This is a genomic window from Bacillus hominis (assembly GCF_030348325.1).
Classification (GTDB): Bacteria; Bacillota; Bacilli; order Bacillales; family Bacillaceae_G; genus Bacillus_A; species Bacillus_A hominis.
Window position 1 is genome coordinate 712501 of sequence record NZ_JAUCFS010000005.1, and the last position, 55508, is coordinate 768008.

General features: G+C 37.1%; 59 protein-coding genes, 20 tRNA genes, 2 rRNA genes, 1 pseudogene and 4 riboswitches (2 of these 86 only partly in view). Of the genes and pseudogenes, 61 read left to right on the forward strand and 21 right to left on the reverse strand.

What is annotated here, in order from left to right; all coding sequences use genetic code 11:
- The 24 genes from QUF93_RS06000 to QUF93_RS06115 all read left to right on the forward strand — a co-directional run.
- Positions 1-1172 (forward strand): 23S ribosomal RNA (locus QUF93_RS06000) (it extends 1750 nt beyond the left edge of the window).
- Between the two features lie 101 nt (positions 1173-1273).
- Positions 1274-1389: ribosomal RNA gene (gene rrf / locus QUF93_RS06005) — 5S ribosomal RNA — on the forward strand.
- Between the two features lie 5 nt (positions 1390-1394).
- A tRNA-Val gene (locus QUF93_RS06010) sits at positions 1395-1470 on the forward strand.
- Positions 1471-1478: 8 nt separating this feature from the next.
- Positions 1479-1562, forward strand: a tRNA-Tyr gene (locus tag QUF93_RS06015).
- A gap of 12 nt (positions 1563-1574) precedes the next feature.
- Positions 1575-1649: transfer RNA gene (locus tag QUF93_RS06020), tRNA-Gln, on the forward strand.
- A gap of 4 nt (positions 1650-1653) precedes the next feature.
- Positions 1654-1729 (forward strand) — tRNA-Lys (locus tag QUF93_RS06025).
- Between the two features lie 14 nt (positions 1730-1743).
- Positions 1744-1824: transfer RNA gene (locus tag QUF93_RS06030), tRNA-Leu, on the forward strand.
- A 29-nt stretch (positions 1825-1853) separates the two neighbouring features.
- A tRNA-Gly gene (locus QUF93_RS06035) sits at positions 1854-1928 on the forward strand.
- A gap of 16 nt (positions 1929-1944) precedes the next feature.
- A tRNA-Leu gene (locus QUF93_RS06040) sits at positions 1945-2033 on the forward strand.
- 3 nt (positions 2034-2036) lie between these two features.
- Positions 2037-2110 (forward strand) — tRNA-Arg (locus QUF93_RS06045).
- Positions 2111-2120: 10 nt separating this feature from the next.
- Positions 2121-2194, forward strand: a tRNA-Pro gene (locus tag QUF93_RS06050).
- A 15-nt stretch (positions 2195-2209) separates the two neighbouring features.
- Positions 2210-2282, forward strand: a tRNA-Ala gene (locus tag QUF93_RS06055).
- 18 nt (positions 2283-2300) lie between these two features.
- Positions 2301-2393 (forward strand) — tRNA-Ser (locus tag QUF93_RS06060).
- A gap of 61 nt (positions 2394-2454) precedes the next feature.
- Positions 2455-2547, forward strand: a tRNA-Ser gene (locus tag QUF93_RS06065).
- A gap of 24 nt (positions 2548-2571) precedes the next feature.
- Positions 2572-2648: transfer RNA gene (locus QUF93_RS06070), tRNA-Met, on the forward strand.
- Positions 2649-2650: 2 nt separating this feature from the next.
- Positions 2651-2726 (forward strand) — tRNA-Asp (locus QUF93_RS06075).
- A 9-nt stretch (positions 2727-2735) separates the two neighbouring features.
- Positions 2736-2811 (forward strand) — tRNA-Phe (locus QUF93_RS06080).
- A gap of 9 nt (positions 2812-2820) precedes the next feature.
- A tRNA-Thr gene (locus tag QUF93_RS06085) sits at positions 2821-2893 on the forward strand.
- A gap of 6 nt (positions 2894-2899) precedes the next feature.
- Positions 2900-2970: transfer RNA gene (locus tag QUF93_RS06090), tRNA-Trp, on the forward strand.
- A 10-nt stretch (positions 2971-2980) separates the two neighbouring features.
- Positions 2981-3057 (forward strand) — tRNA-Ile (locus QUF93_RS06095).
- A 5-nt stretch (positions 3058-3062) separates the two neighbouring features.
- Positions 3063-3137 (forward strand) — tRNA-Asn (locus QUF93_RS06100).
- Between the two features lies 1 nt (position 3138).
- A tRNA-Glu gene (locus tag QUF93_RS06105) sits at positions 3139-3210 on the forward strand.
- 132 nt (positions 3211-3342) lie between these two features.
- A complete protein-coding gene (locus QUF93_RS06110) occupies positions 3343-3762 on the forward strand; it encodes a CBS domain-containing protein (RefSeq protein ID WP_002116293.1) in 420 nt (139 codons plus the stop codon).
- A 425-nt stretch (positions 3763-4187) separates the two neighbouring features.
- A complete protein-coding gene (locus tag QUF93_RS06115) occupies positions 4188-5339 on the forward strand; it encodes a DUF3965 domain-containing protein (protein ID WP_289358149.1) in 1152 nt (383 codons plus the stop codon).
- A 241-nt stretch (positions 5340-5580) separates the two neighbouring features.
- On the opposite strand, the gene QUF93_RS06120 is transcribed toward QUF93_RS06115, so the two are convergent.
- On the reverse strand, positions 5581-5913 hold the full coding sequence (locus QUF93_RS06120; RefSeq protein ID WP_289358150.1) for a hypothetical protein: 333 nt from the start codon (positions 5911-5913) through the stop codon (positions 5581-5583).
- 5 nt (positions 5914-5918) lie between these two features.
- The gene (locus QUF93_RS06125) at positions 5919-7079 is read right to left on the reverse strand and encodes an SH3 domain-containing M23 family metallopeptidase (protein WP_289358151.1); all 1161 of its coding nucleotides are present in this window, start codon (positions 7077-7079) and stop codon (positions 5919-5921) included.
- 263 nt (positions 7080-7342) lie between these two features.
- Positions 7343-7455, forward strand: a riboswitch (TPP riboswitch).
- 60 nt (positions 7456-7515) lie between these two features.
- Positions 7516-7619, forward strand: a riboswitch (TPP riboswitch).
- An 89-nt stretch (positions 7620-7708) separates the two neighbouring features.
- Here QUF93_RS06125 and tenA point away from each other — a divergent pair.
- From tenA to kdpDN, 18 genes are all read left to right on the forward strand, one after another.
- Positions 7709-8404 carry a thiaminase II gene (gene tenA / locus QUF93_RS06130; protein WP_002116300.1) on the forward strand — a complete coding sequence of 232 codons (696 nt, stop codon included), beginning with the start codon at positions 7709-7711 and terminating at the stop codon, positions 8402-8404.
- Positions 8373-9122 (forward strand): ABC transporter ATP-binding protein, encoded by a 750-nt coding sequence (locus QUF93_RS06135; RefSeq protein ID WP_128283092.1) that lies wholly within the window; start codon positions 8373-8375, stop codon positions 9120-9122. The genes tenA and QUF93_RS06135 overlap by 32 nt, the downstream gene beginning before the upstream one ends.
- Positions 9122-9874, forward strand: coding sequence for an ABC transporter permease (locus QUF93_RS06140; protein ID WP_289360960.1), 753 nt, complete (start codon positions 9122-9124; stop codon positions 9872-9874). The genes QUF93_RS06135 and QUF93_RS06140 overlap by 1 nt, the downstream gene beginning before the upstream one ends.
- The gene (locus tag QUF93_RS06145) at positions 9871-10872 is read left to right on the forward strand and encodes an ABC transporter substrate-binding protein (RefSeq protein ID WP_289358152.1); all 1002 of its coding nucleotides are present in this window, start codon (positions 9871-9873) and stop codon (positions 10870-10872) included. The genes QUF93_RS06140 and QUF93_RS06145 overlap by 4 nt, the downstream gene beginning before the upstream one ends.
- 10 nt (positions 10873-10882) lie before the next feature.
- Positions 10883-11503, forward strand: coding sequence for a thiazole tautomerase TenI (gene tenI / locus QUF93_RS06150; protein WP_289358153.1), 621 nt, complete (start codon positions 10883-10885; stop codon positions 11501-11503).
- Complete coding sequence (gene thiO / locus QUF93_RS06155; protein ID WP_289358154.1) at positions 11496-12605, forward strand: glycine oxidase ThiO; 1110 nt, start codon at positions 11496-11498, stop codon at positions 12603-12605. The genes tenI and thiO overlap by 8 nt, the downstream gene beginning before the upstream one ends.
- A 15-nt stretch (positions 12606-12620) precedes the next feature.
- Positions 12621-12824: a sulfur carrier protein ThiS gene (thiS, locus tag QUF93_RS06160; RefSeq protein ID WP_088232358.1), complete on the forward strand. Its 204-nt coding sequence runs from the start codon at positions 12621-12623 to the stop codon at positions 12822-12824.
- 2 nt (positions 12825-12826) lie between these two features.
- Positions 12827-13597 carry a thiazole synthase gene (gene thiG / locus QUF93_RS06165; RefSeq protein ID WP_002201724.1) on the forward strand — a complete coding sequence of 257 codons (771 nt, stop codon included), beginning with the start codon at positions 12827-12829 and terminating at the stop codon, positions 13595-13597.
- Positions 13590-14609 carry a thiazole biosynthesis adenylyltransferase ThiF gene (thiF, locus tag QUF93_RS06170; RefSeq protein WP_289358155.1) on the forward strand — a complete coding sequence of 340 codons (1020 nt, stop codon included), beginning with the start codon at positions 13590-13592 and terminating at the stop codon, positions 14607-14609. The genes thiG and thiF overlap by 8 nt, the downstream gene beginning before the upstream one ends.
- Positions 14610-14615: 6 nt before the next feature.
- A complete protein-coding gene (gene thiD / locus QUF93_RS06175) occupies positions 14616-15437 on the forward strand; it encodes a bifunctional hydroxymethylpyrimidine kinase/phosphomethylpyrimidine kinase (RefSeq protein ID WP_289358156.1) in 822 nt (273 codons plus the stop codon).
- 85 nt (positions 15438-15522) lie between these two features.
- A riboswitch (cyclic di-AMP (ydaO/yuaA leader) is annotated at positions 15523-15670 on the forward strand.
- 93 nt (positions 15671-15763) lie between these two features.
- On the forward strand, positions 15764-16150 hold the full coding sequence (locus QUF93_RS06180) for a hypothetical protein (RefSeq protein ID WP_289358157.1): 387 nt from the start codon (positions 15764-15766) through the stop codon (positions 16148-16150).
- A gap of 16 nt (positions 16151-16166) precedes the next feature.
- Positions 16167-16397, forward strand: a complete 231-nt coding sequence (locus QUF93_RS06185) for a hypothetical protein (RefSeq protein WP_002116324.1) — start codon at positions 16167-16169, stop codon at positions 16395-16397.
- A 261-nt stretch (positions 16398-16658) separates the two neighbouring features.
- A riboswitch (cyclic di-AMP (ydaO/yuaA leader) is annotated at positions 16659-16804 on the forward strand.
- Positions 16805-16900: 96 nt separating this feature from the next.
- Positions 16901-17005: a SipW-dependent-type signal peptide-containing protein gene (locus tag QUF93_RS06190; RefSeq protein ID WP_000887889.1), complete on the forward strand. Its 105-nt coding sequence runs from the start codon at positions 16901-16903 to the stop codon at positions 17003-17005.
- The gene (kdpF, locus tag QUF93_RS06195; RefSeq protein ID WP_000150656.1) at positions 17002-17082 is read left to right on the forward strand and encodes a K(+)-transporting ATPase subunit F; all 81 of its coding nucleotides are present in this window, start codon (positions 17002-17004) and stop codon (positions 17080-17082) included. The genes QUF93_RS06190 and kdpF overlap by 4 nt, the downstream gene beginning before the upstream one ends.
- A gap of 19 nt (positions 17083-17101) precedes the next feature.
- Positions 17102-18769 carry a potassium-transporting ATPase subunit KdpA gene (gene kdpA, locus QUF93_RS06200; RefSeq protein WP_002159229.1) on the forward strand — a complete coding sequence of 556 codons (1668 nt, stop codon included), beginning with the start codon at positions 17102-17104 and terminating at the stop codon, positions 18767-18769.
- A 13-nt stretch (positions 18770-18782) separates the two neighbouring features.
- A complete protein-coding gene (gene kdpB, locus QUF93_RS06205) occupies positions 18783-20873 on the forward strand; it encodes a potassium-transporting ATPase subunit KdpB (protein WP_289358158.1) in 2091 nt (696 codons plus the stop codon).
- A 17-nt stretch (positions 20874-20890) separates the two neighbouring features.
- On the forward strand, positions 20891-21472 hold the full coding sequence (gene kdpC, locus QUF93_RS06210) for a K(+)-transporting ATPase subunit C (protein WP_289358159.1): 582 nt from the start codon (positions 20891-20893) through the stop codon (positions 21470-21472).
- Positions 21473-21528: 56 nt separating this feature from the next.
- Entirely contained in the window at positions 21529-22683 is a 1155-nt protein-coding gene (gene kdpDN, locus QUF93_RS06215; RefSeq protein WP_289358160.1) for a KdpD-like non-kinase potassium sensor, read from the forward strand.
- 221 nt (positions 22684-22904) lie between these two features.
- Here kdpDN and QUF93_RS06220 read toward each other — a convergent pair whose 3' ends face one another.
- A complete protein-coding gene (locus QUF93_RS06220; protein ID WP_289358161.1) occupies positions 22905-23402 on the reverse strand; it encodes a DinB family protein in 498 nt (165 codons plus the stop codon).
- A gap of 189 nt (positions 23403-23591) precedes the next feature.
- A pseudogene (locus QUF93_RS06225) lies at positions 23592-23690 on the reverse strand (SDR family NAD(P)-dependent oxidoreductase); the annotation flags it as partial.
- A gap of 257 nt (positions 23691-23947) precedes the next feature.
- On the opposite strand from QUF93_RS06225, the gene QUF93_RS06230 reads away from it, so the two are divergent.
- The 3 genes from QUF93_RS06230 (at position 23948) to QUF93_RS06240 (ending at position 26406) form a co-directional block, all read left to right on the forward strand.
- A complete protein-coding gene (locus tag QUF93_RS06230) occupies positions 23948-24910 on the forward strand; it encodes a tubby C-terminal domain-like protein (RefSeq protein ID WP_289358162.1) in 963 nt (320 codons plus the stop codon).
- A 293-nt stretch (positions 24911-25203) separates the two neighbouring features.
- Complete coding sequence (locus QUF93_RS06235) at positions 25204-26058, forward strand: patatin-like phospholipase family protein (protein WP_289358163.1); 855 nt, start codon at positions 25204-25206, stop codon at positions 26056-26058.
- A 144-nt stretch (positions 26059-26202) separates the two neighbouring features.
- The gene (locus QUF93_RS06240) at positions 26203-26406 is read left to right on the forward strand and encodes a hypothetical protein (RefSeq protein WP_289358164.1); all 204 of its coding nucleotides are present in this window, start codon (positions 26203-26205) and stop codon (positions 26404-26406) included.
- Positions 26407-26554: 148 nt separating this feature from the next.
- Here QUF93_RS06240 and QUF93_RS06245 read toward each other — a convergent pair whose 3' ends face one another.
- A complete protein-coding gene (locus tag QUF93_RS06245; RefSeq protein WP_242213553.1) occupies positions 26555-27856 on the reverse strand; it encodes an NCS2 family permease in 1302 nt (433 codons plus the stop codon).
- A gap of 224 nt (positions 27857-28080) precedes the next feature.
- On the opposite strand from QUF93_RS06245, the gene QUF93_RS06250 reads away from it, so the two are divergent.
- From QUF93_RS06250 to QUF93_RS06260, 3 genes are all read left to right on the forward strand, one after another.
- The gene (locus tag QUF93_RS06250; protein WP_289358165.1) at positions 28081-28947 is read left to right on the forward strand and encodes an SDR family oxidoreductase; all 867 of its coding nucleotides are present in this window, start codon (positions 28081-28083) and stop codon (positions 28945-28947) included.
- A 221-nt stretch (positions 28948-29168) separates the two neighbouring features.
- Complete coding sequence (locus QUF93_RS06255; protein ID WP_289358166.1) at positions 29169-29930, forward strand: L,D-transpeptidase; 762 nt, start codon at positions 29169-29171, stop codon at positions 29928-29930.
- 164 nt (positions 29931-30094) lie between these two features.
- Positions 30095-30346, forward strand: coding sequence for a hypothetical protein (locus QUF93_RS06260; protein ID WP_002116347.1), 252 nt, complete (start codon positions 30095-30097; stop codon positions 30344-30346).
- A gap of 12 nt (positions 30347-30358) precedes the next feature.
- Here the strand turns inward: QUF93_RS06260 and QUF93_RS06265 are convergent, their stop codons facing one another.
- From QUF93_RS06265 to QUF93_RS06325, 13 genes are all read right to left on the reverse strand, one after another.
- The gene (locus tag QUF93_RS06265) at positions 30359-31300 is read right to left on the reverse strand and encodes a carbohydrate kinase family protein (protein WP_289358167.1); all 942 of its coding nucleotides are present in this window, start codon (positions 31298-31300) and stop codon (positions 30359-30361) included.
- Positions 31297-32772: a glycoside hydrolase family 32 protein gene (locus tag QUF93_RS06270; RefSeq protein WP_289358168.1), complete on the reverse strand. Its 1476-nt coding sequence runs from the start codon at positions 32770-32772 to the stop codon at positions 31297-31299. The genes QUF93_RS06265 and QUF93_RS06270 overlap by 4 nt, the downstream gene beginning before the upstream one ends.
- Before the next feature lie 17 nt (positions 32773-32789).
- Positions 32790-34166, reverse strand: coding sequence for a sucrose-specific PTS transporter subunit IIBC (locus tag QUF93_RS06275; RefSeq protein ID WP_289358169.1), 1377 nt, complete (start codon positions 34164-34166; stop codon positions 32790-32792).
- A 136-nt stretch (positions 34167-34302) separates the two neighbouring features.
- Entirely contained in the window at positions 34303-35289 is a 987-nt protein-coding gene (locus QUF93_RS06280; protein WP_289358170.1) for a LacI family DNA-binding transcriptional regulator, read from the reverse strand.
- Between the two features lie 117 nt (positions 35290-35406).
- Entirely contained in the window at positions 35407-35622 is a 216-nt protein-coding gene (locus tag QUF93_RS06285) for a DUF1540 domain-containing protein (protein WP_001115399.1), read from the reverse strand.
- 73 nt (positions 35623-35695) lie between these two features.
- The gene (locus QUF93_RS06290; protein ID WP_289358171.1) at positions 35696-36157 is read right to left on the reverse strand and encodes a thioredoxin family protein; all 462 of its coding nucleotides are present in this window, start codon (positions 36155-36157) and stop codon (positions 35696-35698) included.
- 12 nt (positions 36158-36169) lie between these two features.
- Positions 36170-36589 (reverse strand): disulfide formation protein C, encoded by a 420-nt coding sequence (locus QUF93_RS06295; RefSeq protein ID WP_002150462.1) that lies wholly within the window; start codon positions 36587-36589, stop codon positions 36170-36172.
- A gap of 166 nt (positions 36590-36755) precedes the next feature.
- Positions 36756-37004, reverse strand: a complete 249-nt coding sequence (locus QUF93_RS06300) for a YhdB family protein (RefSeq protein WP_128283120.1) — start codon at positions 37002-37004, stop codon at positions 36756-36758.
- Positions 37005-37126: 122 nt separating this feature from the next.
- Positions 37127-37636 (reverse strand): PCYCGC domain-containing protein, encoded by a 510-nt coding sequence (locus QUF93_RS06305; protein ID WP_289358172.1) that lies wholly within the window; start codon positions 37634-37636, stop codon positions 37127-37129.
- A 45-nt stretch (positions 37637-37681) separates the two neighbouring features.
- Complete coding sequence (locus QUF93_RS06310; protein WP_289358173.1) at positions 37682-38791, reverse strand: GerAB/ArcD/ProY family transporter; 1110 nt, start codon at positions 38789-38791, stop codon at positions 37682-37684.
- 12 nt (positions 38792-38803) lie between these two features.
- Positions 38804-39886: a spore germination protein GerYC gene (gene gerYC / locus QUF93_RS06315; protein WP_289358174.1), complete on the reverse strand. Its 1083-nt coding sequence runs from the start codon at positions 39884-39886 to the stop codon at positions 38804-38806.
- Positions 39883-41388, reverse strand: coding sequence for a spore germination protein (locus QUF93_RS06320; RefSeq protein WP_289358175.1), 1506 nt, complete (start codon positions 41386-41388; stop codon positions 39883-39885). The genes gerYC and QUF93_RS06320 overlap by 4 nt, the downstream gene beginning before the upstream one ends.
- A 124-nt stretch (positions 41389-41512) precedes the next feature.
- The gene (locus tag QUF93_RS06325; RefSeq protein WP_289358176.1) at positions 41513-42109 is read right to left on the reverse strand and encodes a hypothetical protein; all 597 of its coding nucleotides are present in this window, start codon (positions 42107-42109) and stop codon (positions 41513-41515) included.
- Between the two features lie 232 nt (positions 42110-42341).
- Between QUF93_RS06325 and QUF93_RS06330 the strand changes: the two genes are divergently transcribed.
- The 12 genes from QUF93_RS06330 (at position 42342) to QUF93_RS06385 (ending at position 52266) form a co-directional block, all read left to right on the forward strand.
- Positions 42342-42902, forward strand: coding sequence for a nitroreductase family protein (locus QUF93_RS06330; RefSeq protein ID WP_002116365.1), 561 nt, complete (start codon positions 42342-42344; stop codon positions 42900-42902).
- Between the two features lie 114 nt (positions 42903-43016).
- Positions 43017-44435: a stage V sporulation protein SpoVR gene (spoVR, locus tag QUF93_RS06335; RefSeq protein ID WP_289358177.1), complete on the forward strand. Its 1419-nt coding sequence runs from the start codon at positions 43017-43019 to the stop codon at positions 44433-44435.
- Between the two features lie 108 nt (positions 44436-44543).
- Complete coding sequence (locus tag QUF93_RS06340) at positions 44544-45821, forward strand: neutral/alkaline non-lysosomal ceramidase N-terminal domain-containing protein (protein ID WP_289358178.1); 1278 nt, start codon at positions 44544-44546, stop codon at positions 45819-45821.
- 146 nt (positions 45822-45967) lie between these two features.
- Positions 45968-47632, forward strand: a complete 1665-nt coding sequence (gene cdr / locus QUF93_RS06345; RefSeq protein ID WP_289375234.1) for a CoA-disulfide reductase — start codon at positions 45968-45970, stop codon at positions 47630-47632.
- 229 nt (positions 47633-47861) lie between these two features.
- Complete coding sequence (locus QUF93_RS06350; RefSeq protein WP_000456201.1) at positions 47862-48125, forward strand: metal-sensitive transcriptional regulator; 264 nt, start codon at positions 47862-47864, stop codon at positions 48123-48125.
- A gap of 73 nt (positions 48126-48198) precedes the next feature.
- Positions 48199-48774 (forward strand): sulfurtransferase TusA family protein, encoded by a 576-nt coding sequence (locus tag QUF93_RS06355; protein ID WP_141533270.1) that lies wholly within the window; start codon positions 48199-48201, stop codon positions 48772-48774.
- A gap of 38 nt (positions 48775-48812) precedes the next feature.
- Positions 48813-49949: an MBL fold metallo-hydrolase gene (locus QUF93_RS06360; RefSeq protein ID WP_289358180.1), complete on the forward strand. Its 1137-nt coding sequence runs from the start codon at positions 48813-48815 to the stop codon at positions 49947-49949.
- A gap of 21 nt (positions 49950-49970) precedes the next feature.
- Positions 49971-50201 carry a sulfurtransferase TusA family protein gene (locus tag QUF93_RS06365; protein WP_071747801.1) on the forward strand — a complete coding sequence of 77 codons (231 nt, stop codon included), beginning with the start codon at positions 49971-49973 and terminating at the stop codon, positions 50199-50201.
- A 36-nt stretch (positions 50202-50237) separates the two neighbouring features.
- Positions 50238-50600 carry a rhodanese-like domain-containing protein gene (locus QUF93_RS06370; RefSeq protein ID WP_289358181.1) on the forward strand — a complete coding sequence of 121 codons (363 nt, stop codon included), beginning with the start codon at positions 50238-50240 and terminating at the stop codon, positions 50598-50600.
- A gap of 16 nt (positions 50601-50616) precedes the next feature.
- Positions 50617-50913: a rhodanese-like domain-containing protein gene (locus QUF93_RS06375; protein WP_289358182.1), complete on the forward strand. Its 297-nt coding sequence runs from the start codon at positions 50617-50619 to the stop codon at positions 50911-50913.
- 72 nt (positions 50914-50985) lie between these two features.
- The gene (locus tag QUF93_RS06380; RefSeq protein ID WP_071771170.1) at positions 50986-51465 is read left to right on the forward strand and encodes a DsrE/DsrF/DrsH-like family protein; all 480 of its coding nucleotides are present in this window, start codon (positions 50986-50988) and stop codon (positions 51463-51465) included.
- Between the two features lie 33 nt (positions 51466-51498).
- Positions 51499-52266 carry a sulfite exporter TauE/SafE family protein gene (locus tag QUF93_RS06385; protein WP_289358183.1) on the forward strand — a complete coding sequence of 256 codons (768 nt, stop codon included), beginning with the start codon at positions 51499-51501 and terminating at the stop codon, positions 52264-52266.
- Positions 52267-52356: 90 nt separating this feature from the next.
- Here QUF93_RS06385 and QUF93_RS06390 read toward each other — a convergent pair whose 3' ends face one another.
- Together QUF93_RS06390 and QUF93_RS06395 are read right to left on the reverse strand one after the other, a co-directional pair.
- Complete coding sequence (locus QUF93_RS06390; RefSeq protein WP_289358184.1) at positions 52357-52797, reverse strand: hypothetical protein; 441 nt, start codon at positions 52795-52797, stop codon at positions 52357-52359.
- A 148-nt stretch (positions 52798-52945) separates the two neighbouring features.
- Positions 52946-54154: an LCP family protein gene (locus QUF93_RS06395; RefSeq protein ID WP_289358185.1), complete on the reverse strand. Its 1209-nt coding sequence runs from the start codon at positions 54152-54154 to the stop codon at positions 52946-52948.
- A gap of 314 nt (positions 54155-54468) precedes the next feature.
- On the opposite strand from QUF93_RS06395, the gene QUF93_RS06400 reads away from it, so the two are divergent.
- Positions 54469-55467: a YhdH/YhfP family quinone oxidoreductase gene (locus QUF93_RS06400; protein ID WP_289358186.1), complete on the forward strand. Its 999-nt coding sequence runs from the start codon at positions 54469-54471 to the stop codon at positions 55465-55467.
- 35 nt (positions 55468-55502) lie between these two features.
- Here QUF93_RS06400 and QUF93_RS06405 read toward each other — a convergent pair whose 3' ends face one another.
- On the reverse strand, positions 55503-55508 hold the end of the coding sequence (locus QUF93_RS06405; protein ID WP_289358187.1) for a Na/Pi cotransporter family protein. 1650 nt of this gene lie beyond the right edge of the window; 6 of the gene's 1656 nt are visible here — the last part of the coding sequence; its start codon lies off the right edge, out of view; it ends in the stop codon at positions 55503-55505.

The window sequence follows — 55508 nt, forward strand, 5'->3', positions numbered from 1 at the left end:
AGGGGTGCTTTCTTAACGGAAAGCCGCAGTGAATAGGCCCAAGCGACTGTTTAGCAAAAACACAGGTCTCTGCGAAGCCGTAAGGCGAAGTATAGGGGCTGACACCTGCCCGGTGCTGGAAGGTTAAGGAGAGGGGTTAGCGTAAGCGAAGCTCTGAACTGAAGCCCCAGTAAACGGCGGCCGTAACTATAACGGTCCTAAGGTAGCGAAATTCCTTGTCGGGTAAGTTCCGACCCGCACGAAAGGTGTAACGATTTGGGCACTGTCTCAACCAGAGACTCGGTGAAATTATAGTACCTGTGAAGATGCAGGTTACCCGCGACAGGACGGAAAGACCCCGTGGAGCTTTACTGTAGCCTGATATTGAATTTTGGTACAGTTTGTACAGGATAGGCGGGAGCCATTGAAACCGGAGCGCTAGCTTCGGTGGAGGCGCTGGTGGGATACCGCCCTGACTGTATTGAAATTCTAACCTACGGGTCTTATCGACCCGGGAGACAGTGTCAGGTGGGCAGTTTGACTGGGGCGGTCGCCTCCTAAAGTGTAACGGAGGCGCCCAAAGGTTCCCTCAGAATGGTTGGAAATCATTCGTAGAGTGCAAAGGCATAAGGGAGCTTGACTGCGAGACCTACAAGTCGAGCAGGGACGAAAGTCGGGCTTAGTGATCCGGTGGTTCCGCATGGAAGGGCCATCGCTCAACGGATAAAAGCTACCCCGGGGATAACAGGCTTATCTCCCCCAAGAGTCCACATCGACGGGGAGGTTTGGCACCTCGATGTCGGCTCATCGCATCCTGGGGCTGTAGTCGGTCCCAAGGGTTGGGCTGTTCGCCCATTAAAGCGGTACGCGAGCTGGGTTCAGAACGTCGTGAGACAGTTCGGTCCCTATCCGTCGTGGGCGTAGGAAATTTGAGAGGAGCTGTCCTTAGTACGAGAGGACCGGGATGGACGCACCGCTGGTGTACCAGTTGTTCTGCCAAGGGCATAGCTGGGTAGCTATGTGCGGAAGGGATAAGTGCTGAAAGCATCTAAGCATGAAGCCCCCCTCAAGATGAGATTTCCCATAGCGTAAGCTAGTAAGATCCCTGAAAGATGATCAGGTTGATAGGTTCGAGGTGGAAGCATGGTGACATGTGGAGCTGACGAATACTAATAGATCGAGGACTTAACCATATAATATGAAGCAACGTTATCTAGTTTTGAGAGAATATAAAAAACTTGTTGACTTTAAAAGTTAAATAAGTTAAAATGATTCTTGTCTTAAATGAATATAGTCTGGTAATGATGGCAGAGAGGTCACACCCGTTCCCATACCGAACACGGAAGTTAAGCTCTCTAGCGCCGATGGTAGTTGGGACCTTGTCCCTGTGAGAGTAGGACGTTGCCAGGCAAAATGGAGGATTAGCTCAGCTGGGAGAGCACCTGCCTTACAAGCAGGGGGTCGGCGGTTCGATCCCGTCATCCTCCACCATTTATGTCGGAGGGGTAGCGAAGTGGCTAAACGCGGCGGACTGTAAATCCGCTCCTTCGGGTTCGGCAGTTCGAATCTGCCCCCCTCCACCATTTCTTAATTATTGGGCTATAGCCAAGCGGTAAGGCAACGGACTTTGACTCCGTCATGCGCTGGTTCGAATCCAGCTAGCCCAGCCATTAAGAGCCATTAGCTCAGTTGGTAGAGCATCTGACTTTTAATCAGAGGGTCGAAGGTTCGAATCCTTCATGGCTCACCATTTTAACAAAATATGCGGGTGTGGCGGAATTGGCAGACGCACTAGACTTAGGATCTAGCGCCTTTGGCGTGGGGGTTCGACTCCCTTCACCCGCACTTTTAATAAAATAACTCATACATGTCTTGCGGAAGTAGTTCAGTGGTAGAATACAACCTTGCCAAGGTTGGGGTCGCGGGTTCGAATCCCGTCTTCCGCTCCAATTTTCAATATGATATGCCGGGGTGGCGGAACAGGCAGACGCACAGGACTTAAAATCCTGCGGTGGGTGACCACCGTGCGGGTTCGACCCCCGCCCTCGGCACCATATGCGCCCGTAGCTCAATTGGATAGAGCGTTTGACTACGGATCAAGAGGTTAGGGGTTCGACTCCTCTCGGGCGCGCTTTTATTAACGGGAAGTGGCTCAGCTTGGTAGAGCACCTGGTTTGGGACCAGGGGGTCGCAGGTTCAAATCCTGTCTTCCCGATTTTCCCAAAAACATGGGGCCTTAGCTCAGCTGGGAGAGCGCCTGCCTTGCACGCAGGAGGTCAGCGGTTCGATCCCGCTAGGCTCCACTTTATTTTTTATATGTCGGAGGTATACCCAAGTTCGGCTGAAGGGATCGGTCTTGAAAACCGACAGGCGGCGAGAGTCGCGCGGGGGTTCGAATCCCTCTACCTCCTCCATTTTTTAAAAAAGTGGTTTAGTTACATATAAAAATAAATAAGATATTAATTTTTCCTTCATGGAGGTATACCCAAGTTCGGCTGAAGGGATCGGTCTTGAAAACCGACAGGCGGCGAGAGTCGCGCGGGGGTTCGAATCCCTCTACCTCCTCCATTTATTTTTAAAACATAATATCGTCGCGGGGTGGAGCAGTACGGTAGCTCGTCGGGCTCATAACCCGAAGGTCGCAGGTTCAAATCCTGTCCCCGCAACCAATGGTCCCGTGGTGTAGTGGTTAACATGCCTGCCTGTCACGCAGGAGATCGCCGGTTCGACCCCGGTCGGGACCGCCATTTTATGTTGGCTCGGTAGCTCAGTCGGTAGAGCAGAGGACTGAAAATCCTCGTGTCGGCGGTTCGATTCCGTCCCGAGCCACCATTTTTTTATGCCGGCTTAGCTCAATTGGTAGAGCAACTGACTTGTAATCAGTAGGTTGGGGGTTCAAGTCCTCTAGCCGGCATCATTTAGGGGCATAGTTTAAAGGTAGAACTGAGGTCTCCAAAACCTCCAGTGTGGGTTCGATTCCTACTGCCCCTGTAAAGTATATGGGCCTATAGCTCAGCTGGTTAGAGCGCACGCCTGATAAGCGTGAGGTCGATGGTTCGAGTCCATTTAGGCCCACCATATATTCCGCAGTAGCTCAGTGGTAGAGCTATCGGCTGTTAACCGATCGGTCGTAGGTTCGAGTCCTACCTGCGGAGCCATGGCCCGTTGGTCAAGTGGTTAAGACACCGCCCTTTCACGGCGGTAACACGGGTTCGAATCCCGTACGGGTCATAAAAAAAAGAGTCAGCATATTGCTGACTCTTTTTTATTATGTATAAGCCTCTTTTTATCACCGTATTTTCCTGAAATAAATAAAGGGATTTAGGAAAAGCTATGGTATGTATTAAAAGGAGGAGATGAAAAATGACACAAGTTAGAGAACTTATGAGTACTCATATCGTACATTGTACACCGTTAGATAATGTATATGAGGCGGCTGTAAAAATGAAGGAAGAATCGGTTGGAATGATTCCTGTTATTGAAAATAAACAAGTTGTTGGGCTTGTTACTGATCGAGACTTAGTTGTTCGTGGGATTGCTGAAAAACATCCTGGATCTAATCAAATTACAAATGTAATGACAACAAACATTGTTTCAGTTTCTCCAGATGATTCTATTGAAAAAGCTACAGAGTTAATGGCACAATATCAAATTAGACGATTACCGGTAGTTGAGAGCGGTCAACTTGTTGGGATGCTAGCACTAGGTGATTTAGCTATAAGAAAATCAGCAGATGATCAAGCAGGGTTTGCTCTAAGTGAAATCTCGGAGCATACGGAATAAATTATGTATAAAGATCAGATACATTATTCTAGTATATATGGATTAAACTAATATATTAGCGTGATGTATCTGAGACATTATATAATAAGTATAGAGTCAATATTTTTGACAGTTTTTTTAAATTTTCCATTCCTAATTTTTAATAAGAGAAAAAATGATATACTGAGAGATATAAGTATTATGAGAGGTTTTGAATATAACAATATTTATTATTAATGATGTAATAATGAATTAATATTTCCTACATAGATAAAGTGAAACTTTAATTATTGGGGGTTTTGTCCATCCTCCAATGATTATTAGTTGAACCAATCGGGCTTTTACGGGCAGTTTTATCTCCCATCTAACTTCCTCGCATTCACTGAATTTTGAGGTGGGAGTCTTACTGCACGCAAATAGCGGGATAAAAAGGGAAGGGGAATTATATGAGGGCTGTACAGGGCGATCCAAATTGGAATTTGGTTACAGATACATATATAGAACCAAATAATTTCGCTGAGTTATTTTCTTTGCTTGTACCTTGTCATCCAAAAGGTGAAGGGAAAGAGCGAACTATATTAGTATGGAAAGAAAAAGAATTTTATAAAGAAGAAAATTTAGCGGCATTTATCGTATATGGCATGAATAAAGTAAAGAATTTACCGCAGTTTCATAAAGATGAAATTCCAACTCTAGTACGTATTCTTCGTTTATGTCAAGAGATTGGTTGGTATGAAGAGGCAAATGCTTTTATGATAACCCAAGGGCTAGATGAATTTGTCCAAACTTCATTGGAGTATGAAACATGGGATCTTTTGACGAAAGCAGTTGCTTTAAACTATTTAATTATTAAATATCGTATTGGTGAATTAACAGCTGAGGATGTAGAGATTTGGGATCGAGTTAAATTTAATGAGAAATGTATAACAGATTGCAAACATCTATTATCTCATAAAGAAGTATTGGAATTTACATTCTTTTATATGTGTAAGCGAGCGAAGCTACTGTCAAAAGAGCAATTAAATAGTGATATGATGAGTTTAGCAATGCATTGTAATACTTTTGTGTATGATTTATATACACATGACTTATTACGAAAGTATCGTAAGTGTACAGACTTTCTATCATATTATGGACCTAGTCAAGCAGTTTTAGCTTGTCAAAAAGCTGTACTTTCTCAAATTTCCGATCGATTAGACCCTTTAAAGACAACTCATGTAGATGATTATTTATATGTGATGAAAGAAATGATGGAGCATATGACGATAGGGGTAATGGATCGGTATGGTCATTTTATTGGAAAGTTACTATCGTATGTACCATTTTTCGAAATGATCCAAGTTCCACAACATGCATATTATTGTGAAGAATTACTGTATATTTGTAAGGGAATTGAATACAAAGAAGAAATACTACGCAATTATATATTTATACAATTACATGATTGTTTACCATCATTCTTTAAACTATTTCTTAAAAATAAGCGTTATGCAACGATTCATGATATTCTTTTCTATTGGTGCGACGATGAACAAAGAATGAGCTTAGAGAAAAAATATAATCTTAGTTTTATTTATGAAAAATACGCTTGTGGATAAACCATATTTTACATATTAAAAATTAATATAAATTAAAAAAGGATCTCAAGTTTATGTGAGATCCTTTTTTGTTAGTAAAACAAGGAGAAAGTAACTAAGATAAGAAATAACATTCCATAAAGGAGAAATTGTGCAGTATAACTTCCTTGTATACCAAAAAAAGTATTCATTTTTTTATATAAATTCAATATATATTGAATTGGATTATCTTTGAAAGATTGGTACACAGTGTCTCCTCTTTCTAAGCTTCTTGTTCATGTTTTTGGTTATTAGGAACATTAACGTATCTAGCTATGAATAATAAAACACCTATAAAGAATACAGGAAGTACGGTAGATAAATAAAAACCATTACTAATTATATTTGTTATAAGAGCACTCAAAAGAAAAATTGCATTATAAATATGGGCAATTTTTTGTTTTAGCCGCATTTGTAATGCTTCCATAATGATTTCTAAAGCAACAAAAGCAATAATAATAGATAAAAATACAGTGTTCGTATTATAAATGACTAGACAACAGATTAAACCTAAAAAGGCCAGGTATTCAATAAAGAGAGGTATATCGCGTGGCATAAAATTTACCTAACTAAATATGGCAGTGGGTTCACTGCATTTGTTTTTTCAAAATTCCATTCCCCATTATGTAATTCAAAATGGAGATGTTGCCCGTATGAATGACCTGTGTTTCCCATATGACCTACTAATTGTCCAGTTTGTACTTGATCACCAGTTTGTACAGTGCGATCCTTCATATGAGCATAAACTGTTGTATATAATTTCCCATTTATTTGATGGGCGATGAACACGACATTGCCGTAGCTAGCTGAATAATAAGATTTCACAACTTTACCTGCAGCAGCAGCTTGAATAGAGACATTTCCTTGTGCTGCTATATCTATACCATAATGCATTTGCTCCCAGCGCATATCAAAAGTGGAGCTGATTTTCCCTTGAGTAGGGAATTTGAAAACTGCTGGGATTGATGAAGGTTGAGCTGTTTTAGCTTGTGCTTGATTTTGATTTTGCACTACATAGTGTTTTGCTACATATCCGTATCCTGTGCCAAAACGAATTTTATACCAAGTACCTACCGTTTCTACTACTTGTACTTGTGTACCACTTTGTAATGAGCCAAGTAGAGTGCTACTTGTACTAGCGTTGCTACGTACATTTAATTTTGGTGTTGCAACAGTATAAGAAGGAGAACCTTGTACAGTTACACCTTTTACTAGAGGTGTGGATCCATTAGATACAAATGTTTTTTGTACGTATCCAATTTGACCGTTATGTAATATTTTGTACCAATCCCCTTGTTCACCTTGAATGGTAATGAATTGACCATTTGGTAATATATCTAGAATAGAAGACTCTGTATTAGGTTCAGAACGAACGTTTAATGCGTTGGCATTTACGATATATTGATTCTTTGGTTGAACATTTTTTTTGAAGAGAATTGCATCTTTTTTCATATAGCCTGTTTTGTTGTTAACAGATACTTTATACCAATCTGGATTTGTCTCAAGAATAGTAACCGGGCTATTAAATCGAATGTTATCAATTATTGCACTGTCTGCATGGTTATTTTGATGTAGTGCAACGTTGTCAATTTTTACATATCCAGTTTTTACTGTAGATGGTTGCTTAGCAGCCGCTGTTTGTATATCGGATTCTCCCATAGAAGGAAGTAAAGAAGCAATTGCGATAGTAGTTGCTGTTAAAGCTGTAGCTTTCATATTCATGTAATAAAGACCTCCTCTAGTTGTATAGTTGTAATTTTATTATAGTATAAAGATATAATATATTGGTCGTATTCACATAAATGTAATATGAAATCAATAAAAATAAATAATGTTAGAAGAGAGGTTCATATATAAATATTGTATATATCATTTGTGGGGTCGCATTTATATGTGTTTAACACGCTCGTATTTAATTCACAATTAAGAAAATTAAAACAGTTGATGATGTCTTATGGCGGTGTTATACTGACAGTGATAATTTTATAGTTTGCTAGGAGGGCTGGTGTTGCCAGCTGAGAGTAAGACCTTAAGTCTTTGATCCTTTTTATTACCTGATCTAGATTATGCTAGCGTAGGGAAGCAATACGGACACTAACAATGAGTCCCCGTTTCTTTGCGTATAGAAACGGGGCTTTTTTATTTAAAAATTTCATATTGAAACCACTAGGGGTGCTTGATGTGCTGAGAGAGGAATAATCCTTAACCCTTACAACACCTGATCTAGATAATACTAGCGAAGGGAAGTGGAACAACGAATAAATTATAATTTTATTTGCTGTAACCACTTCTTATACACAGAAGTGGTTTTTTTATTGAGATAAATAGATATATAGGAAGGGGAATTATAAATGAAATTTTGTGAAAGATTATTTGATACGGTGCAGCCTGTTTGGGAGAAAAGTCATAATCATCCGTTTGTAGTAGGTATGGGGGATGGTACGTTGGAAAAAGACAAATTCCAGTACTATATTATTCAAGATTATTTATATTTGCTAGATTATGCAAAGCTATATGCAATTGGGGTTGTAAAGGCAACGAATCCACAAGTTATGGCAAAATTTGCAGAGCAAATTGATGGCATTTTAAATGGTGAAATGACGATTCATAAACAATATGCAAAAAGACTTGGTATTTCTGCACGAGAGATGGAATCTGCAAAACCATCTGCTAAAAATTTAGCATATACAAATTACATGATGTCTGTATCTCAAAATGGCACACTTGCAGAATTAATATCAGCTTTACTTCCATGTATGTGGAGCTATTGGGAGATTGGAAAGCGTTTAAATGATATTCCTGGAGCAAGAGATCATGAGTTCTTTGGTGAATGGATTCAAGGATATAGTTCTGAAGAATACGGTAACCTTTGTATTTGGTTAATAGATTTATTAAATGAAATGGCAGTTGGAAAGTCAGAGAAAGAGCTAGACCGATTAGAGGAGATTTTCTTATATTCCAGCCGATTTGAATATTTATTCTGGGATATGGCTTATCGTAAGGAGATGTGGGGTTTTGAGGAGCAAGAACATACTACAGTTTCATAATGTTTCCTTTCATTATGATGAGAAACCAATCATCGATGAATTAAATGCTTCTATACAAGATAAAGAGTTTGTAAGTATTATCGGACCGAGTGGATGCGGGAAAAGTACTTTATTTCGCCTTATTACAGGCTTAGAAGAGGCAAGTACTGGACAGATAGAGCTGACAGAAACAAAGAGTCATCCTGTAGGGTATATGCCCCAAAAAGATATGCTCTTGCCGTGGAGGACGATTATTGAGAATGCGGCCCTGCCGCTAGAGTGCCAAGGTGTACAGAAGAAAGAAGCGCAAGTAAAAGCGAAAGAACTGTTACATAAATTTGGTTTACAAGGGTACGAGAAAAAATATCCGAAAGATTTATCTGGTGGTATGAGACAACGCGTATCTTTTATCCGAACTTTATTAACAGGTGGGGAGATATTATTGTTAGATGAACCTTTTAGTGCATTGGACGCTTTAACGAAGGCATCTTTGCAAGAATGGTTGTTTGAACAATGGAAAGAGTGGGAAAAAACAATTTTATTTATCACTCATGATGTTGAAGAAGCATTGTTTCTTTCTAATCGAATTTTGGTTGTAGAAAATCAACCGATAGCAACTTTAACTGAGCGAATTGTGCCGCTTGATCGTAACCGAACAAGAAAAGATTTATATAAGCCTGAAGTGCTAGCGCTTAAAGAAGAGCTCCTTAGTATGTTACAAAGGCAGGTACTCGTATGATGAATCGCTTGAAGGAGTTATTACCTGCCCTCATATTAAGTGGAGTTTTACTTGCTCTATGGGAAGTAGGAGCAAGAATTGTAGATGAGATGTACATTTTACCGTCACCGTCTGCAATCGTAATGAAGATATGGAAACTAAAAGATATATTATTTACGGTTCATTTACCGGCAACATTATCCGTCGTTTTAATAGGTGTTGTTATTTCTGTCGTATTAGGTGTGGGGCTAGCAATGTTAATGAATGCGAATACGTGGATGGAAAGAGCATTTTATCCATTATTAGTAGCTTCTCAAACAATCCCGATTACAGCACTTGCGCCACTATTTGTTTTATGGTTTGGATATACCATTTGGAGCAAGGTTGTTGTCACTGTCTTAATTACGTTTTTCCCAATTGCGGTAAATACGTATGACGGACTGCGTAGTACGAAGAAAGAATGGGAGGAGCTTTTAGTTACGTATGGTGCAACAAAAAAAGATGTTTTTCTAAAGCTAAAGTTGCCATCTGCTCTTCCTTACTTTTTCTCAGCGTTAAAAATTGCAGTTCCGCTTAGTGTTATCGGGGCAGCAATTGGAGAATGGCTCGGTGCACAAGCTGGGCTTGGATATTTCAGTAAAAGAATGATGACGCAGTTAGATGGAGCTGGTGTATTTGCACCAATTGTATTGTTATCATTATTAGCTATTTTTTTCGTCATACTTGTTTCGATATTAGAAAAGAAATTTATTAGTTGGAGGAAGCATTCATGAAATTTTTAAAACGCATCTTTGTATTTACATTATTAGTTGCAATGATTGCAGGGTGCTCGAGTAATTCAGCATCAGATAAGAGTAAAAAAGAGAAAGAAATAACGGTCATGCTAGATTGGTATCCAAATGCGGTACATAGTTTTATTTATGCAGCAATTGAAAAAGGATACTTTAAAGAAGAAGGAGTAAAGGTAAATATTAAATTCCCTTCTAATCCGACTGATCCATTAACGTTAGCTGCAGCAGGGAAAGTGACAGTTGGTCTATATTATCAGCCAGATGTTGTTATGGCCAGAGCAAATGAACAAATTCCAGTGAAATCAATTGGAGCTGTCGTACGTTCGCCGTTAAATCATGTTGTATCGCTGAAATCAGCAGGTATTAAGTCACCTAAAGATTTAGAAGGAAAAACAGTAGGATACTCTGGAACACCTTTAAGTGAAGCGTATTTAAAAACGATGATAAAAGAAGATGGTGGTAATCCTGATACGGTGAAAGTAGTTGATGTTGGGTTTGATTTAGTACCAGCATTAATTACGAAGAAAGTAGATGCTGTAACAGGGGCATACATTAACCATGAAGTACCTGTTATGCGTCATGAAGGCCATGAACCAGCGTACTTTAATCCAGCTGATTACGGAGTACCGAACTATCATGAACTTGTGTTTGTAACAGGTGATAAAACGTTGGAAAAGGATAAAGAAGCATTGCAAGCCTTTTTACGTGGGGCGAAAAAAGGGTATGACTTTATGAAGAAAAACCCTGATGAAGCATTAAATATTTTATTAGATCATCAAGAAAAAGAAAACTTCCCACTTGTGCCAGAAGTTGAAAAAGAAAGTATGAAAATTTTATTAGAGAAGATGGAAACGAAAGATGAGCCATTCTTATCAGATTCAAAAGAGTCTTGGGAGAAACAAAATAAATGGCTGAAAGACAAAGGAATGACGAAAGAAATCGTTCCAGCCGATGAACTATTCGAAAACATTTTAAAGTAGGCGAATGAATATGAAAAATGAGCTCCATGTAATCTCAAATGGCCATATGCCATTCGAAGAGTTAGTGAATGTAGCGATGCAAATTGAGAGTGAGATTGATTATTTGCATATTCGTGAGCGTGAGAAAAGTACGAAGGAATTATATGAAGGTGTGGAAAGTCTTTTGAAAAAAGGCTTTCCAGCATCTAAGCTTGTTATAAATGATCGAATTGATATTGCTGTTTTATTAAATATCCCGCGTGTACAGCTAGGGTATCGAAGTACAGATGTAAGGTCAGTAAAAGAAAAGTTTTCGTATTTGCATGTTGGTTATTCCGTACATTCTTTAGAAGAAGCGATAGAGGCTTTTAAGAATGGGGCTGATTCGCTCGTTTATGGTCATGTATTCCCAACAGAGTGCAAAAAAGGTGTGCCAGCGAGAGGATTAGAGGAAATTTCGGACATTGCAAAGAGCTTATCGATACCGATTATAGCTATTGGAGGAATTACTCCTGAAAATACAAAGGATGTTCTTGCAAGTGAAGTAAGTGGAATTGCTGTTATGTCTGGAATTGTAAGTAATAGTAACCCGTATAGCAGAGTGAAATCTTATAAGGAATCAATAAGAAAGTGGGCGGGGAAACATGTGTGAGAAGTATGATGTAGCGATTATTGGCGGTGGTGTAATTGGTAGCTCAGTTGCACATTTTCTAGCAGAAAGAGGACATAAAGTAGCAATTATAGAGAAGCAGAGAATTGCATCGGAAGCTTCGAAAGCTGCTGCTGGTTTACTCGGTGTTCAGGCAGAATGGGATGCGTATGACCCGCTATTTGAACTTGCTAGAGAAAGCCGTGCTATATTTCCACAACTTGCAGCAGTTTTACGTGAAAAGACGGGGATTGATATTGGCTATGAGGAAAAAGGGATATATCGTATCGCTCAAAATGAGGATGAGAAAGAGAGAATTCTTCACATCATGGATTGGCAGCAGAAAACAGGTGAAGATTCCTATTTTCTAACGGGAGGCCATTTGCGAGAAAAAGAGCCGTTTCTATCCGAATCAATTATCGGAGCGGTATATTATCCGAAAGATGGTCACGTTATTGCACCAGAGCTTACGAAAGCATTCGCACATTCTGCAGCAATTTCCGGTGCTGATATATATGAACAGACAGAAGTATTTGATATCCGTATTGAAAATAATAAAGTGACTGGAATTGTGACAAGCGAAGGTATTATCACATGTGAGAAAGTTGTTATTGCGGGCGGTTCATGGAGCACGAAGCTACTAGGTCATTTTCACCGCGATTGGGGTACATATCCAGTTAAAGGAGAAGTGGTTGCAGTAAGAAGTAGAAGACCACTTTTAAAGGCGCCTATTTTTCAAGAAAGATTTTATATTGCCCCAAAACGCGGCGGACGTTACGTAATTGGAGCAACGATGAAGCCTCATACGTTTAATAAGACTGTGCAGCCAGAAAGTATTACTTCTATATTAGAGCGTGCTTATACAATATTGCCAGCTTTAAAAGAAGCAGAGTGGGAAAGCACATGGGCAGGATTAAGACCGCAATCGAATCATGAAGCTCCTTATATGGGAGAGCATGAAGAAATAAAAGGTTTATATGCTTGTACTGGGCATTATCGAAACGGTATTTTATTAAGTCCTGTTTCTGGTCAGTATATGGCTGATTTAATAGAAGGAAAGCAGGGGAATCATTTGCTAGATTCATTGCTTTCTAAAATGGTTTAGAAAGGGGATGGAAGTTTGAATTTAAAAATTAATGGTAACCAAATGGAAGTGCCGGCGAGTGTGAAAACAGTAGCTGAGCTACTTACACATTTAGAATTAGATAACAGAATTGTTGTAGTAGAACGTAATAAAGATATTTTACAAAAAGATGATCATAAAGATACATCTGTTTTTGATGGAGACCAAATTGAGATTGTAACTTTCGTAGGAGGCGGTTGATTATGTTAAACATTGGACCATTTTCATTTCATTCTAGACTTTTATTAGGAACAGGGAAATTCTCTGATTTTGATGTGCAACAAAAAGCAATTGACGTTTCTGAAGCTGAAATTTTAACGTTCGCAGTACGTCGTATGGATATATTTGATGCGAAGCAACCTAATTTATTAGAGAAACTTGATGTAAAAAAATATACGTTACTACCGAATACAGCTGGAGCAAAAAACGCTGAAGAAGCTGTTCGAATTGCAAAGTTAGCAAAAGCTTCTGGACTTTGCGACATGATAAAAGTAGAAGTTATTGGTGATGATAGAACGTTACTACCTGATCCAGTAGAAACGTTAAAGGCATCTGAAATGTTACTAGAAGAAGGATTTATCGTACTTCCGTACACATCTGATGATGTTGTATTAGCACGTAAATTACAAGAACTTGGTGTGCATGCGATTATGCCAGGAGCATCACCAATTGGTTCAGGGCTCGGCATTGTAAATCCATTAAATTTAAGTTTCATTATTGAACAAGCGACAGTACCAGTTATCGTTGACGCTGGTATTGGTAGCCCAGCTGATGCGGCATTTGCGATGGAGTTAGGAGCGGATGGTGTGTTATTAAATACTGCTGTGTCGGGAGCAAAAGATCCAATTAAGATGGCATACGCAATGAAATTAGGTATTGAGGCAGGGCGCATTGGCTTTGAAGCGGGGCGTATTGCACGTAAACGTTGTGCAACGGCAAGTAGTCCTTTAGAAGGAATGAGCGTAGTTGAATAATCGATATTCTCGCCAAGAACTATTTTCTCCAATTGGGGAAGAAGGACAACAAAAGATAAGAGAAAAGCATGTGCTTATTATCGGTGCAGGTGCATTAGGTAGTGCAAATGCGGAAATGTTCGTAAGAGCAGGTGTTGGCACAGTAACGATTGTTGACCGTGATTATGTCGATTGGAGTAATTTACAAAGACAACAATTGTATGCAGAAAGCGATGTAGAGAGTAATCTTCCGAAGGCTGTAGCGGCAAAGAAGCGTCTAGAAGAGATTAACAGTGAAGTAAGAGTAGAAGCTCTCGTTCAAGATGTAACAGCTGAAGAGCTAGAAGAACTCGTTATAAACGTTGATGTAATGATTGATGCAACTGATAATTTTGAAACACGTTTTATTGTGAATGATATAGCGCAAAAATATTCTATTCCATGGATTTATGGGGCATGTGTGGGGAGTTACGGCCTTTCTTACACAATTCTTCCTAGTAAAACGCCATGTTTATCTTGTTTATTACAATCGATTCCGCTTGGCGGAGCGACATGTGATACAGCGGGGATTATATCGCCTGCTGTATCTCTTGTTGTTTCTCATCAAGTAACGGAAGCTCTTAAATTGCTAGTAGAAGATTATGAATCGCTTCGAGATGGACTGGTATCGTTTGATGTGTGGAAAAATGAGTATTCATGTATGAATGTGCAAAAACTTCGAAAACATAATTGTCCTTCATGTGGTGAGCAAGCATTATATCCGTATTTAAATAAAGAAAACACTTCAAAAACAGCAGTGTTATGCGGGAGAAATACAGTTCAAATTAGACCACCCCATAAAGAAGAAATGAATTTTGAGCAATATAAAGAATTGCTGAATGGTCGCGTGAATGATTTGAATGTAAATCCATATTTATTATCATTTTCTGTTGAAGAAAAGAGATTAGTTGCTTTCAAAGATGGTCGTGTACTTGTGCATGGAACGAAAGATATAAGTGAAGCGAAAACAATTTATCATCGCTATTTTGGATAGAAAAGGATGAGTGGGATGAAAGTAAATAAAGCTTTAACAATTGCAGGATCTGATAGCGGAGGCGGTGCTGGAATTCAAGCAGATTTAAAAACTTTCCAAGAGCTTGGTGTGTACGGAATGACGGCTATTACAGCAATTACTGCTCAAAATACGCTTGGCGTTCAAGGGGTATATCCTGTTTCTTTAGAAGGAATTACGGAACAGCTGAATTCAATTGGTACGGATTTAACACCAGATGCTGTGAAACTAGGAATGTTATTTAGCAGTGAAATTATTCAAATTGTTGCAGAGCATATTAAGAAATTTGGCTGGAATAATATTGTGCTAGACCCTGTTATGATTGCAAAGGGCGGGGCATCATTATTACAACAAGAAGCAGTACAAGCATTAAAAGAATATTTATTACCAGTAGCAACCGTTGTAACACCGAATGTTCCAGAAGCAGAAGTGCTAACTGGGATGAAGATCCATAACATCGAAGATAGTAAGAAAGCTGCGAAAGTAATGCGCGAATTAGGTGCTAAATATGTGCTTATGAAAGGCGGACATGCGGAATATCAAGGTAATGAAGTAATTGATTTACTCTTTGATGGAGAAGAGTTTATCGAATTTAGAAGTGAACGAATTCCTTCGAAGCAAACGCATGGAAGTGGCTGTACATTTGCTTCAGCAGTTACGGCAGGACTTGCGAAAGGATACTCGATTGAAGAGGCAGTTCAAGAAGCAAAACGATTTATTAGTATAGCAATTGAAGAACCGTTGAATATTGGAAGTGGTCATGGACCGACGAATCATTTTGCGTATAAATTGAATAAAACGCGTGCGTAAGTAAGTGGAAAGTCAGTTTTGTAACTGGCTTTTTTTCTGTTTACTTTTTCCAAATACAAGAGTAATATATCAGCCAGAATACATTTTTTTGTAAACGCTGAGTCCAAATGTATGGAGCGGAGGAACCAATTTGTGCAGTGTCACTAGGGGTGAATCTTTCAATTTTGAAAGTAGGGCTACTCTCAAAGTCCGAATCCGACAGCTAACTTCGTAAGCGTCTTGAGAGAGGATGGTGCCAGGGTGGATACATCACTTCATCGGTCCGATTAGTATAGGGGAATATCAATCTACGTTTGAGTTCTTTTATGCTAAGGAGGATAAGGTACATGGAATTAACACTTATTTGTGTTGGAGAAGAAAACAAGATAAATAGTTTAAGAGAATTAGTAGCATTTCAGCATGAGTTAATTATTTTTACAGCAAATGAAGAGCTAGCAGCTGAAGTTAGAAATTGTGGATTTGATTCGACTTATAGCTGTAATAAGGAGCAGGATTTTACTAGTATTTGCGAGCGGATTAAGAAAGTGATTTTATTAGGAGATGAGTTTCCGATAGTTAGCTTCTTCACAGAACGCATTTGTTTTTATTTTAAAGCGCCTATTACTGTTGTTACGAGGAATAAACGATATCCGGCCAGGCTCTATGAAACAATTGGAGCTAAATTTGTAGTGTTTACGAACTGTGATAATATTTCTTTTTTATTTTTTGAATAGGGCGGGGGAAATGAAGATGAAGGTGTTGTTACTAGGAGATATAGCGAATCGTTGGGCGGCATCGGTAGAGAGAGTTCAAGAATTGATAGTGCTCGATCCTATTTTTCCAAGGCCATATATAATATTGCCATCGAAAGATGCTTTATATTTAAAAACGGATATTATCGAATATGAGCAGTTACATGCAGAACTGGCACAGGTTTATATTCGAGGGAGAAATTTACGTGCATTTTTACGAGGAGAATAAAGAGTGAATGAAAAAAGAGCGAATGCTGAGTGCAACAAGCTATGCACTTCATGTAATTCGCTCTTTTTATTTCATATTTAAAAGATCATTTTTATGAAAAAGAAAGAAAAGACAAGGAAATAGATGAAATTATATGAATAATACGTAATGTAAGCGTTTAAATGATAGGATATTTTCTTATTTTAAGTAATTTACCTCTTTACAAGTTAAATATAGAGGAGTATATTTACTCTCATAAATCATTCATGAAATTTCCAAAAAAACCTAAAATCGCTGAGTTCCAGAAATGGAGCGGGGGAACCAATTTTGTGCATCGTCACTTGGGGTGAATCTTTCAGTTTTGAAAGTAGGGCTACTCTTTAGGCCCGAATCCGACAGCTAACCTCGTAAGCGTTTAGAGAGGAGGTTTACTTTGTGTTGTTCACTTCGAACACTAAGTAGAGCTTAGTGTTCTTTTTTTGATAATCATATGGTAAATTTTAACAAAAAAGTGAGGGGTAGCTATGTTAGATGTTGTGATGATCGGAATTTTTGTTGTATTAGTCGCATCGATGGCAAGTCTTGCAAGTTGGTCAGATAAAGTTGTGAAAGAAGGGAAGCAATCATGACGATTGCCTTATCGGTTATTGTTGCAGCGATTACGGTGTACTTAGTTTATGCATTATTAAATCCAGAAAAGTTTTAATTAGGGGGAATCATTCATTATGATTTGGGTCGCAGTCGTTATTACAATGCTCTTGTTTATTTTAGTAGCAAAGCCAACGGGGATTTATTTAGAGAAAGCCTTTCAAGGTAGCAAAACACTAGATAAAGTATTCGGGCCTTTTGAAAAACTTATTTTTAAAATTACGGGTGTGAAAGCATACAATCAAACGTGGAAACAGTATGCATTATCACTAGTTTTATTAAATGGATTTATGATTGTCGTTGTATATTTCATTTTTAGATTACAAGGTGTATTGCCATTAAATCCAGCACACATTGAAGGAATGGAGCCTACGCTCGCTTTTAATACAGCAATTAGCTTTATGGCTGATACAAACTTACAGCATTATAGCGGTGAAAATGGTTTATCTTATTTATCACAATTAATCGGGATTACATTTTTAATGTTTGCGGCACCAGCAACGACGTTAGCACTCGTTATGGCTTTTATAAGAGGACTCGCTGGAAAAGAACTCGGTAACTTTTTCGTTGATTTTACGAGAGCATTAACGAGAGTTTTTCTTCCTATCGCATTTATTGCGGCGCTAGTTTTTGTCGCACTTGGTGTACCACAAACGTTAGACGGGGCAGTTACAGCACAAACAATTGATGGTGCAAAGCAAAGTATTTTACGTGGTCCAGTTGCATCATTCGTTTCCATTAAGGAACTTGGAAATAACGGCGGTGGATTTTTCGGAGCAAATTCTACACATCCTTTCGAAAATCCAGGACAAATGAGTAATATTTTACAAATGATGCTTATGATGTTATTGCCAACAGCACTACCATTTACGTACGGACGAATGGTAGGAAATAAAAAACAAGGACGTATCCTTTTTGTTTCACTATTTATGGTGTTTTTACTAGGATTTATAACGATTACTACAGCGGAATTAAATGGGAATCCAGCGTTAAATGGAATGGGTATTGAACATGTACAAGGAAGTACAGAAGGAAAAGAAGTACGATTCGGAACAGTATTTTCTTCACTATACGCAACAGTAACGACAGCTGCTGAAACAGGGGCCGTTAATACGATGCATGATACGTTAACACCAATTGGCGGGTTAGTACCACTCGTAAATATGATGTTAAATACAGTATACGGCGGTGTTGGAGCAGGCTTTGTGAACATTATTATGTATGCAATAATCGCAGTATTTATATCTGGATTAATGGTTGGTCGGACACCAGAGTTTTTAGGTAAGAAGATTGAAGGTAAGGAAATGAAATTGATTGCGGTAACGATATTATTTCACCCATTACTTATTTTAGGGTTTTCAGCATTAGCTCTTTCAACAAGTTTAGGAACGGATGCAATTTCTCATTCAGGTTTCCACGGTTTAACGCAAGTTGTATATGAATACACATCGTCAGCTGCGAATAATGGATCTGGATTTGAAGGATTAGCAGATAATACACCGTTTTGGAATATTACGACTGGTTTAGTGATGTTTTTAGGACGCTATTTCAGTTTAATTACGATGCTAGCTGTGGCAGCTTCATTGAAAGAGAAGACGGTAGTACCCGAAACAGTCGGAACGTTCCGTACGGATAATGGTTTATTTGGAGGGATCTTTATTGGAACGATTGTAATTGTTGGTGCGTTAACATTTTTCCCGATGTTAGTACTTGGACCAATTGCAGAATTTCTTACATTGAAGTAATGGAGGGTAAATGATGAGACCGGTAGTGGTAAAAGAAAAACAAGTAAATCAGTCACAAATACATGCTGTAGAAGATGAGGTTAGACAAGCGAAAACGTTGGATCGTGATATCGTGACGCATGCGATGAAACAATCCTTTGCGAAATTGAATCCGAAAGTAATGATAAAGAATCCTATTATGTTCATTGTGGAAATTGGATTTATAATTACGTTCATTTTATCCTTTCTTCCAAGTAGTTCTAGTAGTGTACCAGGATGGTTTAATATAACAGTTTCTCTCATTCTATTATTTACAGTTTTATTTGCTAACTTTGCAGAAGCGTTAGCTGAAGGTCGTGGTAAAGCGCAAGCAGATTCTTTAAAACAATCGAAAAAAGATGTATTTGCAAATGTTGTAAAAGAAAATGGGGACATTGTTCAAGTTTCAGCAACTGATCTGAGAAAAGGTGACGTTGTTATTGTAAAACAAGGAGAAATGATTCCAAATGATGGTGAAGTAATTAAAGGATTAGCGTCTGTAGATGAATCTGCAATAACAGGAGAATCAGCTCCTGTTATAAAAGAAGCGGGTGGTGATTTTTGTTCCGTAACAGGCGGTACGATGGTCGTAAGTGATGAGATTACAATTGTGATTACGAGTAACCCAGGTGAATCATTTATCGATAAAATGATTTCTTTAGTAGAAGGAGCTGCTCGTCAAAAAACGCCGAATGAAATTGCCTTAAATACAGTATTAACGAGTTTAACTCTAATTTTCTTAATCGTCGTTGTGACGTTGCCGATTTTTACAAACTATTTAGGGTTTCAAATTGATACAGCTGTACTTGTAGCATTGTTAGTTTGTTTAATTCCAACGACAATTGGTGGGTTATTATCAGCGATTGGTATTGCTGGGATGGACCGCGTGACAAAGTTCAATGTATTAGCGATGTCGGGTAAAGCAGTAGAAGCTGCGGGTGATATTAATACAATTATTTTAGATAAAACGGGTACGATTACTTTCGGGAACCGAATGGCTCATACATTATTACCTGTAGGAAATGAAACGATTGAGCAAGTTGGAAAGTGGGCTGCTATTAGCTCAGTTTTAGATGAAACACCAGAAGGTCGATCAGTTATAGAATATGTAAAAACGAAGTCTATATCATATAATCGAGAAATTGCAGAACAAGGTGAATTTGTTCCATTTAAAGCAGAAACGAGAATGAGTGGTGTCGATTTACAGGATGGGACGAAAGTGAGAAAAGGTGCCGTTGGTGCCGTTATTGAATGGGTTAGGTCGCAAGGTGGAACGATTCCGAAAGATGTGAATCAAAAAGCAGATTTCATTTCAAAAGAGGGTGGAACACCACTTGTAGTTGCAGTAGATGATCGTATTTACGGTTTAATCTATTTAAAGGATACAGTAAAACCTGGTATGCGTGAGCGTTTTGAACAATTGCGCCAAATGGGGATTAAAACGGTTATGTGCACAGGGGATAACCCATTAACGGCAGCAACAATTGCAAAAGAAGCTGGAGTAGATGAATTCGTTGCCGAGTGTAAACCAGAAGATAAAATTGCAGTTATTAAAGCAGAGCAAGATAAAGGAAAACTTGTAGCAATGACAGGTGATGGTACAAATGATGCCCCGGCGTTAGCGCAAGCCGACGTTGGATTAGCGATGAATAGTGGTACGACAGCTGCGAAAGAAGCAGCGAACATGATCGATCTAGATTCGAATCCAACGAAAATTATTGAGGTTGTAGGAATCGGTAAGCAATTGTTAATGACACGTGGTGCGTTAACGACGTTTAGTATTGCAAATGATATAGCGAAATATTTTGCAATTATTCCGGCGATGTTTACACTTGCAATTCCGCAAATGGAAGCATTAAACATTATGAAATTAACATCGCCAATTTCAGCGATTTTATCAGCATTAATATTTAACGCTGTTATTATTCCGTTACTTATTCCGCTAGCAATGAAAGGTATTGCATATAAACCGATGAGTTCTAACGCACTACTTGGTCGGAACCTACTTATTTATGGGCTTGGTGGTGTTATCGTTCCGTTCATTGGAATTAAAGTAATTGATATGATTGTCGGTTTGTTCATATAAGGAAGAGGGGAAAAAAGATGGCGAAAAAACAAAGTATACTTTCACCAATTATTCGTATTACTTTTACGTTCTTAGTGTTGTGTGGACTTGTATACCCGCTTATTGTAACTGGTATTGCGCAAGCGGTAATGAAGGATAATGCGGATGGAAGTCTTATATATAATGATAAGGATGAAGTAGTTGGTTCAAAATTAATCGGTCAAAATTTCACAGATCCACGTTATTTTCATGGGCGTGTCTCTAGTATAGAATATAAAGCAGAAGCATCTGGTTCAAATAACTATGCACCGTCTAATCCAGATTTAGAGAAACGAGTAGAGAAAAGTATTGCAGACTGGAAAGAACAAAATCCAACTGTTCCAGTTACAGAAGTACCGATAGATTTAGTGACGAATTCAGGTTCAGGGCTTGATCCTGACATTAGTCCGAAGGCGGCTTCTGTGCAGGTAGATCGTATCTCAAAATTAACGAATATTCCGAAAGAAAAGCTAGATCAATTGATTAAGGATCAAACGGAAGGCGCTGCACTCGGTTTATTTGGAGAAGATCGCGTAAACGTCTTAAAGTTAAATTTAGAATTACAGAAATTAATGAAATAGTAACAGTGCTACCTCAATCTAACGGATTGAGGTAGCGTTGTTTCGAAAGAAAGGTTGTGAGTGTTTTGTATGCGGATGACTATAAACCGAAGTTTCAAAGGCGAACACCAGAAGAGTATTTAGAATATATTCGTCAGCAAAATCGCGGGAAGTTAAAGCTATATGTAGGAGCGGCACCAGGCGTAGGAAAAAGTTATAAAATGCTCTTTGATGCAAGAGAGATGAAAAAAGAAGGTATTGATATTGTAATTGGTTTAATTGAAACACATGGAAGAAAAGAGACGGAAGAAGCAATTGCTGATTTAGAAAAAGTTCCGTTAAAAGAAATACAGTATAAAGGGAAAGTATTTTATGAACTTGATGTAGAAGAAATTATAAAGCGGGCACCACAAATTGTTGTTGTGGATGAACTTGCGCATAGTAATATTCCTGGGTCGAAAAATAAGAAACGTTACATGGATGTGCAGGAATTATTAGATGCCGGTATATCTGTATTATCAGCGTTTAATATTCAACATTTAGAAAGCGTTCATGACATTGTGGCTCAAATTACGAATGTAAAAGTACGAGAACGAATTCCGGATTTTATTTTGCAAAAAGCAAATGAAATTCAGCTCGTTGATGCAACGCCCGAGGTATTAAGGAAGAGATTAATAGATGGAAAGATATATAAGGAAGAAAAAATAGAGCAAAGCTTACAAAATTTCTTTACGCTCAATAATTTAGGGGCATTAAGGGAATTATCGCTTCGTGAAGTCGCAGATGATATGGATGAGAAAATTAGCCAAACTGTTATAGAACCGATTGGCGTGAAAGAAAAAATTCTCGTTTGCGTACAATACAGTTCAACAGCAGAGAAATTAATACGGAGAGGTTGGCGCATGGCAGATCGGTTAAACGCTGAATTGTATGTCTTAAACGTAGAAAGAGAAAATATAGATTCTCTTTCAGTAGGAAAAAAGCAAACAATTGAAGAGTGGAAATCGCTGACGAATCAATTTGATGCGAACTTTGTATTAGAAGAAGCGAAAGGAAGAAAGCCAGCGGACGTTATTATTGAAGTCGCAAAAAGACTACAGGTGACACAAGTTTTACTCGGGCAATCGGCGAGAACGCGGTGGGAAGAAATAAGAAAAGGTTCTATTGTAAATGAAATTATGAGAGAAACGAAGTATATTGATATTCATATTGTTGCGGATCAAAGAGCTTAAAATAGAGACCTCCTTTCGGGAAGTCTCTAAGGTGTTGTGTATGAGTATACTACTTCTACTCATTAGGTAGCATAGTAAAAAAATTCAAATCCGTCAGGGTTTATTTGATAGCCCACTTTTATAACATCTATAAACGATAATAAAATACTACATGAAAAGACCATATTTTGTATAAAAATATGTCTTAAGTTGATGGGCATGGGATGGAACCTTATCCTTGTTTAGACCGGATATCCGCCTGTTGGCGGTGGCCAAGCACTAAATAATCTGCGAATCAGCACAATTTCTCCTAAATGGTAGGAGTTGTGAGATGCAATATTGCGTAGAACACCGCCAGGGGTTTCACCAGGCCATTCCTCCAATGTCTGGTCCAATTGAACAGTTTGGGCAATCGTACATGCCTGTTCAATCCCTTGAAGAAAATACTGAATACTCTGTTGCCACTCTTCCTCACTGGCAGGCCATTCTTCTTCAGGCCAGCTCTCTTTTACATGGGCAGGCAATGCAGGCTTCTTCCCCTGAGCGGATAATAAGAGAAAATCTTGCCAGTAGGTCATGTGTTTCACTAATTGATAAATAGAATAAGGTAGTTCCTCTCTGCGTTTTCCCGCAAGCGCCACGTCTATATCCGACAAAGCATTCTTGATGGGAAGATGTCCTCGTTCTCCTCTTAACGATTTTACTAATGCCTGGCTAAACGCTTTATTTGATTGCTCCATAATAACTGACTCCCATCCTGTTTTATTTTCTAATTTGCTGATTTTATGGTTCCGTCTCTTTTATATGCACTAAATATATTAGAGAAGCTTTACGACTATTAAGAGAAAGTAAAATAAGGCAAAAATAACAAGAATCACTGACTTCTTAATGTACAGGAAATCGTTGATTTTTATTTGACTTGTACCTTAATGTACAATTGTAGTAACAGATAAATCAAAGGTTCGAATGACAACATCCAGGTCTGCGTTAATGTCAGCCACTTTTGATTTTAGCTTTTCCGATTCCTCCTGAATTTTATCCAATTGATATTATTGTGAATGAACTATGAGTTGATTATAATGATTAGAGTGAACTCTAAGTCAAGAAAAAAATAATAAAAGGATAGTTATTCTATTATGAGGGAGTTCGCGAAGCAAAAATAGCGCTACTATACTAAGGTCATTCATGTGTGATAATACATTAATTAAATATACGTATATACATAGTTTCTCAGAGTGATGCGATGTCAGGTATGAGCTGTGTAACAACTAGAGGTGAGTGAAGGATGTTAACGTTTTTATTTGAGTTAGACAAGGGTATTCCGCAGAAGGATGAGCCACGGTATGTTGCTTATGCAAATGGCTTTATCGAAGGGGGTTTAACGATTTGTGTGGGTGACAGAGTACTTATTCAGAAGTCATGCATGAAGGTCGCAGAGCTTGGTATTTATTTAGGACAGTGGATGGAACAAGTGCAACACGGGCAGAACGTACATATGAATTATGAAACGACTGACCGTGATGAGGTAATTCTTGGTTTCTTTTATGAAGAGGACAATCAGTGGAAGATCTCTTCCAGTTGGCAAGAATTTGAACTTCAGGAACGTATATCTACTACAACATTAGTAGAGAGCGTTCAACGCTATTTGCATGGGCTAAATAAGGAACTGCGCGCGATAGAATATCCTGTGACGTTTGATCAGTACTTAAGAGGAGAGCGAATGATGCAGCTTTCTTACAAACGATTGTGTGATAGTAAAGCGGACATGAAGCCGATAGAGGTTTACAATGGAAGCAAACAAGTAGGCGTAGTACGGGGCTATTATAAAAATACGTTGATGAAAGTGCTAGACTTCATTCCGAAAGTTGGTAGTAATATTAATTACGAAATAAAGGATAGTAAGGACAATATTCGTATCATTGCAAAGGATGTAAGTAGGCGGCGCCAAAGAAAGATTTTAGTAACGTACATCGATAATAATGATGTAGAGCATGAAATAATGGTATGTGACGGAAAGTTATTGGATGCAAATTTCTTATTTACCTTTACATATAAGACAGAAGAATATGCTGTTCACAAAACTTCACTTGGGATCGGAAAGTTATTACGAAAGGGCTATGTAATCGCAGATTGGAATATTCGTCTTGAGGAAGATATGTATTACATCGAGATGAATGTATATGATGATAATTATCTAGAGGATCAATACTTACTGTTAGGCGTATTTCATGCGGTTTTGTATGGGTGATAAAGTGAAACTTTAATCAGCCCGACTCCCACCTAACTTCTTCGCTTCAGCTGAATTTTGAGGTGGAAGTCTTATTGCCCGCAAATAGCGAGATAAATGAGAAGTACCGGTATTCTTCATGGGAAGGATGCCGGTATTTTTTATGTGGTTCTGGTGCTACTCCTAGGAAAAGAAAAAATCCCTCCATTTCAAGCCTTTTGAATATAATTTCTGAAAGAACTCGTATATAATAGAAAAAGATACTTAACATAGTGAATAATTAAAGAGTCAATATATATAGAGGAGAGAGTAACATGCTTGAAAATACGGGTTTAGTATTAGAAGGCGGCGGTATGCGCGGTGTATATACTGGCGGGATATTAGAATACTTTATGGAACAAGATTTATATTTTCCGTATGTAATCGGTGTATCAGCTGGTGCTTGTCATGCAGCGTCGTATCTTTCCAGACAAAGGAATAGAAATAAGACAGTAAATATTGATTATGCATCACATCCGCAATATTTATCTTATAAAAACTTATGGAAAAAGCGTCAATTATTTGATATGGATTTCATTTTCCATGAAATTCCAGAAAAACACATCCCATTTGATTTTGACACATACTTTAATAGTCCAGAGCGTTTCCTTGTAGGGACGACGGATTGTGAAACAGGACAACCCGTTTATTTTGAAAAAGAGGGAACGAATGATGATGCGTTAAATTTATTGCAAGCGTCTAGTTCATTGCCTTTCATTGCACCAGTAGTAAATTACCGTGGTAAGCAACTGTTAGATGGCGGGATTTCAGATCCGATTCCAGTTCGTAAAGCACAGGAAGATGGGTTTGAAAAATCAGTCGTTATTTTGACGAGAAATCATGGTTATGCGAAGAAAAAGTCAAAATTTGGTTGGGTTGCAGCGAAAGCTTATAAAAAATATCCGAACCTTGTTAACACGATGCTGAATCGGTATGAAGTGTATAATGAAACACTTCACTACATTGAAAAAGAAGAGCAAGCGGGTAATTTATTTGTCATTAGACCAGAAGTGCCTCTTCAAGTAGATCGTATGGAAAAAGATAAGGCAAAATTGCAAAGTTTATATGAGCAAGGCTATGAAGATGCAAAGAGACAATTTGCAGATTTACAGGCATTTTTGCAAAAATAATAATTAGGCTGTGGAGAAGGAGTTCTCCGCAGCCTTTTTTATTATTGATTTATAACTGAATGTCGAATGCCATTTTAGAAACAATTATATACGTTTTTTCGTTATGGTATAATATGGATAAAAGTATGTGAAGGGATGATACATATGGAAAATGTATATAAAGGGCTTAGACATACTGGATTTACTATGATACTTATTTTTGGTGGTGTATTTCTACTTCGCTGGTTCATTCATGGTGAGATGCTACTGGATCAGCTTATTGGGTTTAGTGTAGGAATAGTGATGGTTGTTTCTTCAGTTTTCATTCAAAAGTATAGTAAAGAATTACAGGTGAATGAAAAGTATTAAAGATTTTTAACTCCTTTTATATTTTTCATAGTTAAGTAGTTTAGGCGTGGAGGAGGCTTTCGTATGATTGTTGCAAAAGGAAAGTAGAGCATCGGAATTCGATGCTCTACTTTTTTATTTATAAAAAAATCCCTCACAAAGAGGGATTTTAATGTGGTAAGAATACCAATTGATAAGCAAACAAAATTCCAAATAAATATATAAGTGGATGAACAGCGCGGAATTGTCCTTTTGCCACTTTCATAAGTGGGTATGAAATAAATCCAAGTGCAATCCCTGTTGAAATACTTGATGTAAGTGGCATGCTTAAGATTACTAAAAATGCTGGGAATGCTTCATCGAATGTGTCCCAATCAATATATCGAACTGAACCCATCATAAGACTACCAACGATAATTAATGATGGTGCTGTAATAGCTGATACGCCAGAAACAGCGCTCACTAAAGGTCCGAAGAATGCTGCTACTGCAAATAGTACAGCTACTGTAACGGTTGTTAAACCAGTACGTCCACCAGCTGCAACACCAGCAGATGATTCAATGTAAGCTGTTGATGGTGTTGTTCCGAACATAGCTCCAATTGTTGCTGAGAATGAGTCAGATAGAAGAGCTCGTCCTGCTTTTGGAAGCTTTCCGTCTTTCATAAATCCGCCTTGTTGTGCAACGCCAAGCAATGTACCTGTTGTATCAAATAGTGTCACAAGGAAGAATGAGAACACAACGCCGTATAATCCGTAGTTAATTACATCAGATACAGCAGTAATTGGATTTGCAACGATAATTCCTTCTGGTAATCCAGGTATTGACGTAACGCCATTTGAAAATGTTAATTGACCTGTGAAGTAAGCGATAATCCCAGTTAATAACATTCCGATAAATAGTGCCCCGTTTATATTTAAAGACATAAGGATAATTGTAATTCCAAGGCCAGCTAATGCTAGTAAAACAGGAGGGGAATGAAGATCACCAAGTCCAACTAAGTTAGAGTCATGTTGGGTTACAATTCCTGTTAAGCGTAAACCGATAAAAGCGATAAAAAGACCGATACCAGCAGTAAGTGCATGTTTTAAGTTTTCAGGAATTACTTCCATTAATTTTGTACGGAATGATGTAAATGATAACAAAATTAAAATCATACCTGCTACGAATACAGCAGAGAATGCAATTGCGAAAGTCATGCCTTCATGAGCTTTTACAACAGAGTAAGAGAAGTAAGCATTTAATCCCATACCTGGTGCAATTGCGATTGGTAAGTTTGTAAAGAGCGCCATAAATAATGTTCCGACAACAGCAGCGATAATTGTTGCTGTAAATGCTTGTTCGAATGGAACACCTGCATCACCAAGGATGACAGGGTTTACGACAATAATATATGCCATTGTTAAGAAGGTAATAATACCCGCCATAATTTCAGTTTTAATAGAAGTTTTATGTTTTGAAAGGTTAAACATATAAACATCCTTTCTTTTTACGAATAATTTCCACAACAGTTATATATAATATTCGTTTTTTATGTATTTTGCAATAGTTTTGCATAAAAACTTTAGAACAATTCATATTTTATGTCTTAAATTCGAATATTACCCGTATGGTTGCTTGTGAATTGCGGTTTTTTAATGTGTAAGTAGTTTTTATAATTGTGCACATTATAAGAGAAAAGGAGTTGAAGGAAGTTATGCCGCAGCAAAAAAACTTTTTAACAATGCCCGCGCAACATCAAAATAAACAGCCTGGTATTGAATCATTAATGAATCCTCTTCCAAAGTTTGAAGATCCAAATTATAAAGGAAGTGAAAAGTTAAAAGGAAAGAATGTGTTAATTACGGGGGGAGATAGCGGGATTGGACGAGCTGTGTCCATCGTTTTTGCAAAAGAGGGAGCAAATATTGCGATTGCTTATTTAGATGAGGATCAAGATGCAAATGAGACGAAACAACTTGTTGAAAAAGAAGGCGTGAATTGTGTATTACTGCCGGGAGATTTGAGTAGTGAACAACATTGTAAAGATGTTGTGGAAGAGACCGCCCGGCAGCTGGGAAGTTTAAATGTTCTTGTGAATAACGTCGCACAGCAATATCCGCAGCAAGGACTAGAGTATATTACAGCGGAACAGTTAGAAAAAACGTTCCGTATTAATATTTTTTCTTATTTTCATGTTACAAAAGCAGCACTCTCTCATTTAAAGCAAGGGGATGTAATTATAAACACAGCATCTATTGTTGCGTATGAAGGAAATGAAACGTTGATTGATTATTCTGCAACGAAAGGAGCAATTGTTGCTTTTACAAGGTCGCTATCTCAGTCCCTTGTACAAAAAGGAATTCGTGTAAATGGTGTTGCACCAGGTCCAATTTGGACACCGCTTATTCCATCTAGTTTTGATGAGAAAAAAGTATCACAGTTCGGAAGCAATGTTCCTATGCAAAGACCTGGGCAGCCGTATGAATTGGCACCTGCATATGTATATTTGGCGTCTAGTGATTCGGCCTATGTAACAGGACAGATGATACATGTAAATGGGGGCGTTATTGTAAATGGATAGTTTTCATTTATAAGAGCAAAGTAAAGCTAATTGCATTTACCCCGCTATTTGGGAGCAGTAAGACTCCTACCTCAAAATTCGGTGAATGCAAGGAAGTTAGGTGGGAGATACCTGCCCTTAAATGCCCGATTGGTGAAGGCTAATACGCAGTAGGGGATGGACAAAACCCCCACCGAGTAAAGTTTCACTTTATTATGATGTTAGTGCTAGGGAGGATTTAGATGAAGAAAGTATGGTTTATCGTAATCCTATTTTTCTGCCTACCAGCTAGCGTTTTTGCTAATACAGATCATTTAATATTAGTTAACCTTACGACAAATCAGCTGTCTTTTTTTGAAGATGGAAACTATACTAGGACATTTCCGATAACGACAGGAAGAGACAGGACCCCGACACCTGAAGGTAATTTTTGTATTATAACTAAATATAAAAATAAAGAATATCATCGTAAAAAAATAGCTGGGGGTGCACCGAATAATCCTCTCGGTACGAGGTGGCTCGGTCTGGATAAAAAGGAATATGCGATTCATGGGACAAATCGGGAATGGACGATTGGAAGCAGGGAATCGAATGGTTGTATTCGCATGCATGATCGGGACATACAATGGTTATACGACCGGGTACAATTACAGACGAAAGTAATTATTTCTCGGTTTTATACGAGTCCTGAATATGAAGCATATAAGCTTGGTTATCGTGTTGTGAGCTGGAATGGTCGTAAAGTGGAAGAAGAACAAATTGGAATGCTTACGTTAGTAGATCGTGTAAATATATATTGGCAAGAACCAAATGGACAATTGACGAAAGTAAAAACGGTATTGCCAAATGAAAAATATACAGTGTATTCCAAACGAAAAGATGGAATGTATTATATAGGAAATAATTTGTATATTGCAGATGAAACGGGAGAAAAAATTCGTTATGAGCAATTACCTTATTCGATTTTAAGTAATATATATAAAAGAAAATATAATGTTCCGTAATAGCTACCGTGTATAGGCGGTAGCTTATTTGTGATGAAGTTTAATTCGAGTGTTTTCATTTTTTTGATTATGAGTCCATACCAATCGCGGGATAAAAAAATTGAAACAGCAACTATTATATTTTGCTGAATATAATACAGTACAGATTGGGAGGCGGTTACATTATGAAAAGTGAATTTGCATTTAAAATTTTCTTAGTAACGACCTGTTTATTTATCGTGTATTTGTATGCGTTTCTTGTCTTTTCTTTTTATGTTCCATATGTTGATTTAATATTGTTCTTCGGATTTATCTGGGCGTTTGTTAAAGCGAGGGAAGGGGAGAAGAGTGTATATCGACGCATTACTTTATGCGGGACGGTCCTTCTCGTTATTTTGTACTTTTTTATGATGCATGATTTTTGGAGGGGAATGTAAAAAAGCATACGACTAATCGTATGCTTTTACATCTGTTAATGATGGCAGAGAGGCAATTGCACCGTAATTTGTACATGTGATAGCGCCTACTTTATTTGCAAAGGAGATAAACGCTGTTAAATCTTTGAAATGATGAGAACGTGTATGTTCAATTTTGGCAATCTGATATAACATTGCTCCAACGAAAGCATCCCCAGCACCAGTTGTATCAACTTGTTGAATGGAAATAGAAGGGACAATAGTTTGACCTTCATTTGTTGCAAGAAGGGTACCGTCTTTTCCAAGTGTAATAGCCACTACTTTTGCACCATAATTTAATAATTTGAGTGCAGATTGTTGTAAATCACTCTCTTTAGAGAGCATAGTAGCCTCTTCTTGACTTACTTTTACGAAATGTGCGTGTTTTATAAAGGTTAAGCAATCTTGAGAAAATTGTTCTGTATTTGTAATGAGCGCACTTCGATAATTTGGATCAAAAGAAATAAAATGGCCGTTATCTTTCGCATATTGTAACAATTGGAAATACGTTTCTTTTAACGGGCTTGATAGTAAAGCTGTTGCTGAACCGAAATGTATTAAATCATTCGTTTTTATTTTTGATAAATCAATGCTATTAAATTGATATTCACCATCTGCACCACGCATAAAAGTAAAATCACGTTCGCCATCTTGATCGATGGATACGAATGCAAGTGTTGTTTGTTTATCTTTGATGAGCATTGAAGTATCAACATGAGCACGTTGTAAAGTTTGTTCAAGAAACTCACCAAATGGATCGTTTCCTACTTGTCCCATAAATGTAGCGTGTCCACCTAATTTTGTAATAGCAGCAGCAACGTTAGCGGGCGCTCCACCAGCTTTTTTTTCGAAATCTGAGCCGTCTACTAAAGAAACGTTGGCATTTCGGCAAACAAAATCAATTAATAGTTCACCTATACAAAAGACATTTCTCATACAATCCCTCTTTCCAGTTTATACTGTGTAATGGTAAAGTTTAGTTTTGCATCTGAAAAGATTGCGATATGATGTTTCATGTCTTTTCGCGGGAAGACTCGTGATGTAAAGACTGTTGAACCATCGTATAAGAAAATTTCCACGATGCTTTTATCTACAAATATTTGTAGTTCTATCGTATCTTGAATATCGATTTTTTTACAGCGTTCATACCCATATTCTCCGCCAAATTGATGGTAGAATTTGCTCCTGTCTATAGAAACAGTGTCTTGTTCACGATTAAATGTAATTGGGAGACATTCCTCTTCATTGTGGAAGAGAGAAAGCCCGAATCTGCTCGCATCCTCTGTTTTAAGAGTGGCAATTAATTCATATGAGTCTTCATGATCAAGTGTTGATAATACGTTTAGTCCAGTTGTTATATCTCCTGAAATTTCTTTTTTTGCTGTTCGTAGTTTTGTTAGTTCTGAAACTGGTTTTTGTTTTAATATGTTATCTTCTAATGTTAATTCTCGTGGAAGTGTTAAACAATGAGCCCACATATAATCATCAGAAGGATATGTGATTTCACTTGATCCTGCCCAAGCAAACAATAGGCGACGACTAGTAGAATCTTCTAAAGTTTGAGGGGCGTAAAAATCGAATCCTTTATCAACTTCGTAATAGGAATCAATATGGAAATGTAAATTTTCAATATCGAAATTCCCCACTGCGTAAATGACATTGTATACATTTTGAAAACTTTCTCCATCTTTTTCAATTCCTTGTGGTGAAAAGAGGAGTACATCTTCCCCTGATAATTGGAAGTAATCAGGGCATTCCCACATGAATCCGAATTCTTTTAAGTTTGTTGTAATTTCGCCTTGGAAATTCCAATTGTATAGGTCTTGTGACTTGTATAGTAATAGAGTTCCCGTTTTATTTTCGCGTTGGGCACCGAGTAACATATAGTACATATCGTTATGTTTCCATACTTTTGGATCGCGTACATGTTTTGTATATCCGTCAGGAACTCTATCAATAATAGGATTATTACTATATTTCGTCATCGTATATTGCGAATTCATTGTCACCATACATTGTTTTGCATCACGGGAATCATCAGACTTTTTTATATTCCCTGTATACAGTAAATGAAGAAGCCCGTCTTTTATGATAGCACTGCCAGAATATGCACCGTGTGACTCATAGCTTTCAGTAGGGATGATGGCTACAGGCATACGCTCCCAGTTAATAAGATCTTTTGATTTCACATGACCCCAATGCTTCATTCCGTGAATGGGGCCAAACGGATACCACTGATAAAAAACGTGATATTCATCATTGTAGTATGATACACCGTTAGGATCATTCATTAATCCAAAAGGGGGATGGATATGATAAATTGGTTTCCATGAATCTTGATTTGCAATTTCATATAAAGAATGTAATTCGTCTTTATCGGATTGCAATATTGTTTTATATTTTGACATAGGTTTTCACCCCGTTATTATTTACTTTCTTTATATAAAATGAATGTGGCAACAAAAGCAGTAATAACTGCAATAGCGAAGCCAATTATATAGTGAATCATGTTCATCATGCCAAGAGGTGCAACAATTGTAAGCATTGGAATGCCTGTTAAACCGTATGCGTTAGCCGCCACTTGCATCCAAACAACGTAAGCACCTCCAATTGCGCCGCCAATAGCTGCTGCAATAAATGGTTTACCAAGTTTTAAATTGACACCAAAAATAGCTGGTTCTGTAATTCCTAAAAATGCTGAAGCTGCTGCTGGAATTGCAATTTCTTTCGTTTTTTTGTTTTTTGTTTTGAAATAAACTGCTAAAGTAGCACCGCCCTGTGCAACGTTCGCCATTGACCAAATAGGGAGTAAGAAGTTGACACTGATATCTTTATTTGCGAGTAAGCCGGCTTCAATAGCGTGGAAACTATGATGTAAGCCAGTAAGAACGATTGTTGAATATAGGCCACCGAATATAAGGCCAGCTACTGGTCCTGCAAATTGATAAATTGTATTTAAAAGGTACGTAATACCGTCACCGATTTTATATCCAATTGGTCCGATAATAATAAGTGATAAAAAGCCAGTTATTATAATTGTTAAGAATGGTGTAACTAATAAATCTAAAGAGTTCGGAACGCGTTTTCGAAGTTCTTTTTCAATCATACTCATAACATATACGCATAATAAAATAGGTAAAACAGTGCCTTGATAGCCAATCATATCAATATCCATACCAAGAAAATGTAAAACGGTTGGTTTTGCATTGGAAAGAGTCCAAGGATTCGTTAAGCTTGGGTGAGTTAATATACCACCAATAACTGCACCTAAGAAAATATTTCCACCAAATTCTTTAGCGGCACTAACCCCGATTAAAATAGGTAAAATAATGAAAGCTGCACTTGAGAACATATCAAGCAATTGGATCAGTGAGTGATCTCCAGGAACTAATTTAAACGCTTTCAACATTCCGAGTAGACCCATAAGTAAACCGCTTGCGACGATAGCTGGAATAATTGGAACGAAAATATTAGATAGTGTCTTTGCTAGGCGGGCGATGGGATTCATTTTTTTCTTAGGTATATCGCTTGATTTTGTAGAATCCAGTTCGGCGCTTCCAATTAGTTTTGAGAATTCATCATATACTTTGTTTACTATGCCAGTTCCAAAAATAATTTGATATTGTTCAGTCGTTGCGAAAGCACCTTTCACTCCATCGATGTTTTCGATTTCTGGCGCGTTTATTTTTGTATCATCTTTTAGTACAAGACGAAGGCGAGTAGCGCAATGTGTAGCACGAACAATGTTTTCCTTTCCGCCAATATTCTGTAATACTTGTGTTGCAATTTGTTTCATATCCATAAAAATTCCCCCTTACTATAAATTCCTTATTTACGGAACCGGTTCCACAAGTGATTAAAATAAAAAACAGGGAAGTGATGTGAAGAATCCTGTTTTTAAAATGTGGAACCGGTTTTAATTTTATTATAGAGCGCCTTTAAATTTTGTCAACGCTTTCTTGAATTTTTAATGTATAGCGAGAGTGTAATATTTTTGATATAGTTTTGTTTTCAACAAGCTGTGAAAGAGAAGTAGCGGCAAGCTTTCCTGCATACTCGTAGTCAAACGCAATTGTCGTTAAACTAGGGTGCACCATTTCAGAAATATCATATCCTCCGAATCCTGTTACAGAAATATCATCTGGTACAGAAAGCGAGTGGGAGTGAATGACTTTCATTGCCCCAAGAGCAATGTTATCTGTAGCACATACGATAAGAGTCGGGCGATTATTATCTAAAATATGTTGTACTTGCTTCATGGCATCTTCTATTCGGAAAGTTGTTTCGTAATAAGAAACGTTGCAAGTTGGTTCTAAATTTTCAATTGCTTTTTGAAAACCATTTTTTCGATTTATACCAACAGAAATATCATCTTTTTCTACCCCTAAATAGGCAATATGTCGATGGCCTTGTGATAATACGTATGCTCCTAACTCATAAGCGGCATCATAATCATCGTGAACGAGGCAATATTGGTCTTTATACTCTTGACCAACGAATAAAATAGGGATATTTGAATTAGCGATGATTTGCTGATGTTCGTTCGTTAAAGTTTTTGTTAATAAAATAATGCCAGCTACTTTTTGTTTTATAAAGTTTTCCATCGCTTGTATTTCAGTTTCGATTGTTTGATTTGCATTTGCTACAAGCATTTGATAGCTATTTTCCTGTAACGTATTATCGATTCCAATAAGTGTTTTCATTGTAGCGAAGGAGTCTAATCGGGGGATAATAACACCAATTAAATTTGTTGTTTTTGCTTTTAAACTTTGAGCAAATGTGTTGGGAGAGAAATTTGTTTCCTGAATAATACTTTCAATTTTTTGTTTTGTTTTATCACTTACATATCCGCCGTTTAAGTAACGAGAGACAGTGCTTTTTGCAACCCCAGCCAATTTGGCAATATCTGCAATTGTTTTAGCCATAGTATTCCACCTTCGTATTCATAAAAATGTTAACTTTATTATAGGGAGAATTAAAGGTGACGTAAACAAGAAGAGTGAAAGAAAAAACCACCTCACGTATATGAGGTGGAATAATTGTTAATATTTTGGCTTAAATGTATGACAACAAGTTTCTACACTCGTTGTTACAGAACTTTCAAGCGTCTCGTTTGTTAAAGTTGCGCCTGTATACGAACTGTTTTCAATTTGATCTGCTTCTTGTGCATCAGGTTGAACAACGATCGCACTTGCTTGACAAAAGTTACCTTGTCCCCAAAATGAGCAATTAGAAACAGAGCATTTTACTTCTGGCATAAAAACCCCCTCCTTATACATTAGTGTGGGATTTTACCCGGATTTCATGTATAGAAGGAGTTTCCTTTTCTCGTTATTTCTTCGTTTGCTCAAGCCATTCTTTTAATTTGTCTTTCGGTTGTTCCCCGCTAATACGGCTCACTTCTTTGCCATCTTTAAAATGAATGATTGTTGGAGTTCCTTTAATTTTATATTCATCCCAAGGAGCATCTAATTTTTCAATATCCATAACTTTCATATCAACGTTCAAGTCTTTAGCCATTGGTACTACAATAGGAGATAATTTTTGGCAATGAACGCAAGAGGTTTGATAAAAGTATACTGTTTCTTCTTTTTTCTCTTTTAAATTCTTTTGGAGATCTGAAAGAGAGATTTTATTTGTGTAGTAGTCAGGACCATCTGTTGGACTACTAGTAGTATTATTAAGTTTTTGACTTTGACTTGTGGATGCGCTTTTTTCTTCCATTTGTGTTACAGCGAAAATTGCTGCAAACAAAGCGATAATAATACCGCCAAATATAAGCATTTTTTTCATTCTTTCATCTCCTTATTTGTTTTTAATTACAATAAAGCTGCAAATAGCAATTGTGATAAAGCCGATAAGTGCTAAAAACGGGATTGTCACAAAGCCGAACCAGTTTATGTATTCTCCCGTACAAGGTACGCGTCCGCAAGCTGCTCCTGCAGCTGATAGTGCTGAAATTTTTTGAATTGCATAGTGATATAAAGAAATACAAGCACCAATACTTGCAATTGGTAAGGAATAACTTGCAATGCGATAATCTTTTTTTACTACAGCAATACCGAGCCATAAAACGAATGGATACATGAAAATACGTTGATACCAACAAAGGACACAAGGCTCAAATTTCATGATTTCGGAAAAGTATAGGCTACCTAGCGTAGCAATAAAAGAAGCTCCCCATGCAGTAAATAAAGCATATTCTTGCTTTTTTTCTCGTCCCATATTTTATACCTCTCTTATAATAGTTACATACTAAATTATAGTATGAAGTAGTACAGAAAAGAAAGAGAAAATATGTTTATCAATAAAAGTTTTGTAAAAGAAAACTTTTATTGATATAGAAATGTTCAAAAAAGCGCCATTCTCTTAGAGAGAATAGCGCTATATTTTACATTTGAATTTGCTCTACTTCTTCTACATGTGACTTTTGGGATGCATGGTCAATATATTGAAATAGGAGCTGCAATTGTTTATCAACTTGTGGTAGTTCTTTACTGTATTGATAAGCGTGTAAAAAGTGTTCAATACGTTTAGAAAATAACTGGTCATTCGTTTGAACCATTAAAACGAGTAATTTATCCCAATTACAGCAATACGTGTAATAGAGAGCTTTGTCATAGTCGTTATATGTTTGCACTGTGTACCCTCCTTACTGAGGAGTTATATATAGTGTGTGACAAGCAAGGAGAAATACACTTGAAAGAATTTGTTAAGAGAAAAAGTGAATGAAAAGAAAAAAACGAGGTATCTCCTCGTTTTTTAAGCTTTTGGCATTGGCGTAGGTGTTGGTTTCCCATATCCTTCTTTGTACTTATTATCAATAAAATTACGAATTTCAAGTGTTGATTTTCCTTTTTGTTTCATCGAAGCAGATTCAACTGCGATTTCTAGGCAATTTACACAAGTTGTTGCATGGGAATCCCAAACAACTTCACCATTCTTTTTGATTTCACGAATAAAGCAATTTTTATTATTTTTATGTCCTACACTTTCGCCACAACCGCAGTAACAAGGGATCCAATCTAATAGTTCAGCATTTTGTCCAGCGACAGTGTAGATGTCTTTCATTTGTGGATCAAGCTTGTCTAGGAAGGTTGGAAGTGTGTCGACTCCTTTTGTCTTTTCTTGAATGTCAGCTTGCTGAGTATGCGTGGCATGATCATGCTCTTCTTTTGATTCAGAAGATTTTTTGTCATTTGTACCAGTACTTCCGCATCCAGAAAGAATTAGACTCAGTACTGCAAGTAAAGAAAATACATACTTTTTCATTCGCTTGTCCCCTTTACAAATGTATTAACCAAATTGTATCAAATATCATGGTGCGTTGGGTGAAGATTTTTTCGACTGATTTTTGAATCGCCATCGCAGTGAATGGAATAGAAATAAAATCGGGATATAAGCGTATACAATATATAATCCAACCTGAGAGAGTACTGTATTTAATGTGTTGATACTTTCACGGTTTGTGAAAAATAAAGACGAAATAAATATAGCTGCGATAAAAAATGGCAATGTAATTTTAAACGGTATGTGAAAGGAAGTTTTACTAATGCGACAAGAAGACCAAATGGTTAAACAAAGATTAGGTAAAATAATAAGAAACCAGAGAAAAATAATAATGTACTCAAATCTTTGGATAAAAGGAACTTTAATGATTTTTAGCATCGTTAATGTTGGCCAAATTGTATGATGTAGTTGCCCTTGGCTATAGTACATAAAGGACACGATTGCTAGTAATACGTATAAAATAGTTGTAAAGGCAATACCACCGTGTGCCCATTTATGTAGTGACTTTCCTTTTTTAATAAGTGGATAAAAGATAAGAATTGCTTCAAATCCAAGAAATTCTAATGCAGATGATTTTGCTGAGTATAGAATGTCTACAGGTGAATGGGTAAGAATCGGTAAAATGTTACGGACATGTGCGTATTTCATAGGGAACACTAAGAAAAGTATTACGAAAATCGGTATTACGACGCCCCAAAAACATATTCCTGTTACAGAGCGGAAGCCACCTTTTATTACATAATACGTCACGAGTAAAAATAAGAACGTTAATTTCCATGGCTTAATTGTAGGAAAGACCCATACTTGAATGACTTCAATATATGTACGAAGCACAGTTAGGCAAAATAAGAGAAGATATGCAGCAAAGCACATAGACAAAAAAGTTCCAATCCATTTTCCGAAACATGTCGTATGAATGGTCATTAAATCATTATCTTTATCTAACATTTTTAACATACAAAACAGTACGAGATGAGTTATAATACCCGCAACAATAAGGGACATCCAAGCGTCATAACCAGCATATTGTGCAATAATTCGTTGATATCCTAATACCCCTACTCCAATTTGAAGAGAGTGTAATAAAAGAAATGTGAAATAAGGGGAAACAGTCATTGTTTTATTTTGTTCAGCCATTGTGACACCTCACTATTCTCCGATACCAGATTGCACGACATTGATTTGCACATGAACAGCAACATCTAAATTAGGGTACATGTCTTGAATTTGTTTTATCGTCCATTTTCGTGAATGACTACGAATTTCGTCTTGTATACCTATTGGATCCACTTCTTTTTCTTGGAATTGTTTTATTAATTCGTTTAAATGTTTTTCAATTGTTTTTTCTACATGTTTTTTTACATATTTTATATTCTCTGTCTTCGTTAAATCGAGCCAAGGTGGAGCGTTTTTTATGAGCCCATTTAATTTGAGTTGAATATGAATTTTCGGGATGCTACCAGTATCCGAAATAGAGCAAACGCTCTTTCCAGATAAGTTTTGAGTGGAAATTAACCCTTTATGCTTACCTTGACGTATTGGAACTTCGTAGCGCCCATTTTTAGTTGGATCAATGAGTAATTTGAATAAAAAAGATCCTTTTTTATCTGTATACATAACCACTTTATCCTTTTTTAAAAAAGCGAGTCCCTTAATGGAGGCAGACTTGTCTTCATCCACTTTAATATAAGGAAGAAATGGATCGCATCCTGATGAATAATAGTTATATAAAAAAATATTTAAAGCAGTTCGTGGAATCGTTTCATTTTCTATATTTTGCTCCAGTAAATCAGATAAATATAGTGATCCATTTGATTTAATATGTTTGAGCAGATGTTCGGTTGAACCATCTACAAGTGCTAGTTGTACGTCTCGACCAACATTGGGATCACGTTGTAGGTTGTTAATAATGTCACCAATACCTTGTTCACCAAATGATTTTCCGAATAGGGCAACACGCATTTGTCCCACGGCGATAGTGTGTGGTGATTTGGCATTTAGAAGTGAAGAAATTGTTTCAATAGTGCCGGCAGTAGTTGACTGAGTTTCTGGTTTTGATTGAACATCTTTTGTGTAATCGGGATATAAAATCGTCCCGCGAAATTTTTTATCCTTCGTTATATCGAATCCACCTACATGAATAATTCGCTGTGTGTCTACTATATTCGGTTGTATACATCCGGATTGGAAAATTAAAACGATAATAGCAAAGCATAATAAAATATTTTTCATTTTTCCTCACCATCACGTTTTTCTTTCGCTTCGTTTGGATTATAGCGCCATTTCTTTTTTGGTCTTAGAAAAGAGGCCCGCCCAGCAGTTTGACTAAATGGTAAGCGAAGGAGTCCTTCTGCTGTTCCTAACCCGCGGAATGGGTATAAAGGTAATAAATAAGGTGAACCAAGTGATTTTAAGCGAATTAAATGAGCTAATATGAATACGAATCCGACGATAAGACCTACGCCGCCAAATGCTCCAGCTAAGATGATGAGAGGGAATCGTAATATCCGGATGGTGGAAGACATTTTTACTGTTGGTGTTGTAAAAGACGCAAGCGCAGACAACGCAACCGCGATTAATAAAATAGTGCTCGTTAAAGCAGCTTCAACAGATGCTTGTCCAATTACAATCCCGCCAACAATACCAATCGTTTGTCCGACTTTAGTCGGTAAGCGTGCTCCAGCTTCGCGAAGTAATTCAATTGTAATTTCTAAAAAAAGTGCCTCTAAAACAGGTGGGAAAGGTACATTAGCTCTAGAATAAATAATAGGACCAAGTAAATCAGCTGGAATCATTTGATAGTGATACGTTAATACAGCTGTATAAATAGCTGAAGAGAATAGAGAGAATGCTGCCCCGAAAAAACGAACCATTCTAAGAAACGAGCCTGCTATCCATGGTAAATAATAATCTTCTGGAGAGACGAAGAAATCAAGCAACGTCGCCGGTCCAGCTAATGCATAAGGCGAACCGTCCGTTAAAATAACAACGCCTCCATTAATGAGTGCATAAACAGAACGATCTAAGCGCTCTGTAGGTAATAAAACAGGGAAGGGCGAGTTACTGTTATCGCTAATAAACTGCTCAATCATAGTTGCATCAAAAGGAACATCAAAGTCAATGTCTTGTAGGCGCTGCATTGCAGTATTGATGTGCTGTTCATTTGTAATGCCTTCGATGTAAGCAACTACGACTTTTGTTTTTGATATAGAGCCAACGACAACTTCTTTGAAAACTAATTGCTCCATTACGATATTTCGGCGAAGTAAGTGTATATTTGTATCGATATTCTCAACGAACCCGACTTTTGGACCGATGACACTATATTCATTCTCTGTATCGTTATATAACCGTGTACCTAAAACCGAACTTTCAGCACGAATAAGTGCATATTCTGCTGAATGAGCATCAATTTTTAGTTGTATTAGTACATACCCGCTTAATAGTTTTTCGCGGATATCATCAATAGAAGGGTTAGTGATAATTTCCTCGAGTGTGACGATATTTGCTATATCACTTATATTTTCAATGTGATCTAATTCTTTTTTTATAGGTGTTAAAATGAATCGATTAATGAGGAGTGATTCGGCTGTAGATTTATAATAAAACAAACACAATGTTCCATCGTCTACTACGTTATAAGACACGAAATCACTGGATTCTTTCATAGTGTGGATAAACTCCGGAATAGAACAGAGTGCTTTTTTCTTCTTTTTAGATGATAAACGGAACATTTTCTCCCCCCTTACTACATCATTTGCTTATGTTAGTTTTTGGGAACGAGGGGAATTTATACTTGAAAATTGAAAGTTTATAAAGAAAAGGAAGAGTATTAAATATCTCTTCCTTTTTGGCGTGTTAATTTGTTTTCTTCTCTTTAATAGACTTCACTAATTTAATCATCTCTGCTCGTATATCTTCTCTTTTAACATTTAATTTTTCCGCGATTTGTTTAATATCCATCCCATCTTTTTTCATTTTTAGTACATCATCGAGAGAGGTATTACTTTTTTGGGAGATGATTGTTAACACAGCAAGATGACGTAAGCCGATGTTATACTCTTTCATTTTTTGTTTTAGCTGATCCGGTGTGGATTTTTGCATAGTTGCTAACTGTTGTAATAAAGCTTTCTTTGTTTCTTTATTCATATGATGCTTTTTCAACTTACTCGAATCTACACCGAAATGCGCTGCTGTTTTCTCCCAAGAGTTATTTTGTTTATAGTAAGCTAAAACGTCTTTAATTTCCTTTTTGCTTATTCTTGCAATGTGAGCAGCTTTCCAAATTTCATGTTTGTTATAGCCGAGTTTTTCTAATGATTGCATTTCTTCTTCTGAAATTGGTTTATGATGATGCATTGTTACTTCTTTTGGCGAGGCAGCGGAAGCAGGGAAAACAGACACTCCGCATAATAATGCTGCCATAGTCATACTTACTGCGATTTTCTTGTACATATAAAACTCCTCCTAGATGGATAATGTGGAAAACTCACACATATCATTTCCATAAAATGTGAAAAACTTGTGAACAAGTTAAGTTTTTTTATTCACAGTATTAAAAGAAGTTTTTCTTGGTTTTCCAACATAAAACATTGATTAATAGTGAAAAATTAGGTTATAATCGAAATTGAAAATCAATATCAATAACGAATTTATACATATAGATAAAAATAAGGGAGAGAAAAATATGACTACATATACTTCCATCGCAAACGTTATTAAAGAAAGACGTTCTGTTCGTACATTCACAGATAAAGCAGTAGAAAAAGAGTTATTAATTCAATTATTAAACGACGCAACATGGGCACCAAATCATAAACATCGTGAACCGTGGAATTGTAAATTATACATTGGAGAAGGCCGTCAGAAATTAGTAGACGCAGTATTAAACTCTTTCACAGAAGAAGAAAGAGCGAAACGCGGCAAAATTTTATCTGACCGTTTCTTAAGCACACCTGCACAAATCGTTGTTTACATTAATGAAGATCCACGCCAAATTCCACGTGACGAAGATTACGCTGCAACATGTGCATTTATGCAAAACTTCCAATTGCTTGCTTGGGAGCGTGGCTTAGGATGTGTTTGGAAATCAGGAGGATTAAACTACAATCCACTATTTATAGAAGGAATTGGTTTAACAAGAGGTCAACGTATCGTTGGAATTCTTCACATCGGCTATTTCGATAAAGCACCAGAAGGAAAAGCTCGTACACCGATTACGGAGAAAATGGAGATTATTGAAGGTTAATAGATGAGACATTCTTGTTTTTGCGGGGGTGTCTTTTTATTATGCAATCAATCCTCATGAAAGCTTGTTCCCCATCATACACTTTCTTAAGGGAAAGTGTAAGGAGGGAAAATAATGAGAGCAAGTGACGATAAAGCGCTGCAATATGCAATTGCGGAAATTACGGAAATTGCGACTGGATTTGGGCTTGATTTTTATCCGATGCGTTATGAAATATGTCCAGCGGAAATTATTTATACATTTGGTGCATATGGGATGCCGACGAGGTTTTCACATTGGAGTTTTGGAAAGCAATTTTTCAGAATGAAGTTACAATACGATTTGGGACTTAGTAAAATTTATGAACTCGTTATTAACTCTGATCCATGTTATGCCTTTTTATTAGATACGAATTCTTTAATTCAAAATAAACTAATCGTGGCGCACGTTTTAGCGCACTGTGATTTTTTCAAAAATAATATTCGTTTCTCTAATACGAAACGTGATATGGTGGAGAGCATGTCAGCAACAGCTGAACGTGTGAAGGCATATGAGCATAAGTATGGAAAGGCAGAAGTAGAAACATTTTTAGATGCAGTACTCGCTATTCAAGAACACATTGATCCGTCACTTATGCGCCCGAAACTTGCATGGAGTATCGATGATTTAGAAGAGGAAGAAGTAGACAAGAAAAAGGCATCACAATACGATGATTTATGGAATTTAGATGATCGACATAAAACGAGGGAACGATCCAATATACGCAAAAAGAAGAAGATTCCACCGCAGCCAGAGAAAGATTTGCTCCTCTTTATTGAAGAATATAGCCGTGAGCTTGAAGAGTGGCAGCGTGACATATTAACGATGATGCGCGAGGAAATGTTATATTTCTGGCCGCAGCTTGAAACGAAGATCATGAATGAAGGCTGGGCTTCGTATTGGCATCAACGCATACTTCGTGAAATGGACTTAACATCTTCTGAAGCAATCGAATTCGCGAAATTAAATGCAGGTGTCGTACAGCCGTCAAAAACAAGTATTAATCCATACTACCTCGGTATTAAAATGTTTGAAGATATTGAAGAACGCTATAACAACCCGACAGAAGAAATGAAAAGGCGTGGTGTAAAACCAGGTTCTGGTCGTGACAAAATCTTTGAAGTACGGGAAATCGAATGGGATGTATCGTTCCTAAGAAACTATTTAAATAAAGAACTCGTAATGAGAGAAGATATGTACTTATTCCAGCGCCAAGGAAAAGAATATAAAGTAATAGATAAAGAGTGGGAAAATGTGCGTGATCAACTCGTAAATATGCGTACAAATGGAGGTTTCCCGTACTTAGTAGTAGAAGATGGAGACTACTTAAAGAACGGAGAATTGTACATTAAACATAGTTACGAAGGAATTGAGCTCGATTTAAAATACTTAGAAAAAGTATTACCGTATCTTCATCAGTTATGGGGAAGAACAGTGCATATGGAGTCGATTGTGGAGAGTAAGGGTGTTGTGTTTTCTTATGATGGGAAGATGGTGCATCGGAAGTATGTGTGATGGAAAGAACGGACATAGAATGCTGTGTCCGTTCTTTTTTATTTGGAACAAAGTTAAATATGCTATTCTTGAAGAAAGGGAGTTACATATAGAAATGGAGCAATTCAAATGAGCAAAGTAGGGGTATATAAGGTAGATATTACGCCACCTGTAGGTATTGATTTTATCGGATACCATAGAGATACAGGAATTAATAATATTGAGGAGCGTATTTACGGTACGATCTTTGTATTTGAAAAAGATGAAATAAAAACGGTGTTTATAAGTATTGATAATATCGGGATGTTAGTAGAAGATACGAATATTATTCGTGAACGAGTAGCGAGTGAGCTTCATGTGCCAGTTGAGCGAATAACAGTTGTTTATACACATACACACTCTGGTCCGGAAACAGTTGGTGATCATCCTTTAATAAAGTCGTATAAAACGATTTTACTAAATAATGTAGTGCAGGGTGCTGTTACTGCAAATAAAAATATGAAGCTATGTGAAGTTGGATGGGGTGTTACGACAGGTGATATTGGAGTAAATCGAAGAGAGAGAACATCTGATGGAAAAGCGAAGATGGGAACAAATATAGAGGGTGTTGTAGATAAACGAATTGGTATGTTAGCGATGAGAGATGCTGCAACGAAGGAGCTATTTGGACTTGTAGTATTTTGTACTGCGCATCCGAATGTTTTAAAAGGTGATAGTGATGTATTATCAGCGGATTATCCAGGGATGACGAGAGAGATTCTTGAGAAAATAGTAAACTGTCCTGTTATTATTGTTCAAGGTGCAGCTGGAAACGTGAACGCGAAGTATCGTGGTTCAAGGGAAGCGTTAAAACAAATGGCCTACATGCTTAGTGGACATGTATTAACGATGTTGCCAACAGTTACTTATAGCCCGATTGTAAATTTAAGAACAATTTCGAGTACGATGCAAATGAAGTTGAAGGATATTCCTGAAATTGATGAGATACGAAGCATGGCTCAATTAGCTGAGAAGCAGTGGGGCGTGAATACGGATGAATGGCTTGCTATCGTTTTAGAGAAATATAAGCAAGGTATTCGGCAGTTAAGTATCGATTTAGAAATTCAACTGTTTCAAATTAATGATGGTATGTTCTCTGGGATACCGATGGAACCTTTTTCAGAAACTGCGTTAGAAGTGAGAGAGAGTCTTCAAGATGAACTAGCTTTCTTTGGTGGCTATACGAATGGATATATTGGTTACTTACCGACAAAAGAGGAATATGCATATGGTGGGTATGAAGTGGAATTAAATCCTGTTGTGTATGGGCCGGTTACAAACTTGTTGATGCCGCCAGAGGAGAATACAGCAGATTTCATTGTACAGAAAGTTATAGAAATATACGTAAAAGAACCTGGAGCTATCTAGGTTCTTTTTTGTTTCGAATTTGTGAACAAAAGATATATATATTGAAAATGATTTTTGTATATTTTATTATATACCCATACGGGTATGAGTTTTCTGTTTGTAATACATGGAGAAATTAAATAATAAACAACATGGAGGTTTAAAATATGTCTAGAAAAATTGTTGTAGTAGGTGGAGTTGCTGGTGGAGCATCAGTAGCTGCAAGGCTTCGTCGTTTAAGTGAAGAGGATGAAATTATTATGGTTGAGCGCGGTGAATATATTTCATTTGCAAATTGTGGATTACCATACTATATTGGCGGTGTAATTACAGAAAGACAAAAATTATTAGTACAAACCGTTGAAAAGATGTCAAAGCGTTTTAATTTAGATATACGTGTATTAAGTGAAGTGGTAAAGATTAATAAAGAAGAGAAAACAATTACTATAAAGAATGTAACTACAAATGAAACATATAACGAGAACTATGATGTGTTAATTCTTTCACCAGGGGCAAAACCAATTGTTCCACCTATTCCAGGTATTGAAGAAGCGAAGGCGATGTTTACGTTACGAAATGTACCTGATACAGATCGTATTAAAGCATATATTGATGAGAAGAAACCACGTCATGCGACGGTTATTGGTGGTGGATTTATTGGAGTGGAAATGGTTGAAAATTTAAGAGAACGAGGACTTGATGTTACTCTTGTAGAGATGGCCAATCAAGTGATGCCACCGATTGATTATGAAATGGCTGCATATGTACACGAGCATATGAAGAATCACAATGTTGAGCTTGTTTTTGAAGATGGTGTAGATGCATTGGAAGCGGACGGGACTGTTGTACGTTTAAAAAGTGGTTCAAACATACAGACAGATATGATTATTTTAGCAATTGGTGTACAACCAGAGAGTAGTTTAGCGAAGGATGCAGGATTAGCACTAGGAGTTAGAGGAACGATAAAAGTAAATGAGAAATTTCAAACATCGGACCAACATATATATGCAATTGGTGATGCGATTGAAGTAAAAGATTTTGTTACAGAAACAGAAACAATGATTCCTTTAGCGTGGCCGGCTAATCGTCAAGGTCGCATGTTAGCAGATATTATTCATGGTCATATGGATTCTTTATATAAAGGTACGATGGGAACTTCTATAGCTAAAGTTTTTGATTTAACAGTTGCTTCGACGGGAGTAAATGAGAAAATATTGAAACGGTTAAATATACCCTATGAGGTAGTACACGTACAAGCAAATTCTCATGCTGGATATTATCCGAATGCTACGCCAGTGCTAATAAAATTAATTTTTAATAAAGATAGCGGAAAAATTTATGGAGCGCAGGCATTAGGACGTGATGGTGTAGATAAGCGTATTGATGTTATCGCAACGGCAATAAAAGCAAATTTAACTGTAATCGATTTACCGGATTTAGAATTATCATATGCCCCGCCCTATTCTTCTGCAAAAGACCCAGTAAACATGGTGGGGTATGCGGCAAGTAATATAGTAGATGGTTTTATGGACACAGTACAATGGCATGAAATAGATCGTATTGTTGAAGATGGTGGATATCTTATTGATGTTCGAGAGCCTAATGAATTAAAACAGGGAATGATTAAAGGCTCTATTAATATTCCGTTAGATGAATTACGTGATCGCTTGGATGAAGTGCCGGTGGATAAAGAAATATATATTACTTGTCAACTTGGTATGAGAGGGTATGTTGCAGCGCGCATGTTATTAGAAAAAGGATATAAGGTAAAGAACGTAGATGGTGGTTTTAAATTATACGGGACAGTATTACCAGACCGTATTGTATATTGAAGTTTATGGGCAGTGAATCTTCCACTTTAAAAGTTGGTGGGAGATTGCTGCTCGTAAAATTCAGCTTTGTATAGCCTACACAAAAAATAAGGATAGAAGTCTCACTTTATGCCTTTTTTCATATGTAGTTAAAAAATTAAAATTAAGGGGTTTACATTATACCCTACAGGGTATAATATATTGTCATAAGATATAAATAGTGACATAATGGTAATGAGGTGATTATAGAATGGAATATAATCAAGATATGAAAAATAGATTAAAACGTATTGAAGGTCAAGTTCGTGGTGTGCTTCGCATGATGGAAGAGGGAAAAGATTGCCGAGATGTTATTACACAGTTAACTGCATCCCGTTCTGCATTAGATCGTACAATTGGACTTGTTGTTGGAACAAATTTAGAGCAATGTTTGCGTGAGCAGTTTGAAACAGGTAATGGTTCAAACGAAGAGTTAATTAAAGAAGCTGTTCAATTACTTGTAAAAAGCCGATAATCTGTCAAACGTATGTGTTGACAGATTTTCAAAAACGGGTTTATATACCCCTACTGGTATATGTATATAAAATGTGGAGGAATCGATAATGAGTATAAAAGTAGATATGAGTTTAGATTGTAAAGGTTTGGCTTGTCCGATGCCGATTGTGAAGACGAAGAAGGCAATGGAAGGATTGATATCGGGGCAAGTGATTGAAATTGAGGCAACAGATAAAGGATCTACGATAGATATACAAAGTTGGGCGAGTAAAGTAGGGCATCAATATATCGGGACGAAACACGAAGGTGACATATTGATGCATTATGTGAGGAAAGCACACGAGCATGAAGTGAATGAAGTTGTGAAATATCCTCATACAATTACGAATACGGAATTACAGTCTATATTGTCTCGCGAGGAAGAGTGCATCGTATTAGATGTTCGCGAAGCAGCGGAGTTTGCTTTTGGTCATATTCCATCAGCCATTTCGGTGCCGTTAGGCGAATTAGACAGTGCAGCGTTAGATCAGACGAAGCAAATATATGTTATTTGCCGAACAGGTAACCGCAGTGATGTAGCTTGCCAAATGTTGAAAGAAAAAGGCTATTCAAATGTGAAAAATGTCATTCCAGGTATGTTAGAGTGGCAAGGGAATATGGAAAAGTAAAATTTTTTAAATATAAATATACCTATGGGGGTAATTGGATGGACGTTAAGATGTTACAAGTAAAAGATGTTGCAGAGAAAGTTTTATTCGGAGAGTTGTTTATTTTAGATGTTCGTAATGAGACGGATTATGAAGATTGGAAAATTGAAGGGAAACAAATTTCTTCTATTAATAAGCCGTATTTTGACTTGTTAGATGGTGTAGATCATATTGCAAGTGAATTACCGGGGGAGAAAGAGATTTTAGTCGTATGTGCGAAAGAAGGTTCTTCGCAGTTTGTTGCAGAACAATTGTTGGATGCGGGTTTCAATAATGTTTACTATTTAGCTGGTGGTATGAAAGCTTGGAGTGAATATGTAAAGCCGTTAAAAGTAGGAGATGTGCAGGGCGGAGGGAGTATATATCAATTTAACCGTCTTGGAAAAGGGTGTTTATCTTATATGGTCATTTCAAACGGTGAAGCGGCAGTTATTGATGCGGTAAGAACGATTGAAGCATACGAGGAGTTTGCGAAAGAGCAGGGCGTTACGATTACGAATGTAATGGATACACATTTACATGCAGACCATATTTCTGGAGGGCGTAAGTTAGCTGAAAAAGTAGGTGGTACGTATTGGTTACCTCCAAAAGATGCCGAGGAAGTCGTTTTCTCATACGAACCGCTTGTAGAAGGATCTGTTATTACGGTGGGGGGGACCAAAATTGAAATTGATGCGTTATACTCACCGGGGCATACGATTGGAAGTACATCATTTATTGTAGATGATTCTTATTTATTGTCGGGTGATATTTTATTTGTAGATTCGATCGGGCGTCCAGACCTTGCTGGGAAGGCGGAAGACTGGGTAGGGGATTTACGAAATACTTTATATAAACGTTATAAGGAATTATCTCAAGATTTAATTGTTTTACCGGCTCATTATTCAAAAATAAGTGAAATGGACGACAGAGGCATTGTGAGTGCGTATTTACAAGATTTATTTAAGGAGAATGTAGGGTTAAATATTGTTGATGAGGTAGAGTTTCGTAAAACTGTGACAGAGAACTTACCGCCTCAGCCGAATGCTTATGAAGAAATTCGTCAAACGAATATGGGTAAGATTTATCCGAGTGTGGAAGAAGAGCGTGAAATGGAGATTGGCCCAAATCGTTGTGCAGTTCATGATTCATTATAAAATAACAAACTGGAGGAATAGATGATGAATGTAAAACAAGTATTAGATGCGAAAGGTTTAGCATGTCCAATGCCGATTGTAAGAACGAAAAGAGCGATGGATACTTTACAATCTGGAGAAGTGTTAGAAGTACATGTAACGGATAAAGGGTCAATTAAGGATATTCCGGCGTGGGCAAACAAAACTGGTCATGACATCGTAAAGCATGCAGAAGAAAGCGATGTACTGAAGTTTTGGATTAAGAAGGCGTAGAAAGAAATAATTTTATAAATGTAGAGGGGGAGTTATATGAACACAATATTAAGTACGCTTTTCATTGTACTTGCTGCATCGTTTATTATTTCACGTTTTTTACCGGTGAAAGGTGTTCAAAATATAAATGGAAAAGAATTAAAGAGTATAGTGGGGAAAAAGGGAAAACAATTCATCGATGTTCGTACAGTAGGTGAATATAGAGGAAATCATATGAAAGGATTTCAGAATATCCCGCTAAATGAGTTAGTTAGTAAAGCAAATCAGCTAGATAAAAATAAGGAAGTAATCGTTATTTGTCAGAGCGGGATGAGAAGTAAGCAAGCAGCAAAAGTATTAAAAAAATTAGGGTTTCAGCGCGTTATCAATGTTTCAGGTGGTATGAATGCTTGTAATTAAGAAGGAGACGGGAAATATGAAAGAAATGACTGTAAAAGAATTAGAAGAAAAATTGTTACGTAAAGAAGTAGTAAATATCGTAGATGTACGTGAAGTAGAAGAAGTAGCCGAAGGGAAAATTCTAGAAGCATGTAATATTCCGCTAGGACTATTAGAATTTCGTATGCATGAGCTAAATAAAAATCAGGAATATATTATCGTTTGTCGCTCAGGAGGAAGAAGTGCAAGAGCAGTTCAGTTTTTAGAGAGCCACGGTTTTCGAGCGATCAATATGGTAGGTGGTATGTTAGCTTGGGAAGGTAAAGTCGTATAGTACGAAGATAAACGATTTGAGCCTTTTTATAAGCAATCAAATACCCCTATAGGTAATTGGAGGGAGACCAACATGGAACAACAGAAGAAAACAACGATTGTTTTATTTAGTGGAGATTATGATAAAGCGATGGCAGCCTATATTATTGCAAATGGTGCAGCGGCGTACGATCAAGAGGTGACTATTTTTCATACTTTTTGGGGATTAAATGCCTTAAGGAAAGATGAACATGTGGAAGTAAAGAAAACTCTCATAGAGAAAGTTTTTGGAAAAATGATGCCACGCGGTGCTGATAAAATGGGATTATCTAAAATGAATTTTGCTGGTATGGGACCAAAGATGATAAAAGGTATTATGAAAAAACATAACGCCATGCCTTTGCCGGATTTAATTGATTTGGCGAAAGAACAGGGTATTAAACTTGTAGCTTGTCAAATGACAGTAGATTTATTAGGGTTAAAAGAGGAAGAGATTATGGAAGGGGTAGAGTTTGCTGGGGTAGGAGCATATTTAGCAGATGCTTCGGATGGGAATGTGAATTTATTTATTTAAATCACCTTCTTTTTAGAAGGCGGGGGATACAATATGAGTTTAACAGTACTACTTTTTATTATTGGGTTTATAGGTTCGTTTATTTCAGGAATGGTTGGGATTGGCGGTGCAATTATTAATTATCCGATGATCTTATACATTCCAGTATTGCTAGGATTTACTGGCTATACACCACATGAAGTGAGCGGTATTACAGCGGTTCAAGTGTTTTTTGCAACTTTTGCAGGTGCATGGGCATATCGGAAAAGTAACGATATGGATAAAACGTTAGTTGTGTATATGGGGGCTAGTATATTAATAGGAAGCTTTGTAGGTAGCTTTAGTGCGAATCTATTAAATGAGCATGCTGTAAACATTGTTTACACATTATTAGCTACTATTGCGGCTATTATGATGTTTATACCGAAGCGAAGCGATCGTAAGGGATCAGAGGGGATTATGTACAATAAATGGCTAGCTAGTTTACTAGCGTTTAGTGTAGGAAGTGTTTCCGGCATTATTGGGGCTGGTGGTGCATTTCTTTTAGTCCCGATTATGCTAGTTGTTTTAAAACTACCGATACGTACGACAATAGCAACATCTATCGCTATTACTTTTATTTCTTCGATAGGAATTACTACTGGGAAAGTGATTACTGGACAAATAGTTGTTATTCCGGCTCTTATCGTTGCGATAGCAAGTTTATTTGCCGCTCCTCTTGGGGTGAGAGTAGGGAAGAGAGTGAATCAAAAAGTTTTGCAATATGTATTATCTATTTTAATTGTAGGCACCGCTATAAAGATGTGGATCGATATGATATGAATAAAAAAGGATGGTGCTGCTTGCAGCCCATCCTTTTCTTTTATCCCGCTATTTGTGGGCAGTAAAACTCCCACCGATTATAGTTTCACTTTATGCCCAAATAACTTTCATTAAGTTCTTATATTCATCGTTTGCCAGCTTATACAGCATTCTCGTATGTTCAAAGACAAGTGCGGGATTAAAGTTTGGTTCTGAGAATGCAAGAGATGTTGAAATATCAATTGCATTTTGTTTGTTTAGCGTGAATTTTGCAAATCGATAAGATGTGTTTAATTCATTAATGACATGTAAAACGTCATTTGTTGATGCTGAATCAGGTACAAGAGCAACATTGAAGCAGTATATATCCACAGCAGGATGTTCGTTTTGGAAAGCAGCGATAAGTTGAATTTTTGCGCCAGCTTCTGTTTCTAATCCTACTGAGAAATGTACAGAACCATCATTTTCATCTATATTTTCTTCCATGTATATATCGTTTGATTTTAAGTACTCTTTAAAATCTGAAATGTTATGTTTTACTGCAGCTTTCATATGTATGAGCCCCCTGGTAATTGGAATAGATTACTATTATTTATTATAATTTAAAAATATTAAAAAAGATAGTTGGAAAGTTCTGATTTTTTGTTTTGAAAGCATTAAAAAGAAGCAGTGCTCTACCTTCATAGAGCACTGCTTCACTTTATTCATTGTCATTAGACGATGTTTCTGTATCTTCACTGTTATTTTTATTCTTATTTTGAGTTTCATTGTTACTTGATTCGCGTTCACTCGTATTTTCAGACTTAGATTCTTTTGTTTTCTCTGAGCTTGTTTTTTTCGAATCAGAATCAGATTTTGTATATGCAGGTAATCCAAGGTGAGTACGAAGTTCGTTTGTAACATTAGCTAATTCTTTTTTATCTGGATTGTAGTAGTAAGTTCGGCCACCACCAGCTGACTTACTACATGTATCATCACCTTTTGCCATGTAACAGTCTTCACCTTCAATTTGTAATTTCTCAATTGAAGAATCTGCTCCATATTTATAGAATGAAAGCATATCGTCGAATGTTAAGTTTGTAACGAATTGTCCGTTAATATCATCAATGATGTCACCAACTTTTGTTACGGATCCAACGCTTGTTAGTTTCTTTAAAATGGCTTCGATAACGAGTTGCTGACGTTGACCACGCATCGCATCACTATCAACGTGCCTTGTTCTAGCTAGAGCAAGAGCTTCTTCGCCATTTAACTTTTGAACACCTTTTTGCAGGTGAATTGCCTCAGCATTATCGTTGCTATCTTGCTCAGTAAATTCAACTGGTACATCAACTTCAATACCGCCTAAGTCATCGACGATTTTTATAAATGATTTAAAGTTGAATTTTACAAAGTAATCGACAGGAACATTCATTAATTTTTCAACTGCATCAATGCTTGCTTGTGGTCCACCATCTTTTCCGTTTTTAGCAGAACCGAATGCATGAGCGTGTGTAATTTTATCTTTTTTCTTTTCTACTGGAATATAAGTATATGTGTCACGTGGAATACTTAATAGTTTAACAGTTTTGCTATCTTTATTAAAAGTTGCAAGTAATAGTGCATCCGTTCGTATAGCTTCACCGTATTCTTTCCCACGGACATCGCTTTCATCAACACCCATGATTAAGACAGATACATTGTTTGTAATAGGTTTTACAGCCTTATCACGTAAATCAGATTTATCACCGCGCGCTAAATCGTGTGCGGCATTTCGAATAGCAGAAGATGCTTTATTTGCTAAAAACCAAGTATAACCGCCGCCTACTATTAAAAAGAATAGAATAGCGCTTATAATAATTTTCGTTTTTTTCTTACTTTTTTTCGGGTTATTGCGTGTATTTTCTTGCAAAGATGGGTTTTGCTCCATTTCTTGTACTCCTTCATTTGGATTGAAATACGGCACTCATATCCACTTATTATAATGAAATTTAGCGAAAAAAAACATTACAAATCATTTACATTTCGTAAAAATTCAATTTATTTATAAAAAGTCAGATTTTCTATATTTTATTTTTAAGATGTAGAACAAGTATAATGTGTTTTAGTAGAAATGAAAATATGTATTGTGAGAAAGTAATAGAGAAGTAAGATTTGTTGAAATATAGCCAAGAAAATGTGATTAGCTGTATATGTACTTCTTATATAATAAAGAAAGATTTTACGGATGGAGGAGAGAGCATAATGAATCATACATCATTCCGAGCAATGGTCGTGAACGAAAAAGAAAATAATCAATTTGAAAGAAAGCTTGTTGAGAGAGAAGTCAATAGTTTACCTGAAGGAGACGTATTAATACGTGTTTATTATTCTTCATTAAATTATAAAGATGCCCTTTCAGCTACTGGTAATAAAGGTGTAACGAGAACATATCCTCATACACCAGGCATCGACGCAGCGGGAGAGGTAGTTAGTAGTGGAAATAACGCCTTTCAGGAAGGCGATCAAGTTATTGTAACGGGATATGATTTAGGTATGAATACTTCTGGTGGTTTCGGAGAATATATTCGCGTGCCATCATCTTGGGTTGTTCCTTTACCAAAAGAAATGTCTTTGAAGGAAAGTATGATGTACGGGACAGCAGGTTTTACAGCTGCCTTATCGGTATATAAGCTCATTAGAGCAGGAATTAATCCTAATATGGGGGATGTTTTAGTAACGGGTGCTACGGGCGGAGTAGGCAGTGTAGCAGTTAGTATTTTAGGGAAGCTAGGATATAGCGTAGTAGGGGCAACAGGGAAAATGGAAGAGAAGGAGATGCTGCTACGTTTAGGTGCAAAAAAGATGATTCATCGCGCGGAATTGAGTGATGAATCAGAAAGACCAATGCTTAAAGGAATATACGCTGGGGTTGTCGATACTGTAGGCGGAAACATGTTAGAAAGTTCTTTAAAGGTAGTTAAGTATGGAGGCTGTGTAACAACGTGTGGTAACGTAGCAGGGCATGAATTAAATACAACTGTATACCCATTCATATTGCGAGGGATTAGCCTTTTAGGCATAGATTCAGTTCAATGTCCTGTAGATATGAGAAGAGAAGTGTGGGCATTGCTAGCCGGTGAGTGGAAAAATTCAGAGCTATTATCTTATACAGAAGAATGTACATTAAAAGAATTAGATGAGAAGTTTGCACTTATACTGCAAGGAAAGTTAAAAGGAAGAACGGTTGTAAATATGAAATGAAAAAAAGAGACGCTCAAATTAGCGTCTCTTTTCTATTATAA

What these genes read in the sequence shown, in the direction of transcription:
- QUF93_RS06350 (WP_000456201.1), top strand. Translation starts at nt 47,862, where the DNA reads ATGGAATATAATCAAGATATGAAAAATAGATTAAAACGTATTGAAGGT.
- QUF93_RS06380 (WP_071771170.1), top strand. Translation starts at nt 50,986, where the DNA reads ATGGAACAACAGAAGAAAACAACGATTGTTTTATTTAGTGGAGATTAT.
- QUF93_RS06245 (WP_242213553.1), bottom strand. Translation starts at nt 27,856, where the DNA reads ATGTTTAACCTTTCAAAACATAAAACTTCTATTAAAACTGAAATTATG.
- QUF93_RS06275 (WP_289358169.1), bottom strand. Translation starts at nt 34,166, where the DNA reads ATGGATATGAAACAAATTGCAACACAAGTATTACAGAATATTGGCGGA.
- QUF93_RS06190 (WP_000887889.1), top strand. Translation starts at nt 16,901, where the DNA reads ATGTTAGATGTTGTGATGATCGGAATTTTTGTTGTATTAGTCGCATCG.
- tenA (WP_002116300.1), top strand. Translation starts at nt 7,709, where the DNA reads ATGAAATTTTGTGAAAGATTATTTGATACGGTGCAGCCTGTTTGGGAG.
- QUF93_RS06295 (WP_002150462.1), bottom strand. Translation starts at nt 36,589, where the DNA reads ATGGGACGAGAAAAAAAGCAAGAATATGCTTTATTTACTGCATGGGGA.
- QUF93_RS06280 (WP_289358170.1), bottom strand. Translation starts at nt 35,289, where the DNA reads ATGGCTAAAACAATTGCAGATATTGCCAAATTGGCTGGGGTTGCAAAA.
- QUF93_RS06395 (WP_289358185.1), bottom strand. Translation starts at nt 54,154, where the DNA reads ATGGAGCAAAACCCATCTTTGCAAGAAAATACACGCAATAACCCGAAA.
- QUF93_RS06305 (WP_289358172.1), bottom strand. Translation starts at nt 37,636, where the DNA reads ATGAAAAAGTATGTATTTTCTTTACTTGCAGTACTGAGTCTAATTCTT.
- thiD (WP_289358156.1), top strand. Translation starts at nt 14,616, where the DNA reads ATGAGTGGGATGAAAGTAAATAAAGCTTTAACAATTGCAGGATCTGAT.
- QUF93_RS06140 (WP_289360960.1), top strand. Translation starts at nt 9,122, where the DNA reads ATGAATCGCTTGAAGGAGTTATTACCTGCCCTCATATTAAGTGGAGTT.
- QUF93_RS06235 (WP_289358163.1), top strand. Translation starts at nt 25,204, where the DNA reads ATGCTTGAAAATACGGGTTTAGTATTAGAAGGCGGCGGTATGCGCGGT.
- QUF93_RS06365 (WP_071747801.1), top strand. Translation starts at nt 49,971, where the DNA reads ATGATGAATGTAAAACAAGTATTAGATGCGAAAGGTTTAGCATGTCCA.
- cdr (WP_289375234.1), top strand. Translation starts at nt 45,968, where the DNA reads ATGTCTAGAAAAATTGTTGTAGTAGGTGGAGTTGCTGGTGGAGCATCA.
- QUF93_RS06120 (WP_289358150.1), bottom strand. Translation starts at nt 5,913, where the DNA reads ATGCCACGCGATATACCTCTCTTTATTGAATACCTGGCCTTTTTAGGT.
- QUF93_RS06375 (WP_289358182.1), top strand. Translation starts at nt 50,617, where the DNA reads ATGAAAGAAATGACTGTAAAAGAATTAGAAGAAAAATTGTTACGTAAA.
- QUF93_RS06320 (WP_289358175.1), bottom strand. Translation starts at nt 41,388, where the DNA reads ATGTTCCGTTTATCATCTAAAAAGAAGAAAAAAGCACTCTGTTCTATT.
- QUF93_RS06400 (WP_289358186.1), top strand. Translation starts at nt 54,469, where the DNA reads ATGAATCATACATCATTCCGAGCAATGGTCGTGAACGAAAAAGAAAAT.
- QUF93_RS06340 (WP_289358178.1), top strand. Translation starts at nt 44,544, where the DNA reads ATGAGCAAAGTAGGGGTATATAAGGTAGATATTACGCCACCTGTAGGT.
- spoVR (WP_289358177.1), top strand. Translation starts at nt 43,017, where the DNA reads ATGAGAGCAAGTGACGATAAAGCGCTGCAATATGCAATTGCGGAAATT.
- kdpC (WP_289358159.1), top strand. Translation starts at nt 20,891, where the DNA reads ATGGCGAAAAAACAAAGTATACTTTCACCAATTATTCGTATTACTTTT.
- QUF93_RS06220 (WP_289358161.1), bottom strand. Translation starts at nt 23,402, where the DNA reads ATGGAGCAATCAAATAAAGCGTTTAGCCAGGCATTAGTAAAATCGTTA.
- QUF93_RS06240 (WP_289358164.1), top strand. Translation starts at nt 26,203, where the DNA reads ATGGAAAATGTATATAAAGGGCTTAGACATACTGGATTTACTATGATA.
- QUF93_RS06360 (WP_289358180.1), top strand. Translation starts at nt 48,813, where the DNA reads ATGGACGTTAAGATGTTACAAGTAAAAGATGTTGCAGAGAAAGTTTTA.
- QUF93_RS06370 (WP_289358181.1), top strand. Translation starts at nt 50,238, where the DNA reads ATGAACACAATATTAAGTACGCTTTTCATTGTACTTGCTGCATCGTTT.
- QUF93_RS06285 (WP_001115399.1), bottom strand. Translation starts at nt 35,622, where the DNA reads ATGCCAGAAGTAAAATGCTCTGTTTCTAATTGCTCATTTTGGGGACAA.
- QUF93_RS06260 (WP_002116347.1), top strand. Translation starts at nt 30,095, where the DNA reads ATGAAAAGTGAATTTGCATTTAAAATTTTCTTAGTAACGACCTGTTTA.
- thiO (WP_289358154.1), top strand. Translation starts at nt 11,496, where the DNA reads ATGTGTGAGAAGTATGATGTAGCGATTATTGGCGGTGGTGTAATTGGT.
- QUF93_RS06310 (WP_289358173.1), bottom strand. Translation starts at nt 38,791, where the DNA reads ATGGCTGAACAAAATAAAACAATGACTGTTTCCCCTTATTTCACATTT.
- QUF93_RS06325 (WP_289358176.1), bottom strand. Translation starts at nt 42,109, where the DNA reads ATGTACAAGAAAATCGCAGTAAGTATGACTATGGCAGCATTATTATGC.
- QUF93_RS06230 (WP_289358162.1), top strand. Translation starts at nt 23,948, where the DNA reads ATGTTAACGTTTTTATTTGAGTTAGACAAGGGTATTCCGCAGAAGGAT.
- QUF93_RS06390 (WP_289358184.1), bottom strand. Translation starts at nt 52,797, where the DNA reads ATGAAAGCTGCAGTAAAACATAACATTTCAGATTTTAAAGAGTACTTA.
- QUF93_RS06110 (WP_002116293.1), top strand. Translation starts at nt 3,343, where the DNA reads ATGACACAAGTTAGAGAACTTATGAGTACTCATATCGTACATTGTACA.
- QUF93_RS06185 (WP_002116324.1), top strand. Translation starts at nt 16,167, where the DNA reads ATGAAGGTGTTGTTACTAGGAGATATAGCGAATCGTTGGGCGGCATCG.
- QUF93_RS06330 (WP_002116365.1), top strand. Translation starts at nt 42,342, where the DNA reads ATGACTACATATACTTCCATCGCAAACGTTATTAAAGAAAGACGTTCT.
- QUF93_RS06115 (WP_289358149.1), top strand. Translation starts at nt 4,188, where the DNA reads ATGAGGGCTGTACAGGGCGATCCAAATTGGAATTTGGTTACAGATACA.
- kdpA (WP_002159229.1), top strand. Translation starts at nt 17,102, where the DNA reads ATGATTTGGGTCGCAGTCGTTATTACAATGCTCTTGTTTATTTTAGTA.
- tenI (WP_289358153.1), top strand. Translation starts at nt 10,883, where the DNA reads ATGAAAAATGAGCTCCATGTAATCTCAAATGGCCATATGCCATTCGAA.
- gerYC (WP_289358174.1), bottom strand. Translation starts at nt 39,886, where the DNA reads ATGAAAAATATTTTATTATGCTTTGCTATTATCGTTTTAATTTTCCAA.
- QUF93_RS06125 (WP_289358151.1), bottom strand. Translation starts at nt 7,079, where the DNA reads ATGAATATGAAAGCTACAGCTTTAACAGCAACTACTATCGCAATTGCT.
- QUF93_RS06255 (WP_289358166.1), top strand. Translation starts at nt 29,169, where the DNA reads ATGAAGAAAGTATGGTTTATCGTAATCCTATTTTTCTGCCTACCAGCT.
- QUF93_RS06385 (WP_289358183.1), top strand. Translation starts at nt 51,499, where the DNA reads ATGAGTTTAACAGTACTACTTTTTATTATTGGGTTTATAGGTTCGTTT.
- kdpB (WP_289358158.1), top strand. Translation starts at nt 18,783, where the DNA reads ATGAGACCGGTAGTGGTAAAAGAAAAACAAGTAAATCAGTCACAAATA.
- QUF93_RS06265 (WP_289358167.1), bottom strand. Translation starts at nt 31,300, where the DNA reads ATGAGAAATGTCTTTTGTATAGGTGAACTATTAATTGATTTTGTTTGC.
- kdpF (WP_000150656.1), top strand. Translation starts at nt 17,002, where the DNA reads ATGACGATTGCCTTATCGGTTATTGTTGCAGCGATTACGGTGTACTTA.
- QUF93_RS06290 (WP_289358171.1), bottom strand. Translation starts at nt 36,157, where the DNA reads ATGAAAAAAATGCTTATATTTGGCGGTATTATTATCGCTTTGTTTGCA.
- QUF93_RS06180 (WP_289358157.1), top strand. Translation starts at nt 15,764, where the DNA reads ATGGAATTAACACTTATTTGTGTTGGAGAAGAAAACAAGATAAATAGT.
- QUF93_RS06145 (WP_289358152.1), top strand. Translation starts at nt 9,871, where the DNA reads ATGAAATTTTTAAAACGCATCTTTGTATTTACATTATTAGTTGCAATG.
- thiG (WP_002201724.1), top strand. Translation starts at nt 12,827, where the DNA reads ATGTTAAACATTGGACCATTTTCATTTCATTCTAGACTTTTATTAGGA.
- QUF93_RS06270 (WP_289358168.1), bottom strand. Translation starts at nt 32,772, where the DNA reads ATGTCAAAATATAAAACAATATTGCAATCCGATAAAGACGAATTACAT.
- QUF93_RS06250 (WP_289358165.1), top strand. Translation starts at nt 28,081, where the DNA reads ATGCCGCAGCAAAAAAACTTTTTAACAATGCCCGCGCAACATCAAAAT.